The 43443-nt window shown below is 62.3% G+C and carries 45 protein-coding genes and 2 pseudogenes; 22 read left to right on the plus strand and 25 right to left on the minus strand.

Annotated elements, in window-relative coordinates; genetic code table 11:
* Positions 1-85: 85 nt before the first annotated feature.
* The gene (locus L286_RS26790; RefSeq protein ID WP_020818722.1) at positions 86-1303 is read right to left on the minus strand and encodes a tyrosine-type recombinase/integrase; all 1218 of its coding nucleotides are present in this window, start codon (positions 1301-1303) and stop codon (positions 86-88) included.
* Between the two features lie 99 nt (positions 1304-1402).
* Here L286_RS26790 and L286_RS26795 point away from each other — a divergent pair, with 99 nt between their 5' ends.
* A complete protein-coding gene (locus tag L286_RS26795; RefSeq protein ID WP_021222981.1) occupies positions 1403-2047 on the plus strand; it encodes a hypothetical protein in 645 nt (214 codons plus the stop codon).
* Between the two features lie 4 nt (positions 2048-2051).
* A complete protein-coding gene (locus L286_RS26800) occupies positions 2052-2486 on the plus strand; it encodes a hypothetical protein (protein ID WP_020818720.1) in 435 nt (144 codons plus the stop codon).
* Between the two features lie 122 nt (positions 2487-2608).
* Here the strand turns inward: L286_RS26800 and L286_RS26805 are convergent.
* Together L286_RS26805 and L286_RS26810 are read right to left on the minus strand one after the other, a co-directional pair.
* Positions 2609-3235 (minus strand): annotated as a pseudogene (locus L286_RS26805) (ArdC family protein); the annotation flags it as partial.
* 81 nt (positions 3236-3316) lie between these two features.
* A complete protein-coding gene (locus L286_RS26810) occupies positions 3317-5431 on the minus strand; it encodes a ParB/RepB/Spo0J family partition protein (RefSeq protein ID WP_020819396.1) in 2115 nt (704 codons plus the stop codon).
* 152 nt (positions 5432-5583) lie between these two features.
* On the opposite strand from L286_RS26810, the gene L286_RS26815 reads away from it, so the two are divergent.
* The gene (locus L286_RS26815) at positions 5584-6450 is read left to right on the plus strand and encodes an arginase family protein (RefSeq protein ID WP_021222983.1); all 867 of its coding nucleotides are present in this window, start codon (positions 5584-5586) and stop codon (positions 6448-6450) included.
* 204 nt (positions 6451-6654) lie between these two features.
* On the opposite strand, the gene L286_RS48275 is transcribed toward L286_RS26815, so the two are convergent.
* A complete protein-coding gene (locus L286_RS48275) occupies positions 6655-7266 on the minus strand; it encodes a PAS domain-containing protein (RefSeq protein WP_020819394.1) in 612 nt (203 codons plus the stop codon).
* A 33-nt stretch (positions 7267-7299) separates the two neighbouring features.
* On the minus strand, positions 7300-7653 hold the full coding sequence (locus tag L286_RS47630; protein WP_079640273.1) for an NAD(P)H-dependent oxidoreductase: 354 nt from the start codon (positions 7651-7653) through the stop codon (positions 7300-7302).
* Positions 7654-7951: 298 nt separating this feature from the next.
* Here L286_RS47630 and L286_RS26825 point away from each other — a divergent pair, with 298 nt between their 5' ends.
* The 4 genes from L286_RS26825 to L286_RS26840 all read left to right on the plus strand — a co-directional run bounded on the left by L286_RS26825 (position 7952) and on the right by L286_RS26840 (position 13582).
* The gene (locus tag L286_RS26825) at positions 7952-9205 is read left to right on the plus strand and encodes a metallophosphoesterase family protein (RefSeq protein WP_020819392.1); all 1254 of its coding nucleotides are present in this window, start codon (positions 7952-7954) and stop codon (positions 9203-9205) included.
* Positions 9206-9208: 3 nt separating this feature from the next.
* Entirely contained in the window at positions 9209-12658 is a 3450-nt protein-coding gene (locus L286_RS26830) for an ATP-binding protein (protein WP_020819391.1), read from the plus strand.
* 364 nt (positions 12659-13022) lie between these two features.
* On the plus strand, positions 13023-13292 hold the full coding sequence (locus L286_RS26835) for a CopG family ribbon-helix-helix protein (protein ID WP_020819389.1): 270 nt from the start codon (positions 13023-13025) through the stop codon (positions 13290-13292).
* The gene (locus L286_RS26840) at positions 13289-13582 is read left to right on the plus strand and encodes a type II toxin-antitoxin system RelE/ParE family toxin (RefSeq protein WP_020819388.1); all 294 of its coding nucleotides are present in this window, start codon (positions 13289-13291) and stop codon (positions 13580-13582) included. The genes L286_RS26835 and L286_RS26840 overlap by 4 nt, the downstream gene beginning before the upstream one ends.
* Before the next feature lie 39 nt (positions 13583-13621).
* On the opposite strand, the gene L286_RS26845 is transcribed toward L286_RS26840, so the two are convergent.
* Both L286_RS26845 and L286_RS0124110 read right to left on the minus strand, forming a co-directional pair.
* Positions 13622-14065 carry a hypothetical protein gene (locus L286_RS26845; RefSeq protein WP_020819387.1) on the minus strand — a complete coding sequence of 148 codons (444 nt, stop codon included), beginning with the start codon at positions 14063-14065 and terminating at the stop codon, positions 13622-13624.
* Positions 14062-14910, minus strand: coding sequence for a DUF7146 domain-containing protein (locus L286_RS0124110; RefSeq protein WP_021224597.1), 849 nt, complete (start codon positions 14908-14910; stop codon positions 14062-14064). Before L286_RS0124110 ends, L286_RS26845 begins: the two co-directional genes overlap by 4 nt.
* Before the next feature lie 171 nt (positions 14911-15081).
* Here L286_RS0124110 and L286_RS48285 point away from each other — a divergent pair, with 171 nt between their 5' ends.
* From L286_RS48285 to L286_RS26860, 4 genes are all read left to right on the plus strand, one after another.
* A complete protein-coding gene (locus tag L286_RS48285; RefSeq protein ID WP_020819384.1) occupies positions 15082-15264 on the plus strand; it encodes a hypothetical protein in 183 nt (60 codons plus the stop codon).
* A 207-nt stretch (positions 15265-15471) separates the two neighbouring features.
* Entirely contained in the window at positions 15472-16668 is a 1197-nt protein-coding gene (locus tag L286_RS26850) for an AAA family ATPase (protein WP_015460581.1), read from the plus strand.
* Complete coding sequence (locus tag L286_RS26855) at positions 16665-17735, plus strand: ParB/RepB/Spo0J family partition protein (RefSeq protein ID WP_025160828.1); 1071 nt, start codon at positions 16665-16667, stop codon at positions 17733-17735. Before L286_RS26850 ends, L286_RS26855 begins: the two co-directional genes overlap by 4 nt.
* An 80-nt stretch (positions 17736-17815) precedes the next feature.
* Positions 17816-18946 carry a replication initiator protein A gene (locus tag L286_RS26860; RefSeq protein WP_020819382.1) on the plus strand — a complete coding sequence of 377 codons (1131 nt, stop codon included), beginning with the start codon at positions 17816-17818 and terminating at the stop codon, positions 18944-18946.
* A 1938-nt stretch (positions 18947-20884) separates the two neighbouring features.
* Here the strand turns inward: L286_RS26860 and L286_RS26865 are convergent.
* Positions 20885-21919 carry a hypothetical protein gene (locus L286_RS26865; protein ID WP_025160827.1) on the minus strand — a complete coding sequence of 345 codons (1035 nt, stop codon included), beginning with the start codon at positions 21917-21919 and terminating at the stop codon, positions 20885-20887.
* A gap of 158 nt (positions 21920-22077) precedes the next feature.
* Between L286_RS26865 and L286_RS26870 the strand changes: the two genes are divergently transcribed.
* From L286_RS26870 to L286_RS26885, 4 genes are read left to right on the plus strand one after another with little or no spacing between them, the layout of a single operon-like run.
* Positions 22078-22359 (plus strand): hypothetical protein, encoded by a 282-nt coding sequence (locus tag L286_RS26870; protein WP_020819380.1) that lies wholly within the window; start codon positions 22078-22080, stop codon positions 22357-22359.
* Positions 22356-22766, plus strand: a complete 411-nt coding sequence (locus L286_RS26875; RefSeq protein ID WP_020819379.1) for a type II toxin-antitoxin system VapC family toxin — start codon at positions 22356-22358, stop codon at positions 22764-22766. Before L286_RS26870 ends, L286_RS26875 begins: the two co-directional genes overlap by 4 nt.
* Before the next feature lie 58 nt (positions 22767-22824).
* Complete coding sequence (locus L286_RS26880; protein WP_020819378.1) at positions 22825-23115, plus strand: hypothetical protein; 291 nt, start codon at positions 22825-22827, stop codon at positions 23113-23115.
* Between the two features lie 13 nt (positions 23116-23128).
* Positions 23129-24256, plus strand: coding sequence for a tyrosine-type recombinase/integrase (locus L286_RS26885; RefSeq protein WP_020819377.1), 1128 nt, complete (start codon positions 23129-23131; stop codon positions 24254-24256).
* Between the two features lie 119 nt (positions 24257-24375).
* On the opposite strand, the gene L286_RS26890 is transcribed toward L286_RS26885, so the two are convergent.
* Positions 24376-27333 carry a Tn3 family transposase gene (locus L286_RS26890; protein WP_031286075.1) on the minus strand — a complete coding sequence of 986 codons (2958 nt, stop codon included), beginning with the start codon at positions 27331-27333 and terminating at the stop codon, positions 24376-24378.
* Between the two features lie 138 nt (positions 27334-27471).
* Between L286_RS26890 and L286_RS26895 the strand changes: the two genes are divergently transcribed.
* Together L286_RS26895 and L286_RS26900 are read left to right on the plus strand one after the other, a co-directional pair.
* Positions 27472-28023: a recombinase family protein gene (locus L286_RS26895; RefSeq protein ID WP_020817918.1), complete on the plus strand. Its 552-nt coding sequence runs from the start codon at positions 27472-27474 to the stop codon at positions 28021-28023.
* Complete coding sequence (locus tag L286_RS26900) at positions 28020-28808, plus strand: SDR family NAD(P)-dependent oxidoreductase (protein ID WP_020817919.1); 789 nt, start codon at positions 28020-28022, stop codon at positions 28806-28808. The genes L286_RS26895 and L286_RS26900 overlap by 4 nt, the downstream gene beginning before the upstream one ends.
* Before the next feature lie 169 nt (positions 28809-28977).
* On the opposite strand, the gene L286_RS26905 is transcribed toward L286_RS26900, so the two are convergent.
* The gene (locus L286_RS26905; protein ID WP_020820238.1) at positions 28978-29787 is read right to left on the minus strand and encodes a hypothetical protein; all 810 of its coding nucleotides are present in this window, start codon (positions 29785-29787) and stop codon (positions 28978-28980) included.
* Positions 29784-30032, minus strand: coding sequence for a hypothetical protein (locus tag L286_RS26910; RefSeq protein WP_020820237.1), 249 nt, complete (start codon positions 30030-30032; stop codon positions 29784-29786). Before L286_RS26910 ends, L286_RS26905 begins: the two co-directional genes overlap by 4 nt.
* Before the next feature lie 330 nt (positions 30033-30362).
* Between L286_RS26910 and L286_RS47635 the strand changes: the two are divergent.
* A pseudogene (locus L286_RS47635) lies at positions 30363-31120 on the plus strand (IS5 family transposase).
* A 94-nt stretch (positions 31121-31214) separates the two neighbouring features.
* Here the strand turns inward: L286_RS47635 and L286_RS26925 are convergent.
* From L286_RS26925 to L286_RS26975, 11 genes are all read right to left on the minus strand, one after another.
* A complete protein-coding gene (locus tag L286_RS26925; protein ID WP_020820236.1) occupies positions 31215-32651 on the minus strand; it encodes a DUF4942 domain-containing protein in 1437 nt (478 codons plus the stop codon).
* A gap of 17 nt (positions 32652-32668) precedes the next feature.
* Positions 32669-32929 (minus strand): hypothetical protein, encoded by a 261-nt coding sequence (locus L286_RS26930; RefSeq protein ID WP_020820235.1) that lies wholly within the window; start codon positions 32927-32929, stop codon positions 32669-32671.
* 341 nt (positions 32930-33270) lie between these two features.
* Complete coding sequence (locus L286_RS26935) at positions 33271-33507, minus strand: hypothetical protein (protein ID WP_020820234.1); 237 nt, start codon at positions 33505-33507, stop codon at positions 33271-33273.
* A gap of 469 nt (positions 33508-33976) precedes the next feature.
* Positions 33977-34516 (minus strand): hypothetical protein, encoded by a 540-nt coding sequence (locus L286_RS26940; protein ID WP_020820233.1) that lies wholly within the window; start codon positions 34514-34516, stop codon positions 33977-33979.
* Complete coding sequence (locus L286_RS26945; protein ID WP_020820232.1) at positions 34513-34722, minus strand: hypothetical protein; 210 nt, start codon at positions 34720-34722, stop codon at positions 34513-34515. Before L286_RS26945 ends, L286_RS26940 begins: the two co-directional genes overlap by 4 nt.
* Before the next feature lie 12 nt (positions 34723-34734).
* Positions 34735-35001, minus strand: a complete 267-nt coding sequence (locus L286_RS26950; protein WP_020820231.1) for a hypothetical protein — start codon at positions 34999-35001, stop codon at positions 34735-34737.
* Positions 34998-35285: a hypothetical protein gene (locus L286_RS26955; protein WP_020820230.1), complete on the minus strand. Its 288-nt coding sequence runs from the start codon at positions 35283-35285 to the stop codon at positions 34998-35000. The genes L286_RS26950 and L286_RS26955 overlap by 4 nt, the downstream gene beginning before the upstream one ends.
* 11 nt (positions 35286-35296) lie before the next feature.
* On the minus strand, positions 35297-35686 hold the full coding sequence (locus L286_RS26960) for a DUF3768 domain-containing protein (RefSeq protein ID WP_020820229.1): 390 nt from the start codon (positions 35684-35686) through the stop codon (positions 35297-35299).
* A 329-nt stretch (positions 35687-36015) separates the two neighbouring features.
* Positions 36016-37296 carry a Fic/DOC family protein gene (locus tag L286_RS26965; protein WP_025160929.1) on the minus strand — a complete coding sequence of 427 codons (1281 nt, stop codon included), beginning with the start codon at positions 37294-37296 and terminating at the stop codon, positions 36016-36018.
* A gap of 3 nt (positions 37297-37299) precedes the next feature.
* Positions 37300-37560, minus strand: a complete 261-nt coding sequence (locus L286_RS26970) for a hypothetical protein (RefSeq protein ID WP_020820227.1) — start codon at positions 37558-37560, stop codon at positions 37300-37302.
* A gap of 150 nt (positions 37561-37710) precedes the next feature.
* Positions 37711-38178, minus strand: a complete 468-nt coding sequence (locus tag L286_RS26975; RefSeq protein WP_025160928.1) for a zincin-like metallopeptidase domain-containing protein — start codon at positions 38176-38178, stop codon at positions 37711-37713.
* Between L286_RS26975 and L286_RS26985 the strand changes: the two genes are divergently transcribed.
* A protein-coding gene (locus tag L286_RS26985) for an IS3 family transposase (RefSeq protein ID WP_139385176.1) occupies positions 38168-39339 on the plus strand; the annotation gives its coding sequence in 2 pieces (ribosomal slippage) (positions 38168-38432 and positions 38432-39339; 1173 coding nt in all). The genes L286_RS26975 and L286_RS26985 overlap by 11 nt on opposite strands.
* Positions 39340-39412: 73 nt before the next feature.
* On the opposite strand, the gene tnpB is transcribed toward L286_RS26985, so the two are convergent.
* Together tnpB and tnpA are read right to left on the minus strand one after the other, a co-directional pair.
* Complete coding sequence (tnpB, locus tag L286_RS26990; RefSeq protein WP_020820224.1) at positions 39413-39784, minus strand: IS66 family insertion sequence element accessory protein TnpB; 372 nt, start codon at positions 39782-39784, stop codon at positions 39413-39415.
* Complete coding sequence (gene tnpA / locus L286_RS26995) at positions 39781-40194, minus strand: IS66-like element accessory protein TnpA (protein WP_020820223.1); 414 nt, start codon at positions 40192-40194, stop codon at positions 39781-39783. The genes tnpB and tnpA overlap by 4 nt, the downstream gene beginning before the upstream one ends.
* 79 nt (positions 40195-40273) lie before the next feature.
* Between tnpA and L286_RS47640 the strand changes: the two genes are divergently transcribed.
* From L286_RS47640 to L286_RS47645, 3 genes are all read left to right on the plus strand, one after another.
* Entirely contained in the window at positions 40274-40765 is a 492-nt protein-coding gene (locus tag L286_RS47640) for an IS66 family transposase (RefSeq protein WP_020820222.1), read from the plus strand.
* A 60-nt stretch (positions 40766-40825) separates the two neighbouring features.
* Positions 40826-42268, plus strand: a complete 1443-nt coding sequence (gene tnpC, locus L286_RS27005) for an IS66 family transposase (RefSeq protein WP_235589631.1) — start codon at positions 40826-40828, stop codon at positions 42266-42268.
* A gap of 125 nt (positions 42269-42393) precedes the next feature.
* Positions 42394-43032: an IS66 family transposase gene (locus L286_RS47645; RefSeq protein WP_335339123.1), complete on the plus strand. Its 639-nt coding sequence runs from the start codon at positions 42394-42396 to the stop codon at positions 43030-43032.
* Positions 43033-43169: 137 nt separating this feature from the next.
* On the opposite strand, the gene L286_RS27010 is transcribed toward L286_RS47645, so the two are convergent.
* On the minus strand, positions 43170-43443 hold a 274-nt coding region (locus tag L286_RS27010; RefSeq protein ID WP_021222970.1), incomplete at its 5' end, for a DDE-type integrase/transposase/recombinase.

The raw sequence follows: 43443 nt of genomic DNA on the forward strand, positions 1-43443 counted from the left end.
CGGCGTAGCACCCGTTCGGAAGTCCTGAGATCATAGCCGAGGCTACGGCGAACGGCGAGATAGCGGTCAAGCTGGCTGGCGAGGCTCATTGTGCACCTCCCGCGACGGGCCAGGGCTGGGCAATGGATCGCAAGCCTTCGATCTCAAGCCGGGCGTAGATCATGGTGGAACCGCGCGACCGGTGGCGCAGCATGTCGCCGACCTCGTCGAGTGAAGCGCCACGATTTATGAGTTGCGTGGCAAGGCTGTGGCGTAGAACATGCGATCCCACATAGGGCGTAGCGGGCTTCTGACCGGTCGCATCGAGCGCATCCTTGATGATAGCGTTGACGATCTGGCTATCCTTGAATGGTCGATGCGGAGCGCGCTGGGTGACGAACAGGGTCCGGCAGTCAGTCGGTCCGCGCTCCTCCCTCAGATACCGGCTTAGGGCTTCACCGACCTCGGCGGTGATGGGCACACGGTCATGCACTTTGCCTTTGCCGCGCACAGTCAGTTCGCCTGAACGCCAGTCGATATCGTCGAGTTCGATCCTGGTGATTTCCGGCGCGCGAAGCCCAAGCCGTGCCATGATCAGGAGCATCGCATAATCGCGAACGCCGTGCCGGGGATTTCGGCGAACCCAGTCAAGCACGGCTTCGACGCCTTCGGGCGACAGATGTCGGGGAAGGCGCTTGTCGCGAGCCATCGCTGCTTTGGGCACGCTTAGGGCAAGGTTGGTCGCGGTGACGCCTCGTGCGAACAGGTACTGGAAGAACGTGCGCAGATGCGTCACTGCACTCTTGTCTCGGTATGGCCGCCCCCGCGACAGCAAGTGTTGAACGAACCCGACGGCGTCAACGGGTCGTAAACTGGTCAGGTCGAACATGTCCGCACCAAAGCGGTGGTCCATGAAGCGGTTGGCAAAGCGGAGCGTATGGTGGATGCTGCGCGGACTGAGGCCGCGCTGTTTGGTGAGATAGGTTTCGAAGTCGGCCAGCAGTTCGGCGCGGGCGACCTCAGCGGGAGTCGGTGCAACCGGCTTGGCAACGCATATCTCGATCAGGTGCGCAGCGAATTTGCGCCCCAGGCTGTAAAGGCGGATCGTTCCTGTTCTCTGCGGCTCTGCTGCCCGACCCAGCTTTTCCGCAAGATCGGGCGTCAATGCCGATGGTGCAATGCCAGCCTCATCCATTGCCAGTCCAAATCTGCGGATCAGATTTCGGTATTCTTTGATCGTGGCGTGTTTGTAGTTCGCCTCGGCAAAGCAGCGCATGAAGCTGTCGATGTACGGCTCAATGCAGGTTTTGGTGATTATCGTCATGGTTTTCGTGCTCCATAGGGTTGGAGCGCGATCCGGGCCTTGTCGTCGCCCTGACTGCAAGATTATCAGTTGTGTTGGTTTCAGATATGCGGAGTGGGCATGAAGCAGAAGACCAAGGTTTTGGGTGATGCAGCCGTAAAGGCGTTGATCGAGAAGTACGACTGCCCGGTGCCATTCCACGAAGTGCGCACCCGGCTTCTGGGCAATATCGCAACCCCGGAGCTATCGGCCTCGCCCTTGCAGATGATTCAGGATTTATGGGGCGGTGAGTTGCCCGTGTTCGACAGCGTGGACGAAGCCAACGAATTGATTGGTGCTCTGATCGACGGCCTTTGGAATGGGCTGACCCGGCACCAGAAGCGTAGTCAGCCATTCAGGCTGACACGTGTGTCGATGGACCCAACTGCTGCAAATCTCGGACACTACGGGCTGATCCGTCTTGAGGAACTGGATGGCTTCATCGAAGGTCTGTTCAACGGTCATGATATCATCGATCTACCCGAACGTGCTCATGGCGCGATCGGCCAACTTGCCGAGCTCCGTGCGATGATGGGCGGTATCTGCGAACTCGTGGAACGTGACCCCAATGCGGATGATCGCACCCAGCTTGACACGACATTCAAGCACCTGCGCGAACTGACCAAAATCATGGAGACCGAAATCCACGAGACTGTGCTGGCTTGCACTCGTGCACGGCGACAGATGCTTGAAGGCATTCTCACCGAGAAGCCGACGGTGCATTGATCCAATGTCCGAGGAACGTCTCCGCGAGAAGCTGCGCAAGATCGAAGCTCTCTATGCCGGCGCCACGACCGCCGGCGAGCAAGCCGCCGCAGGTGCCGCTGCGGAACGCATTCGCCGCCAGTTCGCAACGGCCAGCAAACAAGAACGTGCCGAGGAGTTCAAGTTTTCAATTTCTGACCCCTGGTCACGACAGCTCTTCATCGCTCTGTGCCGCCGCTATGGCATCAAGCCATTTCGCTATGCGCGCATGCATCGTCAGACGGTGATTGTTCGCGCGCCAGCGAGTTTCGTTCGGATGACGCTATGGCCAGAGTTCGAGGAACTGAGCCAAGCCCTGACCTCGCATCTGGATGAAATCACGCAGAAGATCATCAGAGAAGAAGTGCACGAAGCCACGCAGGATGCGGAAGAAGTGAGCGAACCGCGTCAGTTGCGCTGAACGTTCCCACATTCCAGCGGATTACCTCCCAGGCACCAGGAATATGCCGAAGCGGCACGTCACCAAATCGCGGAAACACGAGATCCTACGATGCCATGCGGCATAATCCGGGTTACGGCATTATGAACCGTCTCGTGGCAACGCGTGGACGCATAGTGATCCATGCTGCGGAAGGCCGTTCGGTTCGGCAGCTGGATATGATCGAAGGTCGGTGTGAAGTAGGCTTGGTTTCCGCCATGGCGAACGTCGGCAGGGATTCCCGTGAAGAAGGCGTCGATCGCCGCCTGCCGCTCGGACGGGATCAGAGGCTGCTCCGGTTCGTCAGAGGGGTAGAAATAGGCTGGAAGACCGTCGATCTGATCGGCGTTGAACACGATGTAATGGCGCAGGAACCGGATGCTCCGCTCCACTTGCTTGCCGGTTTCGGGGTGCTCCTCACGCTTCTTGAACGAGGAATAATAAACCGAAAGCGCGCCGGTTTGACCCTTGCGGACGTGCCCGCCTAGCGTTTCCGCCTGGCGCCAGGTCATCCAGTAACGCGAACGATAACCCTGGGCATCGCCGAGCGCCCAGAGATAAAGCGTATTGATGCCCTGATACGGCGTGCCGCAATGACGCAGCGGGCGTCCGCCCGCCCCGTTCAGCCGCCAGGGCCTCGACCAGGGCGGAACACCCTCCTCGAGCTTGCGGATGATGAGGTCGGTGATTTCGGCGGCGACATCGCGGCTCGTGCGTTTCGCAAGGGACATGGCGCTTCTCCGTGCGGAAGGGGAAAAGGCCGCCGGCACGGGACCACGCGCCGGCGGCAAGGCATCCAGGAGAAAGCGGCGTCAGGCCGCGAGAGCGTCCTGATCGGGCGATTCCGCTTCGATTTCGCAGGCACCGGACACTGTCTCGTCGACGCCAGCCACGCCAACCTCTTCGGCATCCTCGGGCTCGACGATCGCCTGCTCTTCAGGATCGCCTTCGGCGGGTTCGAGATCGTCCGCCTCGGTCTTGTCGAGGAAGCGCATGGCGTCGGGCACCCAGGCAAGCGCCGCGTCCCGGACCTCGGGCTCGACGATCGCTTCGCCCGCGAAGAGCTTCGCGCACGATTCCGAGATCTCCGACTTCTTCATCGTCGCGTGGCGCGCGGTCAGCGCCGCGCCGCCGACATCGGCGAGCAGCGTCAGGATCGAGCCCTTGCTGATGCGGTCGAAGAAGTTCTCGGATGTCGGCCGCCACCAGCTTGCGACATCGACATCCATGATCGTCGCCAACCGGTTGTGGAGCGGACACTGCTCGGCGCGGTAGCTCGCCTTCGCTTCGAGCGACATCGCCACGATGTAGGCGAGCCAGGCCGCCTTGCTGTCGTCGTCGAGCGCCCGGAACGCCTCGAACCGGTCGACCTCGGACTTGTGCTCCAGCCAACTCGCATCGAGCCCGTCATGGGCTTCGGCGAGATAGCCCCGCGCGCGGGTCGTCGGCTGGTCGCCACTCACCGGATCCTGCGGCGAGCGAGCGCGAATGGTCGAGCCATAGGCGCTGAACGTGCTGGCGCGATCGTCAATCATGACGAAGAGCGCATAGTCGAGCGCCAGGGCCGGATGGCTGAGCAGGGTCGCTGCGAGCACGTCGCGCCGCTGCATCGCCAGCTCATCGTAGAGCCGGGCGCTGAGCGGCTTGCCGCCCGGGGCGATCGCTTCGGGCGGCGGAGCAGGCGGCGTGTAGCTGCCGCCCGGGCCGGTCGAACCGCCACCGCCGGCACCATCGCCGTGGTCGTCCTCGCCGTTTTCATCAGCGCCGCCGATGCTGACCGGTTCCTCGCTATAATATTCGGTGTCGAGGACCATCTCGCCTCTGGGCGTCAGCTTGAGAAACGCGCCGACGAGCGGCTTGATCTCGTCAGGCAGCACCGGCGGGATGTTGTGGAGCGCGTGTTCTTCCTCGGACAGGGCATCATATTCCTGGTCGAGCGCCTTGTAGGCATCCTCATCGATGGTCTCGTCATCCATCTCCTCGGCGATGGCTTCCTGCCGCTGTGCAATCGCATCGAGGCGGGCCAGCTGCGCCTCGGTGAAATCAGGCTGCGGCAGGATCACCCGGTAGAGGCCGGTCGCCGCGCTATGCGTGTAGTTCGACGCAATCGGCCGGATCCAGGCGAGACCGAGTTCCTCGCCGATCCGCTTGGCTTCCGCTTCCATGATGTCCGCGGCGAGCCGCTGCGCGATCTCGGGGTTCACCCACTTGTCGCCGCTGTCGCTGAAAAGGTCGCGGTCGATCTTGCCGCCAGCCTCGGCATAGCGGTCCTCGCCGACCAGGATCGCGACCGGATCGGTCGACTTCATCGTTTCGTTGGCGATGACGCGGCGGATAGTGTCGGCATTGGCATAGCTGGTGCCGTAGCTGTTCCAGACGAGAAGCTGCTTCTCCTGGTTTTCGGTCGAGGCATAGGCCTTGGCGACGTCCAGCGTGATGGTGCCTTCGCTCAGCGCCTCGAAGATGGGCTCGGCCAGGGTCGCGAGCCGCAGGCGGCCCTCGACGAACCGACGGGTGAGGCCGAAGCGCTTGGCGACACCGTCGATATCATTATTGAGACCGATGAAATACTGGAACGCGCGGCATTCCTCGGCAGGCGTCATCTTGAGCTGATGGAAGTTGGCCGCGGTCGAGGTCTCGGACAGGGTCGCCTCGTCGCCGACGAGAACCTTGACGGGAACATCGTAGGTTTCAGGGTCGATGGTGCCGCGCTCGGCGAGCATGAGCAGACCGCGCAGGCGGCGACCGCCATCGAAGACCTCGAAAGTGCCGCGCGGCTTTTTCACAGGCGTGACGAGCAGGTTCTGGAGTACGCCGCGAGCTTCGAGATCGGCGGCCATCTGCGGTATTTCCAGCAGGTCGTCGGGCCGCCTGCGGACATTGATGGGAGAAAGCGTAAGCTTCGAGAGCTTAACGGTCGTGGTCATCGGAGGAACTCCTTCTGGCATCCGGATCAGCCCGGACACCAGCATCACTCCCCCTTCCCTCTCGAACCCCGGGGCGCCCCGTGGGCGTGGCTTTTTTCCGCCGGACAACCTACATTGTCTTCTCTTCCGGCCTCGAAAGAATATGATCTGCGGTGACCTCCACGACGCTCCGTTTGAACATGCCGCAATGGCAGGGTGGCGATGAACCCGCCTATAGCTTTGGTTCCGAATTGTTGCGCTGGCTTGCCCCGCCGCATGACGGCCCCGAGGAAACCGTGGCGGTTCCGGAACCGGACGGAAGCTCCCCGCCGGTTAGCCGTGGCATCAAGTGGTGCGCCGCCCTCTTGTCTCAAGCAAGAGCGGCGCGCGAAGCCATCGAGCGGCATGCGCCCGATCGGATCGTGACGCTTGGCGGCGACTGCCTGGTCGATCTTGCGCCGATGGCGTATCTAAGCCGCAGATATGGTGAAAAGCTGGGCGTTCTCTGGCTCGATGCCCATCCCGACGTGATGAGCGCTGCCGAGTTTTCGCACGCCCATGCCCATGTGCTTGCCCTGCTGCTTGGCCGGGGCGACGAGGCTTTCACGGCAGAAGTGCCCCGCAAGCTGGACGCCCGGCGTGTGATGATCGCCGGCATGCAGGGATGGAACGCGGATGAAGACCTGATCCTGAAGGAACTGGGCATCCGGCATATCCCGCCAGCCGTCCTTGCTGACAGCAGCCGGCCGATCCTCGACTGGATCGAGACCGAGGGAATCACGCATCTTGCGGTACATTTCGACCTCGATGTCCTCGATCCGGCTCATTTTTCTCCGCTGCTGTTCAACAGGCCGGGCATGCCGGAGGGGGCCTTCGATGGAATAGAGCAAGGCCGTATGCAGCTGGACCAGGTGGTGCGCCTGTTGAAAGAGATCGGCGCGGCAGTGGATATGGTTGGCCTTGCCATCGCCGAACATCTGCCATGGGACATGCTGCGCCTGAGAAACAGCCTTGCCGAGTTACCCATCATGAAATCATGAAACTCACTGTGGGCTGAAACCGCCCCGAGTTTCGGAATACCAATGGCGCACCACTCGCGAAGCTATCCTCGCCGCTTTGGACACGCCCTCCCCCCGATCTCGAGGTAAACGTCGTCACCGCTACGCGATGCTTCACAATCTGAATGTGACGGACTTCTCCTGTGAGAGCGGCGCTGACCGCCGATGAGACGTCATTAGAGGGTGTCAATGACCAACGAAACCCGCAGTGCCGACTGTTTCGGTGACATCTCGTGCTTGATGCAGAATGCACACCAGCTGCGCTTCGTCATTCAGGATCGGAACGGACACCGTCTGCCAATAGCGCTCGAGAAACCGGCCATCGGAACCCCGCAGGTCATAGCGCTGTGCTTTCATGGCATGCTGGCGCCGTCCCTGTGCCGCGATGCGGATGGAATCAAACAAGCCTGCGACGCCGGTTGCATCCTCAAGATCCGGATTATCCGGAAAGACGTCAAAGAGCCTTTCTCCGGCCACTCTGCTGCGCTCGGTATAGGTGATGGCAGTATGCGCATCGTTGACGTCGAGGATTCGCATACCAGCCCTCGGATCGATGATCATCGTAGGCTGGGTAGAGGTCTCCGTCAGGCGTTGAAAAAGGCTCCGATCACATGATGATAGCGCGCCAAATTCAATAGGATATCTCTGCACGCCAAGTGCGGCGGCGTTGAGCAATGCAAGCTCGCGTTGAATTGAACGGATCTGCTGCAGCAGATAGCTGCGCTCGGTGTCGGCAACGTCTGCGCCCAGGCAGGCCCTGAATTTCTTCAAGTTTTCGTGCAGGATGAAGCGTTGCACATTACCCCCTAAGGTTTCAATTGTGCCTCGGATCTATGAACTTCTCCGGTCCCGAGAAGTTTCCCCGACTCGCTGGCATCTGCAACGCAATAAATACACTGAATGACCTCTGAGCACAGGAACGTCTCCGAGCCATAGTGGGTAAAGGATGACCACATGATTCGCCCAGCGAATGTCTGTCTGGGCCTTGTGAATGGCGGCGGCGGGCGCATTGTCCCGCCACTCCCCGGCCGATCGCAAGATAGGGAAATCAAGTTCTGCAATCTCGATCCGGCGCACTTCATGGCCTGCCGCCTCGCCGCCCGCCGCATAGGCATCCGCAAGCGCATGAACGTACCGGGTCCCGTTTGGGTCGGGATGCCCATCGATAATCGTGATGCGGGTCATGACATCTCCTGAATCCGCCATCCACGCATCGTCGTGCAATTGGGATTATCCCGGAGTGTCGGTGGCGACAGGCACCGGCCAGCCGAGATGAAATCACTTGAGCTATGAGGGGGAGCGTTTCTTCCTCGCAAGAGTCGGGAAACTGGCGGAGGAACCCTGATTACAATACATGCGACTGTGCGGAACGCATGGCCAATAGCTCTGCGGCCATGTTGGGGGTGTTCTCCCATGGGGCACTACACAAACGGAGGATCGCGGTGACCCAGAGAATATCGCCGCTTTCGAGGGGGGAAGAGTTTTGAGCGATTTTCGTTTCCTGCATGCCGCCGACATTCATCTCGACAGCCCGCTCCATGGCCTGTCGAGATATGAAGGTCTGCCCGAGGACGACATAAGAGGAGCCACCCGCGCGGCTTTCGACAATCTGGTACAACGCGCCATCGACGAAGATGTCGATTTCGTCGTGATCGCTGGCGACCTCTTCGACGGTGAGTGGAAGGACATGAGCACCGGCCTCTATTTCGCCCGCGCCATGGGCCGCCTGGATCGGGCCGAAATCCCGGTGTTCCTTCTCGCCGGCAACCATGATGCCGCCTCCGTCATCACCCGCAGCATTCCCTGGCCGCCCAATGTCCGCCTGTTCAGCGCGCGCCGACCGGAAACCCATCTGCTTGCCGAGCTCCAGGTCGCGGTCCACGGACAGAGCTTCTCGACACCGGCTGTCACCGACAATCTCGTTCCGTCCTATCCCGCCGCTGCGGAGCATCACTTCAATATCGGGATGCTGCACACCGCGCTGGCAGGCCGGAAGGGCCACGCCGATTACGCGCCCTGCAGCCTGGATGATCTCAAAGCCAAGCAATACGACTACTGGGCGCTCGGCCATGTCCATCAACACGAGATCGTGTGCGAGGCGCCTCATGTCGTCTTCCCGGGCAACATCCAGGGTCGCACGATCCGCGAGACGGGCCCCAAGGGCGCGGTGATCGTCACCGTGGAGGATGGTCAGGTTTCCTCCATCGATCGATTGGATCTGGATGTGATCCGCTGGCTCGCGGTCGATATCGACTGTACCGACGTGCCGGCCGATAGCATTGCGGAACGCATGCGCTCGGCGCTTCTTGAAGCGTGGCAGCACGGCGGCGATGGATTGCCGCTCGTTACGCGGCTTGTGCTGACGGGCGAGACCGACAGCGCCGGCGCGCTCATCGACAGCGCCGCGGACCTGCGCGACGTCGCGCGCGCCGTGGCCGCTTCGATCTCGCCCAATCTCTTCATCGAGAAAGTGAAGCTGCTCGTGACGAAGCCCGCCGCCGCCGGTGAGGTGATTGTCGGCGACGATCTCGCTGCCTTGATCGATCGGGCCGCCACCGATCCTCAACTGCACGAACTGCTGGCCGCGGACCTTGCGCCCTTCCTGCTCGCGGCGCAGAGCCTGCTCCCCGATGCCGACGAAGCGGACCTTCGCCGCTATGCCGGCGACGGCAAGTGGGACGCGGTCATCGGAACCGCCGCCCAGGCGCTCCGCTCGCGTTTGACGAAGGGGGACTGAGCGATGCGGTTCGCCACCCTGTCACTCGAGCGTTATGGTCGTTTCGAGGATTGCGAGCTTTCCTTTCGCCAAGGCGAGCCCGATCTTCACGTGGTGTACGGCGCCAACGAAGCGGGAAAATCGACCTCGCTTGCGGCGGTCTCCGATCTGTTGTTCGGTTTCCCGGCACGGTCTCCCTACAACTTCGTCTACGACTACGCCCTGCTGCGCGTTGGGGCCGTGCTCGAGGACGAGGGGCACAGCTTCGCTTGTCGCCGCAAGAAGGGGACGGCCGGGACACTGATCGATGCCGAGGATCGTCTCCTCGACGAAGCTATGCTGCTCGCCATGCTGCGGGGGCAGACGCGCGAGACATTCGCACTCTCCTTCAGCCTCGACCAGGATGGCCTGCGAGCGGGCGGGCGGGCCATGGTCGAGGCCCGCAACGACCTGGGCCGAGCCCTCTTTGCCGCAGGCTCCGGGCTCACGGGTGTTGCGGACGAATTGGCTCGCCTCGAGAGCGAAGCCGATGCGATCTGGGGACAACGCGCCGCGGCGAGGCGGAGCTTCACGCAGGCCCAACGCGATTTCGAAGCGCAGACCCGAGCAGTCCGGGACCAGGCCCTCAAGCCGAAGGCTTGGCTCGATGCCAAAGGCGCGGTCGCGGACGCCCAGCAGATGCTCGAAGAGGTTCAGCGGCGGCGCGACGAAGTTCTTGCCGAGGTCAGCCGCCTCGAGCGCATCCGCCGGATTGCGCCTGCCGTCCGTCTTCGCAGCGACCATCTCGCGGCGCTTGCCGCCCACATGGATACGATTGATATCGGGCCGCAGCGCGAGCACGCCGCCGAAGCGGCAATGGCCGAGATGGAGGCCGCTTCGCGTGCAAGGGCCGCCGCGCAGAATCTGGTGAACGAAGCCCGGGCACAGATCGAGGCGCTTTCTCCTGATCCGTCGGTCCTCGCCCACGACGCCGAAATCGACGCGCTGATCGCTTCGTCGGGCGCGGTGACAAAGGGTCAACAGGACTTAGCGCGTCTGAGCGAGGAGCGATCCGCATCGGGAGGTCTTGTCGCCCGGCTCCGCGCCGAAGCCGGCGCGCTCGCCTCCGATCCCCCCACCCGGATCGTAAGTTCCAGACTGCGCGAAATCGCGCTCGGTCATGCCGAGGATCTCGCGGCGCTCCGGCAGATCGACGAGAGTGAGCAGGACCTGGCTGAAAGGCGTGTCGCGATCGAGCGGAAGATTGCGGATCGCCCCCAAACAGGAAATCTGACCGCGATCGTAACGGCGATCGACCTTGCCAGGACCCTCGGGGCCGATGCGGACGCGCGCTGCGAACTGGCGCAGCGCAAAGCCGACCGGGCCGCGGCCAGCCTGGACGTGGCGCTCGCTCGGCTCACGCCCTGGAGCGGGGACGCATCGGCCCTGGCCGCGCTTCCCAGACTGGCACGGCACGAAATCGAAGACGTGCGATCCGTCCTTGCCGAGGCCGAGACCGATCTGCAGCGGGCAACAGACGCCGCTTCGCGCGCCCGCGAAGAGGCCGAGGCGCTCTCGCTCGAAATGGAGCAGCTCTCGTCGGGCGCTGCGGTGGCTGACGAGGAGATCACCGCGGTTCGAAGCGAGCGCGACGCGTTCTGGCGACCGCTGCGCGCGCACATGCGGCAAGGCATGGCCCTCCCCTCCCCTGATGAAGCTGTCGATGCTTATGAGACGGCAGTCGCTCGAGCAGATGAACGCGGAGATGCCCGCTACGCCGCCGCCGACGAGTCGAGCCGTCTGACGGTCATGGGTCAACGCCGGACCAGGCTCCTTCTGGCCGCTGACCAGGCGGACACGCGCGCGCAGGCGGCAAGCGATCGTCGCGAAAGCGCGCTGACGGGCTGGGCACGAAAGTTGGCGGAGGCGGGCTTTCCGGCGTTGGAGCCCAATCGGTTCCTCGGTTGGGTGTCCGAGCGGGAAACGGCTGAAGCAGCACATCAGGAGGCAATCGATGCCCACGACGATGCCAGGGCGATCGTTGCGCGGCGCAATGAATTGCGTGCCAGCCTGGTCGCCGCCCTCGCAGACGAGTCGGTGCCCAAGGGAGAAGACCTCCTGCCGCTGCTCGCCTTCGCCACACGGATTCGGCAAGCCGGCGAGGCGGCCGCCGAGCAGCACAGACTCGACGAGGCCGCACTCGTACAAATCGGGCAGGATGCGGAAGGTCTGCAGCGCCGCCGCACGCGTGTCGATGAGAGTATGGCGACGCGGATGGAGGCCTGGCGCGCGCTGCTGGTCGAAGCGGACATCGATCTCGACATAGCCAGCGCTCCGGCAACTCTCGACGTCCTGGACGAGCTCAGAGCCGCGATTGCCGCGCAGCGAGACCTGCAGACACGCATCGACGGCATAGCGAGAGACGCGCGTGAACATGACGAAAGCGTTGCGGCCCTAACCGAAAGGCTGGGGATTGCCGCCTCGGGCGGCGGAGTGACGCTACTCGAAGGGATGCGGGCCCGGCTCTCGGCGGCGCGCTCGACCGCAAGCGTCCTGGAGGCACTCGAGGAAAGCATTGCCGGCCGAAGCGCTGAGATGGCGGCCGAAGACGCACGGCATGCTGCGGCCTGGGCTTCGCTGACCGCGCTTCTGGAGGAGACGGGCGCTACCGACCTGCAGGGCCTGGGTGCGGCCATCGAGCGTTCGCGAGCAGCGCGCGCCCTGCGCCACGCGGTCAGCGAAGCGGAAGCCGCGATCGTCGCGGCGGGCGACGGCAAGGGACTGGATGAGCTTGTCGCGTCCCTGGAAGACGTCGATGCTGACGGTCTGGCTGTCCGAATCCAGTCGCTCTCGGGGCAGCTGACCCAGCTCAACGATGAGGTTGCCACTGCCGCAAGCGCCCACGGCGATGCCAGGAGAGTCTTTGCCGGTCTGGAGGCGCAAAGCGGCTCGTCCGCCGACGCGGCCTCGGATGCCGAGCAGGCCCGGGCCGAGCTCGCTGTTCTTGCCGAAGATTTTATCCTGAAGCGAACCGAGGCCGTCACGCTACGCTGGGCGATTGAACAATATCGCGAGCGCCATCAGGATCCCATGCTGCTGCGCGCAAGCGAGATCTTCCGCCGGCTGACGATCGGGCGGTATGCGGCGCTGCGGATCGACAGCGACGGACCCAATTCACGGCTCCTGGGGTTGCGCGACGATGGCAGGACCGTGGTGGACGTCGGGGCGATGAGCGAGGGAACCACGGACCAGCTCTTTCTCGCGCTTCGCCTCGCAGCTGTCGAGCAATCCATCGCGGCCGGTGTTCGCCTGCCCTTCCTCGCGGACGACTTGTTCGTCAATTTCGACGATGAGCGTTCCGAGGCCGGTTTCAGGGTGCTGGCGGAACTCGCGCGATCGACGCAGGTGCTGTTCTTCACCCATCACCCCCATCTGGCGGCGATCGCCCGATCTGTCGTCGGCGAAGACCTTCACTCGGAATGCTCCCTGGCCTGAGACAGCCGAGCGACCTTCAGATCAAGCCGCCCTGGACTGGCTGTTCGAATCCGGAACGCGCTGCTCCGACACTCTTTCGGCGCTTTGTGTACGCAACCTGCAGCGGCACCTGTCCTCGTCCCATTCGATGCGCGCCAGCGAATATCGGTGCCGCTGGCAATTGCCCGACGGCTTCGATCTAAGGCCGCATGACGTGGCGGAGGCTGCGGAAATGCGGCAGCGGGTCAAGGACGCCTTGAAGGACGGCAAATAGCGGAGCGCGGCCTCCAGCGCCTTCGCCCGGTTCTCGACTCCACGGCTCCCCAACTTGCGTTTTCTCGTCAGTATGATTATATTTTAATCGGACTGATAACAGGTGATAAACATGGCGACCGAGACGAAGGTATTGACCGCGCATGTCCCTCTGGGGCTCGCGGAAAAGGTTGAAGCAATGGCCTCGCGACTCGAACGCTCGCGCGGCTGGGTGGTGAAGCAAGCGCTCGCCGCCTGGGTCGATCAGGAGGAGGAGCGTCACCGGATGACGCTCGAAGCCCTGGAGGATGTCGATGCCGGACGGGTGATCGACCACCAGGCGATCACGGCATGGGCCGACAGCCTTGGGACGGACAAGCCGCTACCCTCGCCGGTCAAATGAAGATCCAGTGGACCAGCAAGGCGTCGTCGGACCTTGTGCGACTGCACGAGCATCTGGGTCCGGTCGCCCCCGAAGCGGCGGCGCGCGTGGTCCAGCAACTCGCCCACGCACCGGATCGGCTGATCGATTATCCGAGGATCGGCGAGAAGCTGGAAGCCTATGAGCCGCGCGAGGTCCGCCGGATCATCGTCGGCAACTACGAGATGCGCTACGAGATCGCGGCCGGAACGATCTTCATACTGCGCCTCTGGCATTGCCGCGAAAACCGCAACTTCGAATCGGAGCAGTAGCGAGGATGCGATCGACCACCGCCGCAGTCGCTTCTATCCTCAGACCAGACCGAAATCCTGAAATTCAACCTGCCGCAGTCGGCCGGACAGCCATTTCAGAGTAGCTCTCACGGGTTCCGCCAGTCCCGGTTGACCGACGATGGCACCAGGAATGTGGTCGGCTTCGATCCGCTGAAAAACTTGCACTTCGGCTTCACGGTCGGTGGGAAAATGGGGTGCGAGGTCTCGCCTCTCCTCTTCGCCGCCAGCGAACCTCGGCTCGCTCACGCACAAAATCGAAACAGAGACGGCGTCTTTGTTTCCGTCCAATCGGCCGTAATCACTGGCGTATGCCAAATGATCGGCTGCTGCCAGATCGCGGCGCGGCCATAAGCCATGCTTCACGACCCCAGTGAGATTCGCAGCTTGGGTGAAATGCAGCAGGAACCGCACGTCGCGGTCCAGGGCGATCGAGCGGATATGCGTCCTGCGGGCCTCGTTCATCGCAATGATCCCATAGACGCCTCCAATACCTCCGCCCAGTCTTTGACGCCGCGCGGCGCCATCCACGTTATCTCAAGACCGGGCCGAGCATATCGCAACGCCGCGCGTGCCGCCGCCAGTTCACCTTCGGCGTCATTGTCGACGGCGAGGATCAAGGATGTCAGACCTTGCGGCAGCAGGATCTGATCGAGACGCCGTGCACCCAAGCTCGCCCAGCAGGGAGCTCCTTGAATGAGGGTGAAGGCCCGCGCGGTTTCGAAGCCCTCGGCAAGCGCCAGGCAAGAAGCCGCCCGCCCTCCCCCTTGCCATGCCCCCTGCCCTGGCCGCCCCAGCATGAGCTTCATGCGGTACTTGCCGGTTTCCCGGTCGAGGAAGATGCGCTGGATGGCAGTCAGTCGCCGCCCTTCGCGCACGGCCACGAGCAAGGCGGGATGGAACGTGGTCCAGGGCTTGGGACGATAAGGACAGCGTGGATGAAATCGGAGATCATCGGTAGGCGGCTCGAGATGCCGCAGCGTCAGGTAACGCTCAGCGAGAGTGCCCGGGATCGGAAGCCCCTTCTCCCAGAGCCGTGCGGCATTGCCCGAAGCGCGCGCGGGCATGTCCCGGTAGGAGTAGTGTTGCCGGATCGGTATCCGGCGCAATTCGCGCAGGACATCTTCGCGATCACAACCGGCAAAGCAAGTGACAAGAATACCGCGATCGCCCTGACGGATCGAGAGGCTTGGTGTGCTATCAGCATGCGCCGGGCACAGGCACATGGCGGTGCGGCCATGCCAGGTGCCACCGAGAGCACCTACGAGATCGATGAGTTCCTGGGATGGTCGTCGGGCTGTAAGCGGCATGGCATTCCTCCTGCTTGCATGCCCCTGCCCCTCTCCCTCTTTCTCCCGGCCATCAGATCGCGGTCTATCTGTGCTCCGGGCTGCGTGCGCGGATCGAGGAAGCGCGAATAGCCACCGGGGTGCACGGCCGGTTTGCGGATGGGATTTCCTGCGAGCGGAATGAATGCCTCGATGGCGGTGGGCCTTGTCGCCGCCTATTCGAGCGCCAGGAGAACATCGTCAGCGGCAGTTCTGGCCCTGTCCGATTCGTGGACCACCGCCAACTCGGATGCCGCCGGGAAGGAATTTGAGTTCCATTCTCGAAGCGGCGACAAGACCGATCTATGCTTGCCGCCAATTCTGGCGATCACTTGATTCGCATGGAAACCGGAGCTTGTCCGTTCGCCCGGAATGATCCCGGACTCTCCATCTGAGAGCAGCGTTGTCCTTGCATGATGGCGCCAGCTGCTACCAATTTGACTAACCACCATCCTTTTGGCATAGCTGTCCGGGATAAGGGGTCTTTTTTCGACCTTTTTCACGAACCAAGGCCAATTTGGGTTGAGAAGGGGGACAACGCCCATGCTGTCGGGTCAGATTCTCGATGCGATGATCACCTCGTGCGAGAATGCAAAAACCGTTCTGCGGCAAGCGGCGATAGATCCATCCGACAGGAAAACCCTCAATATTTCAATGGGGGCCTCGGTCGCCGCGGAGTTTCTGGGGAGGACGCCCGAAGCCCTGTCCAAGGCGGAAGCGCGTGGACGCCTTCCTGCGCCGAAGACGTCCGCCAACGGGCGCAGATATTACACGGTCGAGGATTTGATCGCGATTCGCGAAGCGCTCGGTATCAAGATGGGCAAATTGCCGTCCGAGCGAGCGGTCGTCGTGGCCGTGCAGAATTTCAAGGGCGGTGTCAGCAAATCGACCACGGGCAAGCACCTTGCCGATTATCTTGCCCTGCGGGGTTACCGGGTTCTTGTCGTGGACTGCGATCCCCAGGCTTCGATGAGCGTGATGTTCGACGTCAATCTCGAGGCCTTGGTCGACGAGACCCATACGCTGTCGAATTTCCTGTCGCCGCGCATCGACGAAGCGGATTCGCTGCGCAAGACGATCCAGAAGACAGCCTGGCCCAATATCGACATCTGCCCGGCGAACCTCGGCCTGCAGGACACCGAATGGGAACTGACCGCGACGATCGAGGAAGGACCGACAGCGATCGCGGGCGCGTTCCGCATGCTGCGGATCGGACTGGAGGAAGTTCGTCACGACTATGACGTCGTCATTCTCGACCCTCCCCCGGCCATGGGGTTTCTCGGCGTGAACACGCTGACTGCGGCCGATGGCCTGTTGATCCCCGTCCCTGCCCGGCAGCTCGACTATCTGTCGACCATTCATTTCATGCAGACCTGCCGCGAGGCGATGGATCTCGTCTCCAAGTTCGACACGTCGATCGACTATGGCTTCATTCGGGTCGTCTGCACGATGTTCCAGCCCAGTCGCACGAACGAGGCGCAGATGCTCCAGGTCATGGAGAAGACCTACGCCGGACAAATGCTCTCGACACCGATTCTGCTCTCGGAAGAGATCAAGAATGCGGGACTTTCGATGTCTTCGATTTACGAGATCAACAAACCCTACGGCTCGCATCAGACCTATGTTCGCTGCCGCGACAATCTCAACATGGTCTTCCGCGAGGTAGAGAAAGACATCTGCAAGCAGTGGCCATCGCGGATGGCGCAGCTTGGCACCGATCGGTTGACGGAGGCCGCATGAGCAGCGCGGGGGGCAGACGGCGGAGTCTCTTGGCGAACGCCATCGAAAGCATCGGCACGACACCGCCCCCGACACGCGCGGCCGATGGTCCCGTCGCCGGGGATCACGCGGATCGAGAAAAGCCCGCCGAAGAACCGGCGACACCGTCCTTCCTCGAACGGCGCGGGGTTGCGTTCGATGAGATCGCGCGCACCGTCAAGCGCCTCACCATTCGCCTGAAGCCGTCGGAATGCTCGATCTGGCCAGGCAATGCGCGCGACTATGCGGCGCTTAGCTATGACCGCTGCGCCTCCCTGATTGAATCGATCAGGGAGGAAGGAACCAATCGCGAACCGGTGGTCGTCAGGCGAACCCCCAATGCCGAACAGCCCTATGAGCTGATCGTCGGCACACGTCGTCATTTTTCGATCTCCTGGCTCCATGCGAACAACCATAGCGAGATCGAACTCGTAGCCCGGATCGAAACGCTCGATGACGAAGGCGCCTTCCGTCTCGCGGACCTGGAAAACCGGGAGCGCGAGGACGTCACCGATCTCGAGCGGGCCCGAAATTATCGGCACGCGGTGGAAGCCTATTATAAGGGCGTCAGGGCGCAGATGGCCGAGCGCCTGGCGATCCCCAAGCAGAATCTTCACAATCTGCTGCAACTCGCCGAACTCCCCGACGAGGTGGTGAGCGCATTTGCGGAACCAGGCGACCTGAAGGTCCGTCACGGCATGCGCCTGTCGCCGCTCATCAAGGATGAGCGCTATCGCGACGCCATTCTCGGTGAGGCGGCCATAATCGCCGCCGAGCAGAAAGAGCTGCTGGCCGCCGGCGCGGAAAAGATCGAGGGCAGCAAAGTCTGCGAACGCCTGGCCGCGGCCGTGACACCTTCCAGGCCTGCGCCTTCGCCAAAGGCGAAGCCGGCTCTGACGGCAGCTTCGGGCAAGGAGATCGGACAAGTTCTCGCCGATACCAAGGCGAAGGGCATCACGATCAACATCAATCCAAAAGGCCGCGCATCGGTCGATGAGATTCTGGACGCACTGCGTCCGGTCATCGAGAGCGCGAGATTTGCGCGATAATGAGAATCCACAATAAATCTTTTATTTTCAAATCGTTATGATGGAGTAAAACGCGTTTTACGCGTGTTGCAGGACATGAGATGCCACAGGACTACCGCGAAGACGGTCAAGTAGACCTCTTTCTGCCGCAACTGACGGCACTGCCGCTTCGCGACCAGCGCGAAACGATGGAACGCCCATTCTTTTCCCTGTCCAAGCGCAAGCGCCTGAAGCCGATCGACTATGTCAGTCCGGACCGAAAAGTTACCGTCCATGTTTCGGCCAACTCGGAATATGGCCTCGCCACGATCTACGATCTCGACATCCTGATCTACTGCGCCTCGGTGCTCATCGAACATAAGCGCCGCGGTGCGAACGACATTCCGCAAACCTTGAACGTCGTGCCCTACGACATGCTCAGGACACTCAAACGCGAGGTCGGCGGCCGAGCCTATGACTTGCTGGGCAATGCGCTTGACCGTCTGCAGTCAACCACGGTGAAGACCAATATCCGCTCGGGCGACGCTGTCGAAACCACTTTCTCCTGGATCGACAGCTACAGTCAGCTCAAGGACCGCACGGGCAACGTGCGAGGTATGCGCATCACCCTCGCCAAGTGGTTTTACGACGGCGTGCTGATGGAAGGCGGCGTCCTCGCGATCGATCCCGCCTATTTCTCGCTCACCGGGGGGAGAGAACGCTGGCTGTACCGGGTTGCGCGCAAGCACGCCGGCGGCGCCGGAACGGACGGCTTCGCGATCTCCATGCCGACGCTGTTCGAAAAATCGGGCGCGGAAGGTGACTATCGTCGCTTCAAATTCGAGATGACCAAGATCGTCCGGGAAAACGCGCTGCCGGGTTACGCGCTCGAACTGGAATTGCGCGCAGAGGCCGAACCGTTCCTGCGCATGGTCAGGCGCAACCTCACGAGCGAACCCGGAGCCCCCTCCCCTGCCCTGGTCCAGACTGCACCCACGCCTGGCCGGGCTACTCCTTCCGCACAAGACAAGGCGATCGACGAACCGCCGATCGCCTTCCCGGAATATGGACATATCGCCCATAGCGCCTTTGGCGCCATCGCACGGGCCAACCTGCCCGAACCGCAGCGTGACCACGGCATGGTCGCCGACGACTTTCGGTCATTCCTGAGGCAGCGCGAAATCGCATACGACGCCAGGAACATCACGCAGATCTTCGCAACATTCTGTTCGAAGCAACGCGCGGCGCTGTAGCGCGCTACAGCGCCGCTTCGAACAGCGCGGCCTTTCAGGAACAACCTTCCGCTACCCGAGTTGCGCATAGTTCTTGCGTTCCTGAAGTACCGACGGACAAGGGCCGGCAGTTGCGCGGCCCCTCCCCACCGAGCACCCCGTCCTACCGGGACGCTATCCCATAGAATATGAGATCTCAGCCATGACGCGGGGCTCAGCGGCCGGGCGTTGCCGCCATTATTTTCGCCTATTACGCTGTGCGGGCCGAAGTCACAGCCACCTTGGCCAAGCCGTTACGTCCTTCCGGGCCAGGCTCGGGCATCGATCATCCCACCAGTTGACCGGCGCCGGGTACATCAGGAACGCGGACACCCTTTCGATCATCGCACGTCGTTTCCAAGCAACCAGGATATAAGCCGGATAAAGCAGATGGCGGGTCAATCTCGTGCCGGCGCTTCCTGGAACGAGAGGGAAGGGAAGGGGGGAACGCTGCGATCGTTTATCGAGATCGGCTCCGCGGCAATCGATCAGGCGTTCCTGAAATACCGTGCGGAGGAAAACTCCGCCGCCTCGGTCCGCCATGGCAGACGAGATCAAACGGCCGAGCCCAATAGGCGGCCGTTCCCAAAGTACCGCGCCATCGACGTGTATTCACGCCTCGCCAGGCCCGGAGATGATGGCCCGGCGACCGCCGTTTCAAGCGCCCGGCAGCCAGTCATTGAAGTTCAAACCAGAGCGAAACTCCGCTCCAGAGGCTGGCCGCCTGTCTCGATCGGCCCTTCGTTCCTAATATACCGTGGGAGAGTCGGGAGGCCTTGCCGATTTCCCGGCCAGCAAGTGCCCGAGTGTCATGATCGCGGCTACAAGAGTGGCTATCAACTGTGTCCGCCTGTGTCGTCAGGAAGCTCAAAACTCCGGGAAATCAGGGATGTAGCATCGAGTAAAACGCGTTTTACCGCCCTTTCCGCCCCGATCTCCAATGACCCGCCCACACGGTATTTCAGGAACGGCGCACGGTACATTGGGAACCGAATCACGGTCCAATGGGAACACCGCACAGGGTATTTCAGGAACGGTCAGACGGTATTACGGGAACGCGCTGAATTCCCCGACTCGTGATGAATCCATGAGTCGCGTCCGGCGCATCCACAGCCTAACTTTCTATCTTTATTTCTAAAGGAATTAACGGCGCCTGCGGCGCTTCTCCCTTTCTTTGAAAAGATTGAAGGGGGAGGGGACGCCATCGGCAAGCACCGAACACAATGACAAGGCCCAGTGCCCGATCTCGCACGAGCATAGAGCATCCAGAGGATGGCGTTCAACATCCGCTGCCGAACCGTGCATCGCCCGCCTCCCGATCAATCAGCGCGACAACACTCGACGATGCGCACTCGAAGCTGGTCCCATCATCTTGGCTACCCTGCCTTGATTCCCGCGGACGATGGCGGACGAGATCCCGGTTCACCTCATCCTGTCGCCTGACCTACCTCATCACCGGGTCTGCCTCGACGCCTTCGAAAGAATCGAATGTCGGCGAGCCCAGATCGAAGTCCAAACTCTCGAGGGCCTGTTGGAAGCCTGGATCTACCTCGATGCTGAACGTCTGCCATCGAACGGGCATCCAGCTGGCGTAGCGCTCACGCGACATCACCTCGTTCGATCAGCTTGTGAAATGTTAGGGTACATACCGCCGAAGCCAGGGTGCTTCATATCCAGCGCACCCCTCAAAATCGGAACAAACCGAGAAATAGTCCTAAAACGCCGCCAGAGCCTTACCAGGCGCTTTTGGGCCTTCTGGCATCCACGGCCTCATGAATAGCGTCAAATCGCTCTGTGCGGGCGTCTGGCTGGGCCGTATTTTGGGCCAGTTGTCACAAGTTTGTGATCAAAATCAGAGCGCACATGATTGTGAACCCCACTTGCTCCCACCGCAAATTCGCATTTGATTCGCAACACCTGTCATGGCGACGAAAGCTTTGGCCCGCGCGCGCTTGTAAGCAGCTTGTCGATGGCGGCCATTTCCTGATCAAATGCATCGAAAGCCACGGTGAGGTCGCGGCTCGCGGGCAGGGGAGGGGGCTCCTTCGCCGGACGGCCGCGCTTCGGTGCTGCATAACCGAATTCGACCGCAAGGTCCGGTGGCAGAAACAGCCGCCAGCTGCGCCGCTGGGTAATCTCGACCAGAAGATCCGCGGCGACGGCCCGCTCCAGCAGCTTGCTCGCTCCGGCGACGCTGAGGGCCAGCGCATCGGCAACTCCCTGGGGCGATAGCAGCGGGCGATGATGCGTGAGCGCGAGCAGCCGGGGGAGGGCGCCCGGACGGAACGCTTCGACGATCGCGCGTTGGGCGTTGCGATGAAATTTCTCCAGATCGTGAAGCCGTTCCAGACCCTCGCGCGCCGATCGTTCGAGCGCCCGCAACACCGCCAGCCAATCATCGGCGTCGGGTTTGCGCTTCAGCCGGAACGCCTTGGCGCCGCCGGCGAGGCAGGGGAGGGTGCTCGCGGAGAGGCCGCTATCGCGTAGCGCGAACGGCAGGCCGAGCCAGGGCAGGATGCCGCCATCCGCCAGCGCGTGTTGGCGGACCTGATCGAGCGCGCGGACGAGGGCAGGGTGCTGCGTGGCAACCGCCGGCGCGCTGATGGCGGTGGGCAGCGTATCGCGCCAGGCGAGCGGGTCGGGATCGGCGAGCGCCGCGGCCCACGCATCGAAGCGGTCGAACAGGTCGAGGGTGGTCGAGCGCAGCGGCCGGCCGGGGATCTGGAGCCCGCAACCCCAGGAAAATACGTCGATTTCGTCGACCTCGGCCGATTGCAGTTGCAGCGCCCGCGCATAGCCTGACCAGGTAGCCCGCCGGTTCCATGCCGAGGCGGCGGAACTGACGGAAATTCGAGCATCCAGGCGAGAAATGGACGCGGTGCAAGACGCTATGGCTGCCGCCATTTGTGGGGTATAATCGGGGCCATAAGAGGCGGGCGAGGGCATGTCAGCCATGCCCAATAGTGAACTGAAAGCAAAGTTCAGTAAAGTATGCCCGGATGCCTAGTGTTGATAATGGATCGTTATCAACATTAGATGAACCGTGCTTGCGCTGTAGCAGCACGGCCACTATAATCAGGGGCCGATCAAATCTGAACCGTAGGAGTGCCGTCGTGGCTACTGCCGCCCATCATCCGCCGCGCCGCAAACAGCGCGCCATCACCATCCGCTCCGATCATGCGCTCAAGCGCCTCGAACTGCTCGCCCGCGACGGCCGCAGCCAGGTTGAAATTATCGAAGAGGCGCTGGACCGGATGCCGCTGCCAAAGGAAAAGGACCGAGACGCGTTCCTTGCGGAGATTAGGGCGATCCAAGCGCGCGTCCCCAAGCGAACATATCCGACCATGGCGGAGATTGACGCCGAGCTTTGGGACGAGGACGGGTTGCCCCGATGATCATTGATACTTCGGCGCTGATCGCGGTGCTGACGGGCGAGGAGGGCAGTGAGGCGCTGGTCGAGGCGATCGTCGCCGAACGAGGCGGAATTCCGGCACCCGCCATGGTTGAGTTTGTGCGTGTCGCGAGCAACCAGCGATTTGGTCTGCGGGCCGAAGCTGAGGATATGCTTGCCAAGTTCGAACGCCGCGGCTGCGCGACACTGGCGTTCACGCATGACCACGCGAGGATCGCAAACGAAGCCGAACCGCTTTACGGTTCTGGGAACGGCAATGGCGGACCGCTCAACCTGCTCGACCTTATGGTCTATGCTGTGGCCAGAGAACGCGGCGAGCCGCTGCTGTGCACGGGCAAGGATTTCGCGGTGACGGATATCGCGCTTCACAAGGCCAGTCGGCCTTGGTGAAAGTGGACCAAGAAGCCTGAATGCGCTCGCGGCCAACGGCTAGAGCACGGAGAAGTCAATGGACGAACATGCCGCAGAAGGTAAGCTCACCGCGCTGGTAACGGATTATGCGCGAAGCCGGGCAGTTGCCGTATCGCGCGGAGAAGAAACGCCGGGGTTGGCGGCATTGCTCGTCGGCCGCTACGGCCGCGGCATCTACGACGCGGCGGACGTGCTGCTCGGGAGGCCAGCCGCGCAGCGCATCGTCGAGATCCTCGATCGCGAGGTGATGGCGATCGACCCCGAATGGCGGCGCCACGATCAGGATCGTTGGAGGGCGCGTCCTGCCGATCTGACAGGGGGCGCGTGACGAGACGCTCCCGATGACGCTTTCGGCAGCCATGGACGTGCGCGATGGCGCTGTGCTCGACTTGGTGGTGCGCGACGTGCGCGACCTGGTCGGTGCATCTGCGCCGATCGATGCGGAACTTGTGTCTGCTGCCGTCCGGGGCTGGTCGCATAATACACGCCGCGCGTTCCGATCGGACCTGACCATCTGGGGACAATGGTGCCGCCGCAATCGCCTCGACCCGCCGTCGGCCAAGCCACACGACGTCTCCCGCTGGGTTCGATCGCTTGCTGGGCTCGAGCTGTCCGACGAAACGATTCGGGCGATGGCGACGATTGAACGCTACATCGTAAACGTCGGTTGGGCATACCGAATGGCGGGCATTGCCGATCCCACCGCCGCACCGCTGGTCAAGCTCGAGATGAAAGCGGCGCGCAAATCGCTCGGCGTCCGCCAGCGCCAGGCGCGCGCGCTGCGCTTCAAGGGTGACATCGCGGATCTCGACAGCCCGCCGTCGGGCGTTTGCCTTGTCCATCTCCTGAAGGCATGCCGTCGGGACGAGCTGGGCTTGCGGGACGCCGCCCTGCTGCGCGTGGCCTATGACGCCGGGGCGCGCCGGTCCGAGTTGGTGGCGATCGAGGTCGGACATATCGAAGGGCCGGACAGCGATGGCGCGGGCACGCTGTTCATTCCGTCGAGCAAGACCGACCGGGAAGGGGAGGGGGCCTATGCCTATCTTTCGCCTGCGACGATGGATGCGATCGCGAGATGGCGCGAGAAGGCAGGCATCCGCAAAGGACCGCTGTTCCGCCGGGTCGAAACGCATTTTGATGGGTCGGTCGCGGCGATCGGCACCGAACGGCTGCACCCCAACAGCATCACGCTCATCTACAGGCGGGTCATTCGGGCCGCCTGGGCAAAGAAGCTGCTCGGGCCGATCTCGGAAGCGGAGCTGGAACGCTGGGTATCGGCGGTATCGTCGCATTCGATCCGGGTCGGGGTCGCGCAGGACAATTTCGCGGCGGGGGAGGCTCTGCCTGCAATCATGCAGGCGTACCGCTGGCGCGATCCCAAGACCGTGATGCGGTATGGCGCCAGGCTCGCGACCAGGAGCGGGGCAAGTGCACGGCTCGCCGCGCGCTTTTCAAAGGAGCACGCCTGACCAAGCGCCGCATTGCGCCGTAGGCGTATCGCGGTTGCCGCATCCGCTGCGAAATGCAGCTTGGGGTCACTACACGAAAGTGACGTATCTGCACGCTAAGGGAGAACGGAGGGCGAACATCACGCGGCGAGCAGGGAACTGACGGCGCGCAGGGGGCGCAGGGCATCCGGATCAGGCCGATCTTCGACATTCCAGCTATAGTCGCCGGTCAGCGAGATATGCTCCCAGCCCAATGGCGCGATGTGGCGTGCAATCTCGTCGGGCGTTGCGATGTCAGCCAACGCCATTTCGAGATAGCGGGTGTTCCACAGGATGATGGCGGCGACGAGCAGGTTGAGGCCGGATGCGCGATAGGTCTGGTTCTCGAACCGCCGATCGCGCAGTTCGCCGAGCTGGTTGAAGAAGAGCGCGCGAGCGAGCGCGTTGCGGGCTTCACCCTTGTTGAGGCCCGCCTGGGTGCGCCGGCGCAGATCGATGTCGCGCAGCCAGTCGAGCATGAAGATCGAGCGTTCGAGGCGGCCAAGCTCGCGCAGCGCGAGGGCCAGTCCATTCTGTCGCGGATAGGCGGACAGGCGGCGCAGCATCGCCGAAGCGGTGACGGTGCCGGTACGGATCGATGTGGCGAACCGCAGCAGTTCGTCCCAATGCGCGGCGACATGACCCAATGCGATCGGCTCGGCCGTCATGCCGCCGAGCAAGGGGCCAGATTCCTGGCCAGGCAGGAGGTGCAAGCGACGCTCCTTGATGTCGCGCAGGCGCGGGGCGAAGCGGTAGCCGAAGAAGGGCATGAGGCCGAACACATGGTCCGATGCTCCACCCGTATCGGTGTAGTGCTCCTCGATCGTCAGGCCCGTCTGGTGATACAGCAAGCCATCCAGCACATAGGGCGCTTCGCCGGCAGTCGCCGCAATCACCCGGCTCGCAAAGGGATCATATCGATCCGAGACATGGGTGTAGAAGGCGACGCCCGGTTCGTTGCCGCTGCGCGCGTTGATGTCGCCGATCGCGGCCCCACGACCCCCGGCATGAAATTGTTGTCCGTCGCTCGACGAGGTGGTGCCGTCTCCCCACAGCGCGGCGAGCGGCATGGTGCGATGGGCGTCGATCAGTCTTCCCAGCGCTTCACCATAGGCGGCCTCGCTGATGTGCCAGTCGTGAAGATGGGCGAGCTGGCGCAAACTTGCGCCCCGACAGGTTTCCGCCATGCGCGTGAGGCCGAGATTGATGCCATCGGCAAGGATGACGGTGAGCAAAGCATTGCGATCGTCGACCTGCCGGCCCGAACGCCGATGGATGAAACATTCGCTGAACCCGGTCCAGGCATCGACCTCAAGCAGGAGATCGGTGATCTTCACGCGCGGCAGCCGATCATAGGCGGCGCGACGGGCCATCTCGGTGGCGGGCGGCGTTGCCGCCTTCAGCGGCGAGATGATGAGGCCGTTTTCGTCAAGTCTGACCTGGGGCAGTTCGCCCTGTCGCGCGAGGACCGTTACCTGTTCGATCGCCGTATCGAGCCTGGTGCGCCTTTCCTCGATATGGCGCTCAAAGTCCGTTTCGATGGCGAGCGGCAGCGGCCCCTTCTCGCGAAGCGCCGCGTAGGTGGCCGGTGGTATGAGGTAGCTGTCGAAATCACGAAACTGGCGGCTTCCCGCGACCCATATGTCTCCCGCTCGCAGCCGCTCGCGTAGCTGGGACAAGGCGCATAGTTCATATGCGGCACGGTCGATGATGCCATCCCGCAGGACGAACGGCCGCCATGCTGATGGTACAAAGCGCAGCGGCACGCGATCAGGCAAGCGCCGTTTGCCGGTCCGGTATAGCTCCGCGATAATGGCCAGCGCCGACAGGAGTCCCTGCACCGCGCCGGCGCCGCGAAATTCAAAGGTGTTGAGAAGGGGGCCGGCAAAGAGCTTTACCGTGCGATGCCGATCAATCAATTCAGCGGTGCGATCGACGGTTTCCGGTCGCCCGAGCACTTCGGCTTGCTCGACCGCCATGGCGAAGCGCTGCCAGTCCAGCGCCTCGATCTGCGCCAGCGAGTCCACGCCGTTGGTATGCGCGTCGATGAGGATACGGCAAGACCCTGTGAGCGTCCGGAGATGGCCCTGCAGCTCGCGCACCGTCTTGAGGGCTTTGTCGCGGGTCCGGTTTTCGGCGCGGCGCACCATGCTGCCCAACAGCTTGTCGAACATCGTCAGGGCCGCGTCGGTCAGGCTTTCCTCAAGGCGGATGCCGGTTGCCGCCAGCGTCGCATGTCGGCGCAGGGCATTGAGTTCGCCAAAATGCTGGGGCGTGATGCGGCTGCCCTCGTCCGCCAGCCTGTCAAAAGTCGAAGCCGGGATCATGTCGGCCCGACCGCGATCGAGGCCCAGTGCGCGGACATAGGCGAGCCGTTCGATCAGGCGCAGGATGTTGCGCGCTGCCGGCGACTGTGGCGCATTGCGTAGCCAGGATAGCCATGTGGTGGCCTGCCCCGACCGTCGCGCCAGCAAATCGTCCAGGCCCTGTAGTGTGTCGGGCAGCAGGCCATTTGTGAGCACTTCATAGGTAAGCTGTTCAGCTTGCTGGCGAGCCCGTCGCAGTACCGCTTCGAGAATCGACGAAGAAGGCAGGAGGATCTGCCGACGGCGGAGTTCATCGACGATGACCCCTGCCATCTGGCCGGGATGGATGATGGTCTGCGCGATCGGGATCGAGAAGGCGACAACTTCACGGAAGGCGTCGCGGTCGAAGATCCTGAACCCGTGCGATCGTCGGATTTCAACGAGATACTCGCGACGGGTCTGGTCCCGATGAGCATAGGCCGCAAAGGCTTCGGGCGCGACACCAAGTTGGCGGGCCACATAAGCGAGCACGGGTGCGGGCGGGACTTCGCCCGCTTCCAGCGCACGGCCAGGCCATCTCATGGTGAGCAGGAGCATCGCGAAACCGAGCCGGGTGGCATCGCCGCGACGGCGGCCGACAAATTCCAGATCGTCGCTGGTCAGCGTATAGTGACGTGCAATCTCGCGCTCATCGAGCGGCGCGTCATAATGCCCCGCCCAGATTTCCGGGCTCACCAGTCGCCGCCTCGCCAACATCATCTCCTTCTCTGTGCCTGTCCGTCAGACGGTCCTCTGGCGGCCAACAGGAATATGTCCGTTAACTCTGGACCTGTAACGGCGATTCGGACAAGATCGCATAATGACGGGAAAACGGACAGGATCGGGCATCATGTGGCGCTGATCGGCTATGCGCGCGTCTCGACCGCAGACCAGAAGCTGTCGCTCCAGCTTGACGCGCTGAACACTGCCGGGTGCGACCGTATATTCGACGATCACGCATCCGGGGCAAAAGCCGATCGGCCTGGCCTAACCGAAGCGCTCGCCTATTTGCGCCCCGGCGACACGCTGGTGGTCTGGAAACTCGACCGCCTCGGCCGCTCGATGAGCCACCTGATCGAGAAGGTCGGCGAGCTTGCGGCGCGCGGCATCGGGTTCCGCTCACTCACCGAGAATATCGACACCACCACTTCGGGCGGCATGCTGGTGTTCAACATCTTCGGCTCGCTGGCCCAATTCGAGCGCGATCTGATCCGGGAACGCACCCATGCTGGCCTGCGAGCCGCGCGCGAGCGCGGTAGTCAGGGCGGCCGCCGCCCTGTCGTCACTCCCGACAAGCTGCGCAAGGCGCGGACGTACATCGCAGCGGGCCTAACTGTTCGTGAGGCGGCGGCTCGGCTCAAGATCGGGAAAACCGCCCTGTACAAGGCTCTGGAAAGCGCATGAAACCGCTGCCGATCCAGAACTCGTGGGTGCTGGTTACAGGGGCCTCAACCGGTTTGGGCAGGGCGTCAGCCCTCCGTTTGGCGGCATCGTACCAGGCCAAGCCCCTGATTGTTGGGCGAAGGCTCGACAACTTGCGGGAGCTACAATCTGAAATTGACGAGCGGTTTAATGTCCCGTGCGAGATCATAGTGGCCGATCAACGTGAAATTGAGGGCAGGGAGAAGATCGCGGCCAAGGTTATAGAATTGAAAGTCAATGCGGCTTTCTTGGCTGCCGGGCTGACGAGCGCCGGTCCGTTTGATGCTAGCCGTGCCGACGCCTATGCCGAGGTGATTGGAACAAACGTAGCCGGCTTCACGGATTTGCTGGCCCGCCTGATTGCGATCTTCCGGCAGCAGCCGTTTGAATCCTCAATAATCGCAGTGTCGAGCCTGGCGGGCGAAACATCCGTACCCTTCCAAGCGGTCTACGGCGCGTCGAAAGCCTATGTGAGTACCCTCATGCGGGCACTTTCCGTCGAGCTTGCCGGGACGGGTGTGAGCGTTGGGTCTTTTGCACCCGGTGGCATTGACACCGATATGGCTGCCCTCAGCGATTTGAAGTGGGGGAAGTTTGGCTTGATGGACGTTGATCGCTGCGCGACCCTTGCCGTCGATGCTCTGGTTCATCGGCGATCCTTCGCCATACCGGGGATGGGCAACCGGCTCACATACTTGGCCAGCAGGGCTCTACCTCGATCGTTGATGAGCCGGCTTGCGGCCCTCCCATATCGGCGCCCGCAATGATCGACACATGCTCAAAGGATAGGTTGAACACGCCGTTGAGTACCTACAGGTAGCTTCCGCTGGCATTGTACCGGATTTGTTCGCCCTTAGCGTGCAGATACGTTACTTTCGTGTAGTCACCCCATATAGCGCGCTTCGCGGATGCAATGACGAGCCATGCTCGATCCCCTCAAAAGGCGAACGCGGTCTGGCCGCTCGCCTCGGTGAAGCTGGCGCTATCGCCTGCGGCGTAACGATCGCGGCCCAGCGGCGTCCATTGCAGATGGCCGGAACGATCGTGCGCAAACCATCCATCCTCAATGCCGTGGATGAAGGCCCACGCCTGATCCTCTGCATTCATGCGGCCCGTATTGATGGGCCAATGCTCGCTGCCGCTATCCTGCTTGCACATGCTCGGCGCGGAAAACGTGCGGATGATAGAGCTGCGGTCTGCCGGTTCGGTCCCGCCCATTTCGCTCATGATCTGGCGCGCCTCGGCGGTGTTGATGTGGCCGCGACCGTTGCTGTCCCCATGGTTGGAATAGCGACAGCCGAAGACAACGGCCTGAAAGATGCAGCTCGGTTCGGTGAACTCCTGTGTGTCGAGCAATTCGCGCCATTTCCCGGCGCTGATTAGATCAACGGCATGATGCCAAAGCCCATTGGTGCGGTTGCTATAGCCGTAGCGGTTCGTCACGCCTTCGCGGGCGATCTCGACGCCTAGCACTCTTTCAACGTGCTGCACGAAAGGATGGGCGGCAAGCAAGGGATGGCGAAGGCCAATCTTGCGCGGTTCGTCCTGCTCGGCCCGGATTACCTCAATCGGGAATTGAAACAGGCGCGAGGGCAGATTCCAAGGGGCAGGAAGCGGAAAGTTGCGGGGCACATCAAGCGCCCCGTTTATGTCCAGCAGGAAGCCACTTGCGGCAAAACCTGCGGCAACGATCTGTTCGCCCAGCTCGTCGGCCTGCTCGGTGCGGATCGCGGCGGCGGCGCTCATGCGCTCAACTCCGCATAGGTGGCGCTGCACTCGTAACGGATAGCATCGCCATCCCACATAGGACCGGAAACGCCTGCGAACTTCGGCGCGCCCTGCAATTCAAAACGCTGGCGCGGGTTGCTGTTATAGTCGGTGCATTGGAAGCCCTCGACGGCGGCTCGGTTCACGATGATTTCAACTGTCCCGCCCTCGATCTCGATCCGGTCAAGTCCCTGCTCGGTCTGGCGGTAGATGCGGATTTTCATGTGTTTTCCCTTCTTAAATGGAGCCGAAGGCGATGAACGGTCATCGACTTCTGCCCGCTGGCGAAGCCGGGGGGGATGAACCGGCATTGAGGGCTGATCGCGGGGGAGGGGGATCACCCGCCCTGCACAAGCGAAGCGCGGAAGGGCGGGGAAACCGCCGCGATCACCAAGGGAGGCCGCTTGCGGCCGAGACGGCCAGGCCCTTGACGGGAAGGGGGGAGGCCGCCCCCCTTCGCCTGGACTAGATCCGCTTGCGATCTAAGGCCTGTGGACATTCAGGATTCCCACGCTGCCTGATTTCTGATTCAGGATTCCCAAGGGGAGTTCTGAATGGACGAGCAGCGATTTGTGGTGACGGATGGGATATGGGCGCGCGTTGAACCCCACCTTCCCGGCAAGAAGAGCGATAGCGGTGTGACGGGTAAGGACAATCGCATGTTTTTAGAGGCGGTTCTCTGGCGTGTGCGCACCGGTCTTCCATGGCGGGATCTGCCGCCGGAATTCGGCAATTGGAACAGCGTGTTCCGGCGCTTCCGACGATGGGCGAAGGGTGGTGTTTTCGAACGTCTTTTCAGAGAGATCCGCGGCGAGCCGGATTTTGAATACGCGCTGATCGACGGTACTATCGTTCAGGCTCACCAGAAGGCGAGCGGCGCAAGGGGGGGACTCACGCTCAGGCCATCGGGCGCTCGCGCGGCGGACTGACCACCAAGATCGTGGCGCTGGTCGATGCGCTTGGAAACCTGTTCAACCTTGTTCTCCTGCCGGGTCAGGCTCATGACCTGAAAGGCGTCGCACCGCTGATCGAGGACGTAGCATTCGATGCGCTTCTGGCCGACAAGGCCTTCGATGCTGACTGGCTGCTTGCCGAGTTGGATGTGCGCGGCGCGAGCGCAGTCATTCCGCCCAAAGCGAACCGCAAGATCAAGCGCAATTACGACCGGCATGCCTATAAGTGGCGACACCTGGTCGAGAACTTCTTCGCGAAGATCAAGGAGTTCCGAGCCATCGCTACGCGCTACGAGAAAACTGCCTGCAGTTACACCGCCAACTGGCACCTCGTCGCGACAATCCTCGCCGCGAAGTGAATGTCCACAGGCCTTAGTCGAAAACGGCGCGGCGGCTTTGTCGCCTCGATCTGCCAGCAAGGCAGGCGGTGGCAGCTGCCACCGCCTGCGCCAATCATCCCGGCTTTCGGATCGCCAGCAAAACGGTGTTCACGTTGGTTCCGGCGTGGGCGAAAGAGCCGAGAGGAAGGTCGATCCATTTCCGACCATGGAAATAGATAGCGCTGCACCCCTCGATCATGCGGTGCAGGGCCTTATGGCGCTGATCCTCGCCATATTCGGCGCGGGCGCTCATGATCGCCACCAGCACGCCACCGGGTTTCAGGAAGGCGAGCGCGTGGCGCACATGGTCACAGTCTCGGCCGCGATCGAACGGCGGATTCATTATCACCGCGTCAAACGGTGTGAAGTGCTGCGGGTCCAGGGCGAGAAAGTCCCCCTCGATCGCATCCGCAAAACCATGCACGACGCGCAATTCGTGAGCGAAGCCGGGTTGCAGCTCGACGCACGTAACATCGGCGCCGGCATCGCGCGCGGCAGTCGCGAGCGCGGCCTTGCCTGCGCTTGGTTCTAGAACGCGCTGGCCTTGGCCGATCCTCGCATGTTCGATCACTTGCGCCGCGATCTCTGGCGAGGTCATGAACGCGCCGAAATTCTTGGCAGGCGTGACGTGATAGGCGGGGGCGGTTTCGGCCTCGGTCGTATCGTAGCTGTCGCCAATGGCTTCGCCGTAATACTCCGCGAGCAAGAGATTGACGCTCTGCAACATATCGTCGCGCTCGAACCAAATGTGCAGATTGCCATTCTTGAAGATTCGGACGCGGAAATAATCGCCCTGCAGAACGGTCGGCAGTGACGCGCGGTCACGCGCGGCCTGGCCGACAAGACTAGCGATGCTTGCCGCCTCGGCGACGGGGGGCTTGCCGTCCAGTTCGAGAAAAACGCGCTCCACGTCGCGCAGCGTGTCGCGGCGCTCGTAGCGCTCCCATGATCCCCATGTGTTTATCGCGCCTTCGATGATGAGCCGCGCGCCGATCTTGAAACCGTTGTGCGAACGAAAGCGGCGGTCCAGCTTGGCGAAGACATTGGCGATCCCGCGCAAATAGAGGTCGCGGCGATTTGTCCAGATATGGCCGAAAGTGGCGGTGCAATTGTCGGGCGTGAACGGAACGGGGGCATCGCGTAGCCCGTCATGAAATTCCTTTCGGGCCTGCTGGTCTAGCAGCTGGTCAAAGCCCAGCTGCTCCATGAGAGCGGTCCAGCATCGCCGGTCCATCGTTTCGGTTAGGACGCGCGCGAAATTGTCGCGTGCCTCGATAGTCTCGCGCGATCCCGTCTCCTTGTCGCGCCGCTCGATAGGCTGCGACTGGATGAAAGCGCGCGTCAATGTGTCCTCGGTCCAGTCCCGTCCACATGAGAGCGAAAGCGCGCCGCCAACGGTAAGCCGCGCCGCCTCATCGCGGGTCGAATGGTAGGTGTCATACAGGTTCAGCCAAAGGGTTATGGCCTTGTCCCGGCCCTCGCAAATGTCGGCGATCTGCGCGGGCGTCATAAGCTCTTGCCCCATGCTCACGCCTCCCCGGCAATGAGAGCGCCAAAGCCGAAGCCCTCGGCGGCGTCCTCGATGGTGGTCACGAGGCCGTCAAAATCTTCCTCCGGCCCTAGCAGCTCGGCAATCTCGATGACGGCGGGAAGGTCAGCGCCATGGTTCTCGGCAAGGTCTTTGATGTAGCCGAAGCGATCAAAGTTGCCCTCTTCCTCATAGCGCGCGAGCGAAATGGTGCGGGCGGCGTTGATCCGAAGGATCGTTGCCAGCGGAATGTCGGTCATGTGCTGTTCCCTGCCTAGAATGGAGCCGAAGGCGATGACGGGTCATCGACTTCTGCCCAGCGGCGAGCGGGGTCGGGGAATGGCGCAAATGAGGGCCGAGCATGGGGAGGGGGATCACCCGGCCTGCACGGAGCGTAGCGAAGGAAGGGCGGGGAAACCCCCATGGTCGCCAAGCGAGGCCGTTTGCGGCCGAGACGGTCCAGCCCTTGCGCCAGGGGGCCGGAACAGGCCCCTAGATCGAATGAATGACGCGGCGGCTCGTCCGCCTCAATACTGCATGTCGCTTGTGACATGCCAACAAACAGCACCGGAAGAATCCGAGTAATCGGATCCTCCGTCATTTAGTTGCCGGCGCGGTATCGCGTCACGTCCGCATGAGGCTTGCGCCGGCACTGGCTGCACCGGAGCCGCGCGATCAGCTCGTATATACGCGTATCGAAGGAAATGCGCCGGGAGCGGGCAAACTCGCCCAGGGGCACGGCGACATGCCGCCCGCAAGCGCAATGGATGCGCAGATAGCAGCTTTGCCGATACCAGATCGGATCAACGGGCTTGGGGCGGTTGTAGTTCGCGGCCATGCCGCGCTTATGCGCCAAAGAGAACAAGAGCGGAACATTCTCGCGATAGACCGCTTATTGGAACGGCAAGGATTTTGCGCTATATAGGGGATGGCTTCATTGACGGTCAGTCAATGCACCTACCTGAGCCCGCCATGCTGCGAACGTGGCGGGCTCAAACTTTCCGCCCCGCCAAGCGTTAGATAGATGGGCGGAGACCCTGCGAAGGCCCCCGCCCGCTGGGTCAGTCTTTACGCTGCCCCAGCTTTACAATCGCGATCACGAGCGCAACGGCTGCGATCGTCAATTGCATGGCTTCATATGTAGTCAATCAAATGCACCTCCTTTGAGCGGTAGGATTTGCGCCGGAGACTGCGAACCTCCGATGCCACCGCCCAAAGCTATGATACACAAAATCGCCGCGCGTGTGTGGCGACGGGCTTCACAATTTCGTGATGCCGGTGGCAGCTGCCACCGCCAACCCACGCCATCATTCCATGATTGCACCCTCGAAGCGCGCGATCAGCTGCTCGGCAAGGGAGTTGATTTCGGCGGGATCGGAGGTTTCGGTGCAATCGCTCCCCACAACAGCGTCAAACGAACCGCCGTTGAGTTGGACGACGCGGACAAGCCAAACATCGCGGCGAATTTCGCATTGATCGGGTAGCGGCCTTCCCATGATCTCGTGGAATGTCAGGTCAACCCATTGGCGAATGTCCGGATCGGATGCCGCGTCAGCAAAGTCGGCGCGGCCCGCCATGACGCTGTATCGTTCGCCCAGCATGAATTGACGATCGCGCGCGCGTCGATCCTGTTCGATCCGCTTCACGCGATCTTTCTCCGCGCGCTTCGCGGCCTGTTTCATCCGAACATCGTCGGCGCTGCTCGCCAGCGCCGCAATCATGTTGGGGACGCGCGCGGGCATGTAATGCCCCGCGCGCTCGGCCGCCTCGATCACGAATTGCAACTCGCTGATCTCAGTTGGGGACAGGGTAGCGCGAACCGCGCTCGCCGTGTTGCTGACTTTCATGGCTGCGGCTCCGGGTCCGCCTTGGCCTTGTAGGGCGCAAGGCCGATCCATGATCCGGTGCCGCCGCGGAACTGGCGCACAACGTCGCCGCCATCCCAATGGCCGGTGAAGATGCCCCGGCGGTTGATACCGCCAACGGGCCGCGTCCGCGCGGCTAGGAGGCGCGCGCGGCGGGTGTCTCTATCAAGGTGGCGCATGGGCTCCATGGTCGATCCTTCCTATTCGCTGGCGGTGTCGAGGGTGTTGCCGATCTCGTCGGCGTCGAAGTCCTCAAGGGCTGAAATCGCGTTCTCGAGTTCGGATATTGCGGCGTCCATCTTCTCCGCGCCTTCGCCGTCAGCAAGGCTCGGGGGAAGATTGTCGCGGGCGGACTGCTCGTCGTCCTTGACGGTTTCGAGCATTTCGCGCGCCTCATCAAAGAGGGCTTTGCCCTGATCGATCAGGGCGCGCGCTGCGGCGATCTGCTTGCGGCGCTCGCGGTTCATGCTGCCCCCCTCACGTCGCCGCGAACGATCTGGAAACCTGCGCGGTCCAGCTCGTCACAAAGAGCGCGCTTCCTTTCCTCGCGGGAGCCGCTGCTTGCGATGTAGCTGCACCGGCCCTGATGGAAGGCGAAGCCTGCGCGTTTCAGGCATCCGCGAAACCGCTGGTGGGTGCGTTCGCTCCAATCGAAGGTGCCCGCATAGTTGCGGAAGGCGGCGACGGCATAGACGGAACCGTAATTCTCATCACGCCAGTTCAATTCGATCTCCGGACGGGCTTTGCTCATGACTGCCTCCTTCAATATTCGTTGGCGAGAAGGATCGTGAGCACGCGCGTCGTGGCGTCGGGATTCCAAGGTTCGGCGCTGCCAAACTCTAGCTCGCGGTCGTAATAGTCGATCTTCCACATGACGGAGAGGGCGGGCCGCGTGTCGTCGTCGGTCCAGCGGGTATGCCATTGGCCGGTCACGTCGCGATAAAGGAAACCGGCGTCATGCTCGCCCCTCGGGTCATTGTCCGGGGTGAAATCCTCGAAGCTCTCGATCAGCTTGAAAATGTCGGTCTGCGCGCTGGCATCGAGCGCCCCGATTCCCTGCGTAACCACGGTGCGGCAAGTGACGCCCATGGTCCGCCGCGCAAGGTCGTTAAGCGCCGCGATGGTCGCGATCTGCTCGGGGGTAATCTCCATTCTTCCTCACTCCTTCAGGCGAAGCCGCTGCCTGCGGCCTGCGGCTCTGACCCGCTGGCGAAGCGCGGGATGGGGAGGGGGAAGCAAAATCGATGGGAGTGGTGCGGGCGGCACGACTAGGGAGGCCCCGGCGCGCGCGAGCGCGCCGGAACTGGCCGAACTTGTCGGGCAACCCGGTCCTGTCGATTATGCTTCGGGAACGAAAGGGCGGGTGCCCTTGGTGTTCCCCGGTGGCAGCTGCCACCACTGACGGGGCGCGGCCCTGGGCCGCTCGATCCTATGTGGCAGCTGACAAACTATCAGCGCGCGGCCCTCGGCCGCTCGATTGACTAGCGCTCGCGATCCTTCGGCTTGTCGGCCTTCTGCGTAGGGATTTTACCTTCGCGCAACGCGGAGACGACATTGGATTTCGCGCTCTCGGTGATCGCCGCCAGCTGCTCCTTGGACGCGCCCTTTCCAACGGCGTCGGCAACCCGCTTGTCGATGGCGATCTGAAAGGGGGCAAGCCGCGCGTCGTCGCGGTTCTGCTCGGGCGAATTTTTCTGGAACTGCTCGGCAAGGCGCAAGTCCACTTGGCTGACGCCGGGAGGCATGACCTGCATCCGGAGCGCGCGATCGGCGGCTTGAACGTCGCGCGGGCTCATCTTGTCCAGGAAGGATGCAGCGCCGGCACTGATCGCGCGAACCCGTTGAAGGGGGTCCATCCCCTCGGCCCAATTGACCTCGATCTGGTGATAGCGGCGCTGCTCGATAATTTGCACATGGTGGAGCGGTCCTTTCGGATCGCGAAAGAATGCCAGCTCTTGCGCGGAACGCTCGGCGAGCTGGCGCATGTCGCCGGAAGTCGCTGCGAGGCGGTTCAGCTGCTCATACTGCCGCGCGGCCACGGCCTGCGCGGTCGGCAAGTAGCGATTGATCTGCTCCTTGGCCTGCTCGATGCTCATGGCGCGGCGCTCGCCCGCTGGCATAAGAGAATCCATGGCGGGCGGCATGGCGATGCCCGCGGGGCCTCGCGCCGGTTCCCGGCGCGATTGCTCCTGCGGCATCGCGTCCCGAATGACCTTGGCGAGCGAGGCATGATTGCCGGTATGGAAGCTGTCTCGGCTCGCCTCCATCCAATCCATCGGCCCCATTGCCTGAATCGAAACGAACTTCTCTGCCGCGAGGGAGTGAAGCTGCAAATGCAGGCGCATTGTGCGGCCGTTCCCTTCGCGGAACGGGTGAATGGCGTTCAGCTCGGAGATATGGCGCGCCATCGTGTCGGCGAAGCGATCACGGTCCATGGATTTGAGAGTTTGAAGATCCGGCAGCTGGCGGAACTCATGGTCCATGCTGCGCGCGATGAAGTGCGCCCGCGCAAAGGTGCTGCCCGGCTTGCTAATGTCCACGGTGCGGAATCGGCCCGCCCACTCATAGACGTCTTGGAACATATGCTTGTGGATGGCGCCATACTCGCGCGCCGTCATCGCCGGCGCGGCGCGCTGTAACGTCAGCTCACCATGCCGGACGACCGAGAAGAAGGCTTCTCGTTCCGAAAGAGTCTTATCGTCGCGTAAACCCAGCTTGTTCCTAAGAACGGTGCTGTCTCGCCAGGTATATGGATCACCCACCTGTCATGCAGCAATCTTCTGCCGCGACAGAACATCGCGGTTGTATTCCTGCGCTAGATTGATCGCCACATCGACGGGGATTTCAGTTTCTACCAATAACAAACAAAAGGCATGGTCATCGGCAAGCAATTCCAGCCCTTCAATTTTGGCATTTGCGAGTGCTTCGCAATAGACGTCCATGACGACAGGAACGTCTTCCTTGCGCCGAGGCTTGAAGCCCATCGCCTTTATGCGATTCTGATAGGTGTTGATGATATTTTCCATTTTGCACCTGATAACGACCTAGGCTGCAATATAGTTACCATATCGGGATATGTATATAAACCACTTGGGCAGACCGCAAAAATCCTAGTTCAAAATTGGGACGCCGCGATAACGCGGCGTCCGCCCGTTTTTTTGGCGCGGGGGACCGTTTCAGCCCCCTTGATCCAGCATCATCGCCAAGAGGTAATCGGCGGCATTCTGCGCTTCGCGCGCGGCCTCGAAAATGGCTCGCTTATCGTTGCGGAGCGCGGTCAACCAGTGTTCAAGGTAAGCTGCATGGTCTTCCCGTTCCTCGACCTTGAAACCGACGATGGCGCCGATGAAACAGGCTCCCAGCTCCGCCACTAACTCGTCCCTCGCATAGTCCGCGCGGCTTGTTGAAATCAGCGTCTTGCGGTTCAGACGGCTTTCATGGCCTGCAAGATGCACTGCCTCATGAGCGAGCGTGGCATAATAATCATCGGCGGAATGAAACACCTTGAAGGGCGGCATCTGAATGTAGTCGTCGCGGGTGTGATAGAAGGCTTGCGATCCGCCAACGCGATGATCTGCCCCCCGCTGAGTGGCCCAGAGACTATGATAGTCTGGACCACGAAAGGGACGACGAATGCCGAGCAAGAAGCACAAGCCGGAAGAGATTATCGGCAAGCTGCGTGAAGTTGAGATTGTGCTGGCGCAGGGCGCCTCGACCGCTGAAGCGTGCCGGCGGATCGCGGTCAGCGAACAGACCTATTATCGCTGGCGCAAGGAATATGGCGGCCTGAAGACCGACCAGGCGCGGCGCATGAAGGATCTGGAGAAGGAGAATCTGCGGCTCAGGCGGGCGATCTCTGATCTGACGCTCGACAAGCTGATTTTGCAGGAGGCGGCGCGGGGAAACTTCTGAGCCCCGCGCGGCGACGGCGCTGCATCGAACATGTGCGACGAGAGCTTCCGGTGTCCGAGCGACGGATCTGCCGGGTGTTGGGTCAGCATCGATCGACGCAGCGCAAAGTGCCGCGCGGGGCGGATGACGAACCGGCGCTGACGGAGGATATCATCGCGTTGGCGAAGCAATATGGTCGCTACGGCTATCGTCGGGTGACGGCATTGCTCTGTCATGCGGGATGGACGGTGAACCACAAACGCGTTGAGCGGATATGGCGGCGCGAGGGGCTCAAGGTCCCGCAACGCCAGCCAAAGCGCGGGCGTCTATGGCTCAACGACGGATCGTGCATCCGCCTGCGGCCTGAGTATCCAGGGCATGTATGGGCTTACGACTTCGTCGAGGGGCGCACGCATGATGGCCGCAAGTTCCGCATCCTGACCATCATCGATGAGGCTAGCAGGGAATGCCTGGCGCTCATCGTGGCACGTCAGCTGCGGCATGAGGACGTCCTTGCCGCGCTGGCGGAGCTGTTCGTCACTCGCGGCCCGCCTGCACATATACGGTCGGACAATGGCGCCGAGTTTATCGCCAATGCCGTCCAGCAATGGCTCGGCCAGATCGGCGTGAAGACGCTATACATCGCGCCGGGATCACCATGGGAGAATGGGTATAATGAGAGCTTCAACGGGTCGCTGCGCGACGAACTGCTCAATGGCGAGATCTTCTACAGCCTCGCCGAGGCCAAGGTGCTGATCGAAGCCTGGCGGCGGCATTACAACACCATCCGCCCGCACAGCAGTCTGGGCTACCGACCACCGGCCCCGGAAACGGCATCACCGCCATATCCGGCCTCCGGTTCCGCTTCGCTCCACCTCCGCCCAGATATGGCGGCGGCGAGTTTAATCCACTAACAAACCAGCCGGTCCACTCGGTGGGGGCAGGTCAACGCGTCCAGCGCAGTTGACTCGGCCTGTCGCGACTATCTCACGCATCAGCGAAACTCTCGATTTTAGGCGGATTTACGCGCCTTGGCGCGCGGTGCCGACGCCAGTCCATGCCCGAGGTGAGTGCTGCCATCTGCGCCGCCGTGATCGAAAAACTGCCATCGACCGCCGGCGGCCAGGCGAACCCTTCGGCGGCCTCGGCGCGCTTGGTCATCAGCCAGATGCCGGTGCCGTCGAACCACAGAATCTTCAGCCTGTCCTTCCGCTTGGAACGAAAAATATAGGCGACCCCGCGCCACGGGTCCTGGTCCAGCTCATGTTGTATCTTGGCCACCAGCGTGTCGATGCCGCAGCGAAAGTCGATCGGCTTGGTGTAGATCAGTACCTTGGCGTCGCTGCCCGGCCCGATCATAGCGCCCTCTGCAGCGCTGCGATCACCGCGGCAACCAGCGTCGCGCTCGCGCCATGGGCGATCATCACCGGCACGCCGTGGACCTCCATCGCGACCTGGACCAGAGTATCGGGCATCAGCCGGACGCCGGCTGCCTCCGGCTCGAGCAGCATCGCCGGCACCGACGCCGGCTCGATCACCGCCGGCAGGAACATCGGCCCGTCTTCGCGCGCCTTGGCTTCCGCTGTCTCGCGCAGCTCGCGGCGCCAGCCATATATCTGGGCCGGAAGGACGTCGAAGCACGACGCCACCTCCGCCATGCTGCACGTCGGATCGAGCGACAGCTCGACCACTGCGCGCTTCTCTTCCAGCGTCCAGCGCCGCCGGCGCCCGTTCTCCAGCCCGCCACTGCCGTCGATCTCCTGCTCCACAGACACCCCGCCGAATCAAATGATGCGATATGCGCGGCACACTCAGAGCTCATGGCCACTTCCGCCACGTGGGTCTGGGATGACGGATACGATCTACAAGATCGAGGCAACGCTCAGGGGCAAGTCGCCCGAACGGCGGTTCGAAGGCCGGCAGCTGATGCTGAAGCCGCTGTTCGACGACCTGCGCGACTATCTCTCGAAGAACCTCGGCCGGTTCAGCACCAAGGGCAAGATGGCCGAGGCGATCAACTACACGCTCAACCACTGGCAGCAGCTCACCTATTGCCTGCTCGACGGCCGCGTCGAGCTCGATACCAACACGGTCGAAAGAAGCATCCGCCCGATTGCCCTGTCGCGCCGCAACTCGTTGTTCGCCGGCAGCGATGCCGGAGCCGACAATTGGTCGGTGATCGCGAGTCTTCTCGAAACGTGCAAGCTCTCGGACGTCGATCCACTCGCCTGGCTCACCACCACCCTGCAAAAGCTTGCCGCCGGTCATAGCAACAAGGACCTCGATTCCCTCATGCCCTGGCACTTCCCCAAGATCGCCGGGCGCAACGCCCCCTCCTAAGACGCTTGACCGACACGGTTCCGCCACGTGGGTCTGGGATGACGGATACGCCTCAACGACATTCTCGACCAGTTAAAGCGCCACCGTTTCGGCCAGAGCGCCGAGCGGCTCGATCCCGACCAGTACCAGCTCGTGCTCGAAGAGCTCGAAGCTGCCTTGTCGCGCGCCGAGGCCGGGCTCGAGGCGCTGATCGACCAGGCTGACGCGACCAGCGAGACAAAGCGCCGCCGCCGCAACAACCGTGGAGCGCTGCCCGCCCATCTCGAGCGTATCGAGCAGGTCGTCGACATCGAAGACAAGCAGTGTGCCTGCTGCGGCGGCGATCTTCATGTCATCGGCGAGGACGTCACCGAGCGCCTCGACGTCGTGCCCACCATCTTCCGCGTGTTGGTCACCCGCCGTCCGCGCTATGGCTGCCGCGGCTGCGACGAGGGCGGCGTCACCCAGGCGCCGGCGCCAAGCTTCATCGTCGATCAGGGCCTGCCCACCGACGCGCTCGTCGCCCAGGTCATCGTCGCGCGCTACGCCGATCACCTTCCGCTTTACCGGCAAGCCCAGATCTACGCCCGCCAGGGGATCGATCTCGACCGGGCAACGCTCGCCGACTGGGTCGGGCGCGTCGGATGGTGGCTGACTCCACTGCGCGCGCATCTGCTCGCCGAACTCAGGAGTTCGGTGAAGCTGTTCGCCGACGAGACGCGCATGCCCGTGCTGGCTCCCGGGACCGGCAAGACCAAGACCGGCCAGCTGTGGGCCTATGCCCGCGATGATCGGCCTTGGGGCGGCACTGCGCCACCCGCCGTCGTCTACATGTACGCCACCGGCCGCGGCGGCGAGCATCCGATCGACCATCTCGGCGACTTCGCCGGGGTGCTGCAGGTGGACGGCTATGCCGGCTACAACGAGATCAAGCGTCGCAACGGTGCCACCCTCGCATTCTGCCTGCTTCACGCGCGGCGCAAATTCTACGATTTTCGCGAGAAGGAGCCCGTTGCGGCCGAAGTACTGCGCCGCTTCTCGGCGATCTACAAGATCGAGGCAACGCTCAGGGGCAAGTCGCCCGAACGGCGGTTCGAAGGCCGGCAGCTGATGCTGAAGCCGCTGTTCGACGACCTGCGCGACTATCTCTCGAAGAACCTCGGCCGGTTCAGCACCAAGGGCAAGATGGCCGAGGCGATCAACTACACGCTCAACCACTGGCAGCAGCTCACCTATTGCCTGCTCGACGGCCGCGTCGAGCTCGATACCAACACGGTCGAAAGAAGCATCCGCCCGATTGCCCTGTCGCGCCGCAACTCGTTGTTCGCCGGCAGCGATGCCGGAGCCGACAATTGGTCGGTGATCGCGAGTCTTCTCGAAACGTGCAAGCTCTCGGACGTCGATCCACTCGCCTGGCTCACCACCACCCTGCAAAAGCTTGCCGCCGGTCATAGCAACAAGGACCTCGATTCCCTCATGCCCTGGCACTTCCCCAAGATCGCCGGGCGCAACGCCCCCTCCTAAGACGCTTGACCGACACGGTTCCGCCACGTGGGTCTGGGATGACGGATACCCCACATCCGTCGCGAAGCGCCGTCCAAATCTTCCCGCAGCCGACTTTTTCAACACAATAAGGCCGGCAGCTGATTCTGAAGCCGCTGTTCGACGACCTGCGCGACGATCTCTCGAAGAACCTCGCCCGGTTCAGCGCCAAGGGCAAGATGGCCGAGGCGATCAACTACACGCTCAACCACTGGCCCCGGCTCACCTATTGCCTGCTCGACGGCCGCGTCGAGTTGGATACCAACACGGTCGAAAGAAGCATCCGCCCGATTGCCTTGTCGCGCCGCAATTCGTTATTCGCTGGCAGCGATGCCGGAGCCGACAATTGGTCGGTGATCGCGAGTCTTCTCGAAACGTGCAAGCTCTCGGACGTCGATCCACTCGCCTGGCTCACCACCACCCTGCAAAAGCTTGCCGCCGGTCATAGCAACAAGGACCTCGATTCCCTCATGCCTTGGAACTTCCCCAAAATTCGCAGGGCGCACCGCCCCCTCTTTAGACGCTTGACCGACACGGTTCCGCCACGTGGGTCTGGGATGACGGATACTGTTCAACCTGAAATCCACTTTTTCCGCCGTGCGAATCGTGTCGCCCCAAGAAGCTTAGATCGCACCGAACCGGATCGGATTGTTTCCGCCACCACGCGCGTCCGGTTTGGCGCCGACGGCTCGGCGCTCGCTTCGCACGTTAACCGTTGGAGTGAGCGGTTATCAATCACGCAGTAATCCATAACCGCTCTATTTTTTCCGCAGTGATTTTCGAACTGCCCTGTCATCACGGTTGCGCTGCGTCTTCCTAGAAGCTCAGTGGCTCTGTTGCAAAGATTGGCGGCAGTCAGAGGTAGGCTGTCGCTCTGCGCCGATCAGGCGGCTGCTGCGAAATGGTGGTTGAGCATGCCCATGGCCTCCGTCAGCGCCGAGGGCCCAATGCCAAAAGCTCTCTCCACAAGGCGCACCTCGCCCCTGATGCCGGGCTGCAGGCACCAGGGGCGAGCCTGTCCTTTGCGCAGGGCTCGCATGACTTCGAATCCCTTGATCGTGGCATAGGCCGTGGGGATCGATTTGAAACCGCGCACCGGCTTGATCAGTATCTTGAGCTTTCCGTGATCGGCCTCGATCACGTTATTGAGATACTTC

This window comes from Sphingobium sp. HDIP04, from assembly GCF_000445085.1.
Taxonomy (GTDB): Bacteria; Pseudomonadota; Alphaproteobacteria; order Sphingomonadales; family Sphingomonadaceae; genus Sphingobium; species Sphingobium indicum.

What these genes read in the sequence shown, in the direction of transcription:
- L286_RS26790 (WP_020818722.1), bottom strand. Translation starts at nt 1,303, where the DNA reads ATGACGATAATCACCAAAACCTGCATTGAGCCGTACATCGACAGCTTC.
- L286_RS26795 (WP_021222981.1), top strand. Translation starts at nt 1,403, where the DNA reads ATGAAGCAGAAGACCAAGGTTTTGGGTGATGCAGCCGTAAAGGCGTTG.
- L286_RS26800 (WP_020818720.1), top strand. Translation starts at nt 2,052, where the DNA reads ATGTCCGAGGAACGTCTCCGCGAGAAGCTGCGCAAGATCGAAGCTCTC.
- L286_RS26810 (WP_020819396.1), bottom strand. Translation starts at nt 5,431, where the DNA reads ATGACCACGACCGTTAAGCTCTCGAAGCTTACGCTTTCTCCCATCAAT.
- L286_RS47630 (WP_079640273.1), bottom strand. Translation starts at nt 7,653, where the DNA reads ATGACCCGCATCACGATTATCGATGGGCATCCCGACCCAAACGGGACC.
- L286_RS26830 (WP_020819391.1), top strand. Translation starts at nt 9,209, where the DNA reads ATGCGGTTCGCCACCCTGTCACTCGAGCGTTATGGTCGTTTCGAGGAT.
- L286_RS26835 (WP_020819389.1), top strand. Translation starts at nt 13,023, where the DNA reads ATGGCGACCGAGACGAAGGTATTGACCGCGCATGTCCCTCTGGGGCTC.
- L286_RS26840 (WP_020819388.1), top strand. Translation starts at nt 13,289, where the DNA reads ATGAAGATCCAGTGGACCAGCAAGGCGTCGTCGGACCTTGTGCGACTG.
- L286_RS26845 (WP_020819387.1), bottom strand. Translation starts at nt 14,065, where the DNA reads ATGAACGAGGCCCGCAGGACGCATATCCGCTCGATCGCCCTGGACCGC.
- L286_RS0124110 (WP_021224597.1), bottom strand. Translation starts at nt 14,910, where the DNA reads ATGCCGCTTACAGCCCGACGACCATCCCAGGAACTCATCGATCTCGTA.
- L286_RS48285 (WP_020819384.1), top strand. Translation starts at nt 15,082, where the DNA reads ATGGCGGTGGGCCTTGTCGCCGCCTATTCGAGCGCCAGGAGAACATCG.
- L286_RS26850 (WP_015460581.1), top strand. Translation starts at nt 15,472, where the DNA reads ATGCTGTCGGGTCAGATTCTCGATGCGATGATCACCTCGTGCGAGAAT.
- L286_RS26855 (WP_025160828.1), top strand. Translation starts at nt 16,665, where the DNA reads ATGAGCAGCGCGGGGGGCAGACGGCGGAGTCTCTTGGCGAACGCCATC.
- L286_RS26860 (WP_020819382.1), top strand. Translation starts at nt 17,816, where the DNA reads ATGCCACAGGACTACCGCGAAGACGGTCAAGTAGACCTCTTTCTGCCG.
- L286_RS26865 (WP_025160827.1), bottom strand. Translation starts at nt 21,919, where the DNA reads ATGGCTGACATGCCCTCGCCCGCCTCTTATGGCCCCGATTATACCCCA.
- L286_RS26875 (WP_020819379.1), top strand. Translation starts at nt 22,356, where the DNA reads ATGATCATTGATACTTCGGCGCTGATCGCGGTGCTGACGGGCGAGGAG.
- L286_RS26880 (WP_020819378.1), top strand. Translation starts at nt 22,825, where the DNA reads ATGGACGAACATGCCGCAGAAGGTAAGCTCACCGCGCTGGTAACGGAT.
- L286_RS26885 (WP_020819377.1), top strand. Translation starts at nt 23,129, where the DNA reads ATGACGCTTTCGGCAGCCATGGACGTGCGCGATGGCGCTGTGCTCGAC.
- L286_RS26900 (WP_020817919.1), top strand. Translation starts at nt 28,020, where the DNA reads ATGAAACCGCTGCCGATCCAGAACTCGTGGGTGCTGGTTACAGGGGCC.
- L286_RS26905 (WP_020820238.1), bottom strand. Translation starts at nt 29,787, where the DNA reads ATGAGCGCCGCCGCCGCGATCCGCACCGAGCAGGCCGACGAGCTGGGC.
- L286_RS26910 (WP_020820237.1), bottom strand. Translation starts at nt 30,032, where the DNA reads ATGAAAATCCGCATCTACCGCCAGACCGAGCAGGGACTTGACCGGATC.
- L286_RS26925 (WP_020820236.1), bottom strand. Translation starts at nt 32,651, where the DNA reads ATGACGCCCGCGCAGATCGCCGACATTTGCGAGGGCCGGGACAAGGCC.
- L286_RS26930 (WP_020820235.1), bottom strand. Translation starts at nt 32,929, where the DNA reads ATGACCGACATTCCGCTGGCAACGATCCTTCGGATCAACGCCGCCCGC.
- L286_RS26935 (WP_020820234.1), bottom strand. Translation starts at nt 33,507, where the DNA reads ATGGCCGCGAACTACAACCGCCCCAAGCCCGTTGATCCGATCTGGTAT.
- L286_RS26940 (WP_020820233.1), bottom strand. Translation starts at nt 34,516, where the DNA reads ATGAAAGTCAGCAACACGGCGAGCGCGGTTCGCGCTACCCTGTCCCCA.
- L286_RS26945 (WP_020820232.1), bottom strand. Translation starts at nt 34,722, where the DNA reads ATGGAGCCCATGCGCCACCTTGATAGAGACACCCGCCGCGCGCGCCTC.
- L286_RS26950 (WP_020820231.1), bottom strand. Translation starts at nt 35,001, where the DNA reads ATGAACCGCGAGCGCCGCAAGCAGATCGCCGCAGCGCGCGCCCTGATC.
- L286_RS26955 (WP_020820230.1), bottom strand. Translation starts at nt 35,285, where the DNA reads ATGAGCAAAGCCCGTCCGGAGATCGAATTGAACTGGCGTGATGAGAAT.
- L286_RS26960 (WP_020820229.1), bottom strand. Translation starts at nt 35,686, where the DNA reads ATGGAGATTACCCCCGAGCAGATCGCGACCATCGCGGCGCTTAACGAC.
- L286_RS26970 (WP_020820227.1), bottom strand. Translation starts at nt 37,560, where the DNA reads ATGGAAAATATCATCAACACCTATCAGAATCGCATAAAGGCGATGGGC.
- tnpB (WP_020820224.1), bottom strand. Translation starts at nt 39,784, where the DNA reads ATGATCGGGCCGGGCAGCGACGCCAAGGTACTGATCTACACCAAGCCG.
- L286_RS47640 (WP_020820222.1), top strand. Translation starts at nt 40,274, where the DNA reads ATGACGGATACGATCTACAAGATCGAGGCAACGCTCAGGGGCAAGTCG.